Genomic DNA, 54,769 nt, shown 5'->3' with positions numbered 1-54,769 from the left:
AGCCGGGCGGGGCGGAGGGCGTCTCGCCGTCGCCCTCCGTCTCGTCGCCGCCGTCGGCGTCCGCGTCGCGCTCGGGTTCGGGTAGCCCCTCGCCGTCGGCCGCCGCCACGGTCCGTCCCGAGGCTCCCGCGTCCGAGCCGGCCGACACCGCCCCTCCGCTCACCGTCTCCGTCCGCCCCTACGCCTGGGAAAGCCCCTGCGACCAGCGCTACCTGATCAACCGGGAGCCGAGCCGGGTGGGGCCGCCGCCGACCGAGCAGGACGCTCCGGCCTGGGTGCACGCGCAGGAGGCCGTGTCGTCGGGGCAGCAGTACCTGGAGCTGACCGTGCAGGGGACCGGGGACGAGACCGTGGTCGTGGAGGGGCTGACGGTCCGTACCGTCGACAAGCGCTCGCCGCTCGCCTGGAACGACTACGCCATGGGCTACCCGGGCGTCGGCTGCGGAGGCGGGGTGCCCAAGCGCTACTTCACCGTGGCGCTCGACGCGGCGCGGCCGGCGCTGGTGCCGGAGGCGGGCAGCGACGACTTCCCGTTCAAGGTGCGCGAGTCCGACCCGGAGGTCTACTACGTCAGCGCCGACGCGTCGGCGTACGACGTGCGCTGGGTGCTGGAGCTGTCCTGGTCCAGCGGGTCGCGGCGGGGCACGCTGACCGTCGACGACGGCGGCGAGCCGTTCCGTACGAGCGGCAACAACGGTCGGCCCGCCTACGAGTTCCCGCTCGGCGGTGCCGGGTGGCGGCGGGCCGGGGCGTCCCCGACGCCGTAGGCGCCCGCCCCGGCCGGGCCCTCGTCGCGCAGTCCCTCGCCGTCGTGGCACGCCGTGAGGGTGAGGGCGGCGGCACAGGTCAGGGCGGCGGCCAGCAGACGGGCGCGCGGGCGGCGGGCGGCGCGGCGGGCGGCGGTGGCGTGCTTCGGCATGGGGTCAGCTTGCGGGCCGCGGCGCCGTGGGGCCACGGTCGGTGGAGAAGTCGGGACGCGGGACCGGTCCCACCCCGCTGACCTGCGGGAACGACGGCGTCGTGGGACGGCCTCCGGGACGCCGTCCGCGTCCCACCCCGCTGACCCACGGGGCGACCGGAACCGACGCGGGTGCGCGGTCCCTATGGCAAACGGCCATGTGTAGAGGGCACATATCCCTCTAGGGTGCGGTCATGACTGTCGCCTCGGTGCCCGCATCCGCCGCCCTCCCGCCGCTCGCCCTGCGCACACGGGCGATCGGCGGCTCTCCCGTACGGGACATCCTCGCCGTCACCGCCCGACCCGAAGTGATCAACTTCGCGGGCGGGCTGCCCGCGCCCGAGCTGTTCGACCGGGAGGCCGTCGCCGCCGCCTTCCGGCACGTGCTGGAGCAGACGCCCGGCCGCGCCCTGCAGTACGCCACCACCGAGGGCGAGCCCGCACTGCGCGCGTGGCTGGCGCGGCGGACGACGGCACGGGGACTGCCGACCGACGCCGACGACCTCCTCGTCACCACCGGCTCACAACAGGCGCTGTCCCTCCTCGCCACGGCCCTTCTCGACCCCGGTGACACCGTCCTCGTCGAGGACCCCTGCTACCTCGCCGCCCTCCAGGTCTTCGGACTCGCGGGCGCACGCGTCGTCGCCGTGCCGGGAGACGCGGACGGCCCGGACCCGCAGGCGCTGGCCGAACTCGTCGTGCGCGAGCGCCCCAAGCTGCTCTACACCGTCCCCACCTTCCAGAACCCCACCGGCCGCACCCTGCCCGCCGACCGCCGGGCCGCCCTCGCCTCCGTCGCCGCCCGGCACGGCCTGTGGATCGTCGAGGACGACCCCTACGGCGAACTCCGCTACGAGGGCGAGCGCCTGCCCTGGATCGCCGCGCACCCCGAGGCCCGCGACCGGACCGTGCTCCTCGGCTCCTTCTCCAAGGTGATGGCCCCCGGCCTGCGGCTGGGCTGGCTGCGCGCCCCGGCCGAGCTGCGGCGCGCCTGCGCGGTCGCCAAGCAGGCGGCCGACCTGCACACCCCGACCGTCAACCAGCTCGCCGCCGCCCGCTACCTGGCCGACAACGACCTCGACGCGCACGTGGTCCGCGTCGCGGCCGTCTACCGCGAGCGGCGGGACGCCATGCTCGCCGGCCTGCCCGGGGCCCTCCCCGAGGGCTCGGTCTGGAACCGGCCCGAGGGCGGCATGTTCCTCTGGGCCCGGCTGCCGGAGACGTACGACACCACCACCCTGCTCGCCAGGGTGGTGCGGGAGGACGTCGCCTATGTGCCGGGCGCGCCCTTCCACGCCGGTGAGCCCGACCGGTCGACCCTGCGGCTGTGCTTCGTGACGCAGACGCCGGAGGAGATCGCGGAGGGGCTGAGGAGGCTGGGGAGGGGGCTCAAGGGGGAGTAGGGCGGGTCAGTCCCACCGGAAGAACCAGGCGCGCTCCCCGACCAGTTGCTTCGCGTACTCCCGCAGACTGCCCGGGCCCTGCGTGACGTTGTCCGGGCAGAACGCGAAGTGCTCGGCCGCCACCGCCTCCGCCTCCTGCGTGGTGGTGGGCGGGGCGGCCACGGAGACCACGAGCAGGTCGAAGCCGAGCGCGACCACCCGTATGCCGAAGCGGTCCTCCCAGGAGCGCAGGACCGCGCACAGCCGGGCCACGTCGCCCTCGTGGTTGACCGGGCCGGACCAGCCGACGGCGGCCGGGATGTCGGCGGAGCGGCGGGCCGGGACCAGGGCCAGTCGCGGATCCTCGGGCCAGGAACGGGCGCCGTCGGTGAGCGAGTCGGCGACCTGGGCGGCGCAGACGGCCGGGTCGATGGTGAGGGAGGGCGAGGGGGCGAGACCGGGCCAGTCGGGACCGAAGGGCGCGAGCATCTCGGCCGTCTCGTCGTCCCAGTACCCCTCGTCCTCCTCCTCGTCGGCCTCCCAGAAGTCGGCCAGGACGTCTTCGGCGTCGTGGTCACCCGGGTAGGACACCTGCCCGGGCATCAGGTCCCATCGCTGCGGGCCGCCCTGACCGCCCCCCACGTCGACGAGCACCGGCAGCAGACCGGCGCGCCCCGCCCGTCCGCCCAGCGCGGCCCAGTGGCCCGGGGCCGCGCCCTTCTCGGCATGCCACAGCACCGGTCCGTCCGAGGAGTCCTCGGTCACGGGATCGATCAGCCGCCCGGGCGGGAGCTGGAGCCCGAGGGAGCGCCCGCTCGGGTCGGAGGCCAGCCTGGGCAGCGGATTGGGAAGAGTCGCCATGCCCGTGACTGTAGGGGCGGGCACTGACAGCCCGCGCTCACCTGCGGCGATGCCGCACCGTGTGCCTCAGCCAGATGCCCAGGGCGATCGCCGGGAGGACCACGAGAGCCGGGAGGACCACGCCCGCGCCCCCGATCAGCAGCAGGCCGATCAGTACCTCACCGATCGACGCGTCCGGGCCGCCCAACGGTCGCTCCTCGCACTCGGGTTCTCACACAGCTCGTGGTGGTGGGACGCGGGAGTGCGAGGAGTCGGTTCCGGTCCCGGGGCCCGGTCGTCACCTTCCCGTCCGTCAGGCGGTGACGACAGGGCCCGGGGGACGCGTCAGAGCTTCTCGGGCGTCCGGATCCCCAGCAGGGCCATGCCCCGGTGGAGCGTACGGGCCGTCAGGTCGACCAGGAACAGGCGGTTCTCGACGACCTCGGCCGGGTTGTCGGCGGACAGCACCTGGCACTGGTCGTAGAACGTCGTCAGGTGCGACGCCAGCTGGTAGAGGTACGCGGCGAGCTTGTGGGGCTCGTAGGCCGAGGCGACCTCCAGCACCGTCTCGCCGAACTGGTCCAGGTGCAGCCCCAGCGCCCGCTCCGCGGGAGCCAGGTCCAGCTCCGGGTGGGCGACCGGGCGGGCCTCGCCGGACTTGCGCAGGATCGACTGGATACGGGCGTACGCGTACTGGAGGTAGACGGAGGTGTCGCCGTTCAGCGAGACCATCTGGTCCAGGTCGAACTTGTAGTCCCGGACCGCCGAGGTCGACAGGTCGGCGTACTTCACCGCGCCGATGCCGACGTACCGGCCGTTCTCCGCGATCTCCTGCTCGGTCAGACCGACCTTCTCGGCCTTGTCGCGGACCACGGCCGTGGCCCGCTCGACGGCCTCGTCGAGCAGGTCGACCAGCTTGACCGTCTCGCCCTCACGGGTCTTGAACGGCTTGCCGTCCTTGCCGAGGACCGTGCCGAACGCGAGCTGGACCGCCTTCACGTCGCCGTTCAGCCAGCCCGCCCTGCGCGCGGTCTCGAAGACCATCTTGAAGTGCAGGGACTGGCGGGCGTCCACGACGTACAGGAGCGTGTTCGCCTTGAGGTGGAAGACGCGGTCGCGGATCGCGGAGAGGTCCGTGGCCGCGTAGCCGTAGCCGCCGTCCGACTTCTGGACGATCAGCGGGACCGGGTTGCCGTCGGGACCCTTGATGTCGTCGAAGAAGACGCACAGGGCGCCCTCCGAGCGGACCGCCACCCCCGACTCCTCCAGGAGGCGGCAGGTCTCCGCCAGCATGTCGTTGTAACCGGACTCACCGACGATGTCGGGGTCGCGGATCTCCATGTCCAGCTTCTCGAAGACGGAGAAGAAGTAGATCTTCGACTCGTCGACGAACTTCTGCCACATGGCGAGCGTGTGCGGATCGCCGGCCTGGAGGTCGACCACCCGGCGGCGGGCCCGCGTCTTGAACTCCTCGTCGGAGTCGAACAGCCTGCGCGCGGCCTTGTAGAGGCGGTCGAGGTTCGACATCGCCTCCTCACCGCTGACCTCGGACGCCTTGTGGTCCAGCTCGTGCGGGTGCTCGTCCAGGTACTGGATGAGCATGCCGAACTGGGTGCCCCAGTCGCCGATGTGGTGCCGGCGGACCACCGTCTCGCCGGTGAACTCCAGCAGCTGGACCACCGAGTCGCCGATGACGGCGGACCGCAGGTGGCCGACGTGCATCTCCTTCGCCACGTTCGGCTGGGCGTAGTCGATCACCGTCGTGCCCGGCGCGTCCGCGTACGGAACGCCCAGCCGGTCGGTGTCCGCGTACCGCGCCGCCAGGTTCTCGGTGATCGCCCTGTCGGTGATCGTCACGTTCAGGAAGCCGGGTCCGGAGACCTCGATGTCCTTGATCACCTCACCGGTGACGACCCGCGAGACGACCTGCGTCGCCAGTTCCCTCGGGTTGGCCTTCGCCTTCTTCGCCAGGGCGAGGATCCCGTTGGCCTGGAAGTCCGCCCGGTCGCTGCGTCGCAGCAGCGGGTCGGCCGAGGCCTCCGGCACGGTGGCGGAGATGGCGGACGCGAGATGCTGCTCGACGGTGGCGCTGAGGGACGTGACCGAGGCCATGGGGTGATTGCCGTTCTGCTCGGGTTCCGGGAGTTGCTGAGGACAGGGAAGCCAGTATCCCACGCGGTGAAAAGCGGTTTTCGCGGATGCCGTGCGGCCTGGGACAATGGGAGCGCCAGCCGTGCGACCGTCCGGCTGCCGTTGGAGAAAGAAGGACGTGCCGATCGTGGCTCTGAGCACCGAGACCACCGACTGGGTCTCCCGTTTCGCGGATGAGGTCATCGAGGAGTCGGAGCGTCGGGCCCCGGGCAAACCGGTCGTCGTCGCGTCCGGCCTCTCCCCCTCCGGCCCGATCCACCTCGGGAACCTGCGCGAGGTCATGACCCCGCACCTCGTCGCCGACGAGATCCGGCGGCGCGGCCACCAGGTCCGCCACCTGATCTCCTGGGACGACTACGACCGCTACCGCAAGGTGCCCAAGGGCATCGCCGGTGTGGACGAGGAGGCCTGGGCCGAGCACATCGGCAAGCCCCTGACCTCCGTCCCGGCACCGAAGGGCTCGCCGCACCCGAACTGGGCGGAGCACTTCAAGGCCGCGATGATCGAGTCGCTGGCCGAGCTGGGCGTGGAGTTCGACGGGATCAGCCAGACCGAGCAGTACACCGCCGGCGTCTACCGGGACCAGATCCTGCACGCGATGCGCCACCGCGGCGACATCGACGCGATCCTCGACCAGTACCGGACCAAGAAGGCCCCGGCCAAGAAGCAGCAGCAGAAGCCGCTCGACGAGGCCGAGCTCGAGGCCGCCGAAGGCTCCGGCGCCGCGTCCGAGGACGACGGCAGTTCCGGCTCCGCCGGGTACTTCCCCTACAAGCCCTACTGCGGCAACTGCGAGAAGGACCTCACCACCGTCACGTCCTACGACGACGACACCACCGAGCTGTCGTACAGCTGCACCGCGTGCGGCTTCGGGGAGACCGTCCGGCTGAACGAGTTCAACCGCGGCAAGCTGGTCTGGAAGGTCGACTGGCCGATGCGGTGGGCGTACGAGGGCGTCGTGTTCGAGCCGAGCGGCGTCGACCACTCCTCCCCGGGGTCCAGCTTCCAGGTCGGCGGACAGATCGTCGGGATCTTCGGCGGCAAGCAGCCGATCGGACCCATGTACGCCTTCGTGGGCATCAGCGGCATGGCGAAGATGTCCTCGTCCCGCGGCGGGGTGCCCACCCCGGCGGACGCCCTGAAGATCATGGAACCGCAGCTCCTGCGGTGGCTCTACGCCCGGCGCAGGCCCAACCAGTCCTTCAAGATCGCCTTCGACCAGGAGATCCAGCGGCTGTACGACGAGTGGGACAAGCTCGACGCGAAGGTCGCCGACGGCTCCGCCCTGCCCGCCGACGTGGCCGCGCACTCCCGCGCCGTGCGCACCGCCGGCGGGGAGCTCCCCCGCACGCCGCGGCCCCTGCCCTACCGGACGCTGGCCTCCGTCGCCGACATCACCGCCGGCCACCAGGACCAGGCACTGCGGATCCTCAGCGAGCTGGACCCCGACAACCCGCTCGGCTCCCTCGACGAGGCCCGCCCGCGGTTCGACAAGGCCGAGGCCTGGATCAACACGCACGTCCCCGCCGACCAGCGGACCATCGTGCGCGACGAGCCCGACGCCGACCTGCTGAAGTCCCTGGACGAGGCGTCCCGGCAGTCGCTGCGGCTGCTGCTCGACGGGCTGGCGGACCACTGGTCGCTCGACGGACTGACCCACCTCGTGTACGGCGTGCCGAAGGTCCAGGCCGGATTCTCCGCGGACGCCACGCCCAAGGAGCTGCCGCCCGAGATCAAGACCGCTCAGCGGGCCTTCTTCGCGCTGCTCTACCACCTGCTGGTGGGCCGGGACACCGGACCGCGGCTGCCCACGCTGCTGTTGGCGGTGGGACAGGAGCGGGTGCGGTACCTGCTCGGGGAGTAGGGCCGCGTTCACGACGAAGGGGGCGCCCGGTGTTCGCCGGGCGCCCCCTTCGTCGTACGCGTCACGCGACGGGGTCCGTCACGCGATGTGGTCCTCTTCCAGCTCCGCCGAGTGGCGCTGCTGGAAGCGCTCCGCGAGGGCCTTCAGGGCGCTCGGGCTCAGCGTCGTGCCGTAGGTCGCCTGGATGTTGTCGCCCAGGACGCGGGGCGTGGGGTAGCTGCCGTCTATCGACTGGCGGAACACCTGGTAGTACGCGTCCTCGTCCGGTTCCGGGGTGCCGCCGCCCTCACCCAGCTCGCGGGTGCGGCCCGGGGCCACCGGGATGGGGAAGCTGCCCGTCTCCTCCGGGGAGGGCTCCTGGACGGGGGGCTCCTCCTGGTACTGGTCCTGGTACTGCTCGGCCTGGAGCTGCTCCTCGTACCACTGCTCGTACTGGGCCTCGGGGTCGTACTGCGGGTTGTAGCCGCCGTGGTACTCGACCTGCTGCGGGTGGCGGGCGTGCAGCCACGGGTTCACTTCCGGTGGGGTGCCGGGGTATCCGGCGTCCGGGCCGGGGGGTGGGACGGGGCGCTGCCCGCCGGAGGGTGCCGCTGTCTGGGGGACGGGTGCCGCCCCAGCGGCACGATCGTCCACCGCTACGGCGGTGCCGGGCGCCGGTGTCGTGCCGGCCGCGGCGGATGCCGGAGCGGCCGGCAGCTCCTGCTGCGGCGCTCGCAGGCCCTGCTGAGCCGCCGGGATCTCCTGCTGGGGCGCCGGAGGCAGCAGGACCGGCTCGATTCCCGCCGCCGCCAGACCCGCCGGGGCCGTCTCCGCCAGGGGGACGCCGTACTTGGCCAGCCTCAGCGGCATCAGGGACTCCACGGGAGCCTTCCTGCGCCAGGCCCGGCCGAACCGGGAGCGGAGGCGGGCCTGGTAGACGAGACGTTCCTGCTCCAGCTTGATGACCTGCTCGTAGGAACGCAGCTCCCACAGCTTCATCCGGCGCCACAGCAGGAACGTCGGAACCGGCGAGAGGAGCCAGCGGGTGAGGCGGACGCCCTCCATGTGCTTGTCGGCCGTGATGTCGGCTATCCGGCCGATCGCGTGGCGGGCCGCCTCCACCGCGACGACGAACAGCACCGGGATCACCGCGTGCATCCCCACACCCAGCGGATCCGGCCAGGCGGCGGCGCCGTTGAACGCGATCGTCGCCGCCGTCAGCAGCCACGCCGTCTGGCGCAGCAGCGGGAACGGTATGCGGATCCACGTCAGCAGCAGGTCCAGCGCGAGCAGCACACAGATGCCCGCGTCGATGCCGATCGGGAAGACGTAGGAGAAGTTGCCGAAGCCCTTCTGGATCGCCAGCTCGCGAACCGCCGCGTAAGAACCGGCGAAGCCGATACCGGCGATGATCACGGCGCCGGCCACGACCACGCCGATGAGAACGCGGTGCATCCGAGTCAGCTGGATTGGCGCGGCCACCCGTATTCCCCTCCCGTTGCGTGTTGGTGCGCGCAACAGGGTGACACACGTGTGCGGCGCACGTGTTGCCGGTGGGTCAGCTCTTCTTCGAGGCCGACGCCGACGGCGACACCGAGGGGGACGTGGTGGCGGAGGCCGACGCGGCGGCCGACCGGGTCGCCGAGGGAGACGCCGTCGCCGACTTGCCCGGGGACGGGGACGTGCTCGAACCACCGCCGCCACCGGCGCCGTTGGCGGACCGGACCGCCGCCACCGCCTCCTTGGCCGCCTTCTCCGCAGCCTTCGTCAGGGTGTCCGCGTTCGGGGTCTTCTCACCGGCCAGACCCGCGCCGTTGTAGTCGACCGTCACGACGACGTTCTCGACCCGCGCGACGACCGTCTGCTGCTTGAAGGCGCCTTCCTTCTTCTTCAGGTCGTAGCGCACGGTCGTCGCCTGGTCGCCGGTCCCGGCGAGCGCCTGCGTCTTCGTGTTCGTCGCGCCCGCCACCGCCTGCGCACCCTGGACCTGCTTGGCGTAGTACTCCTGCGCCTGCTGGTCGCCGGAGGTCGCCGCGTCCGACTCGAACCGCAGCAGCGAGACGTTCAGCCAGCGGAACTGCGAGCCCTTCACACCGTTGTTGTCCAGGCTCGACCAGGAACAGGAGGCCCGGGAGGCGGTGTCGCTCGACGTGCCCTCCTTGCCCTTCGTCCCCTTCGGCACCAGCTCGGTCAGCGTCGTCTTCGACAGCACCGCGCAGGCCTCCGGCAGCGACTGGTACGCCGCGGCCTGCACCGTCGGCGCGGCACTCACGGAGGTGTCGACGGACGTGCCGGCACCTGCCTTCTGCGCGTCGTCGCCGGAGCCGGAGTCCGAGGAGCAACCGGCGACGATCAGCATCACGGGGAGTGCGGCTGCGGCGGCGAGGAGACGGTTCACGCCTCCGGCACGCTTCGTTCGCTGGTCACGCTGGTCGTCTCGCTGGGCTCGTCGCTGCATGGTTCCTTCACTCATGACGCTCGTGGTTCCTGCGGTCTGATCGGGTCCGAGGGGCCACGGTACGCGGTGAGGAAGCTGTGCGGCTGCGCTTCGGGGGCTTTGCGGACGCACGGCGAACGGGCCCGAAGTCGCCTCAGCCGGCAAGGGAGTCGGCGAGCCGGGCCGCCAGTTTCCGGGCCCTGTCCTGCATTTCCTTGCTGTCCGGGACCGTGCCGATGGTCGCCGGCTGCTCCTCGTACGCGATGGTCACGATGACGTTCGACGTGCGGAACGCCACAGTCACCGTGCGCTGTTTCGCCGTCGAACCGGAACTGGAGAGCACGTCGTCGACGAACGCCTCGTCGCCCAGGTCGTCGAGGAGGCGGGGCTGGAGGTCGGCGGGGGTGATGGAGGAGGACGGGGAGGGGGACGTGGACGTCGACGTGGCGGCGGGGGCGCCCGCGGCGGCGGACGGCGTCGCGCTCCCGCTCGCGCTCGTGGAGGGGGTCGCCCCCGGGCTGCCCGTCTCCGAGGCCGTGGGCACCGGCAGGTCCGCCGCCACCACCTTCTCGGCGAACAGCTCCTCGGCCTGACTGTCGTCGCTGACCGCGTTGTCGTACGACACCACGCGCTCGAAGTCGACGAAGAGGTGGTCGGTGGCGTCCGCCGACTCCACCTTCCAGCGGCAGCCGGCCTTGCGGTCCGTGTCGTACGTCGGGGTCGCCTCGCCCGCGTAGGCGGTCTCGCGCTGGGCCTCGTCGGTGATCTCGCGGATACCGGGGAGCAGCGAGTCGAGGAGGGAGCGGCCGACCGCGCCGCAGGCCTGCGGAAGGCTGTCGTACCGGCCGGGCTCGGCCGCGGCGGTCACCGTGCCGGCCTGGCCCGGGTTGGAGTCGTCCGCCGGGCCGCCGTCGTCCGAACTGCCGGTGCAGCCGGCCAGCAGCACCGCGAGGAGTGCGGCGACGCCGGATACGTACGCCTTCCGCTGCACGGTCGGCTCCTCTCGACGGTCACAACGTGGGTGGCTGGTCGTGCCCGGGCCGGTGCCCCCGTGTCTCCGCTGGTTATTCGCTTGCCGGACGGGGGCGGCCCCAACAGACAATGTGTATCGCACGCACCACCGTGGATGCCGGTCCGTCGTCCCTTTCGTCGACCTTGGCGCCGGTTTTGCGATTCAAGACTTCTGATGTGCTTCCGGGGGAAAGAGGACGATATGTCGTACGTGGAAATGCCGGGCGCGAAGGTTCCCATCCGCATGTGGACCGACCCCGCGACGGTCGAGGACGTGGCACTCCAGCAGCTGCGCAACGTCTCCACCCTGCCCTGGATCAAGGGCCTGGCCGTGATGCCCGACGTGCACTACGGCAAGGGCGCGACGGTCGGCTCCGTCATCGCGATGCAGGGCGCCGTGTGCCCGGCGGCGGTGGGCGTCGACATCGGCTGCGGGATGTCGGCGGTGAAGACGTCCCTGACGGCGAACGACCTTCCCGGGGACCTCTCCCGCCTGCGGTCGAAGATCGAGCAGGCGATTCCGGTGGGGCGGGGGATGCACGACGACCCGGTCGACCCGGGGCGGCTGCACGGCTTCGCGACCGCCGGGTGGGACGACTTCTGGGGCCGTTTCGGGGGCATCGCCGAAGCGGTCAAGTTCCGTGAGGAACGCGCCACGAAGCAGATGGGAACGCTCGGATCCGGCAACCACTTCGTCGAGGTGTGCACGGACACGGACGGTTCCGTCTGGCTGATGCTCCACTCCGGGTCCCGCAACATCGGCAAGGAACTCGCCGAGTTCCACATCGGCGTGGCCCAGAAGCTCCCGCACAACCAGGGCCTGATCGACCGCGACCTCGCCGTCTTCGTCGCGGACACGCCGCAGATGGCGGCCTACCGCAACGACCTGTTCTGGGCGCAGGAGTACGCGAAGTACAACCGCACGATCATGATGGCGCTCCTGAAGGACGTGATCCGCAAGGAGTTCCGGAAGGCGAAGCCGACCTTCGAGACGGAGATCAGCGCGCACCACAACTACGTGGCGGAGGAGCGCTACGACGGCATGGACCTGCTCGTGACCCGCAAGGGCGCGATCCGGGCCGGTTCCGGCGAGTACGGCATCATCCCGGGCTCCATGGGCACGGGCTCGTACATCGTGAAGGGCCTCGGGAACGAGAAGGCGTTCAACTCGGCGTCGCACGGCGCCGGCCGGCGCATGAGCCGCAACGCGGCGAAGCGCCGCTTCTCGACGAAGGACCTGGAGGAGCAGACGCGGGGCGTGGAGTGCCGCAAGGACTCCGGTGTCGTGGACGAGATCCCCGGCGCGTACAAGCCGATCGAGCAGGTCATCGACCAGCAGCGGGACCTGGTGGAGGTCGTGGCGAAGCTGAAGCAGGTCGTGTGCGTGAAGGGCTGACGTCGGTGGGGAAGGGGCCCGGGCCGGGTGGCTCGGGCCCTTTCCCCCTGGGCGGGCTGCGACCCGTGGCGGTCCGCCGGTGTCAGCCGGACGATTCCAGGAGGTTCGCCCGGAGGGTCGCGGTGAGTGCCTTCGTGTCCATGCCCAGCGCCCCGCTGACATAGCCCTCGGTCGAGCCGTAACGGGTGTTCAGGGCGTTCAGGTAGAGGCGCATGACCGATTCGGGGGCTCGGGCGAAGGCCGGCCAGGTCGGCGAGCGGCCCTCGTTGCGTGCGCGCCAGTCGGCGAGCAGGGACGGGGTCGCCCGTTCGGTGAGGGTGAAGTCCTCGGTGATCGTGCTCTCCGGGACGTCCAGGAGGGCCAGGACCAGGGCGGCGAGCTGGCCGGTGCGGTCCTTGCCGGAGGCGCAGTGGAAGACCAGGGGGTCCTGTGCTTCGGCGATGAGTTCCAGGGCCTGGCGGATTTCCTTTGTGCCGTCCTCCGCCACCTCCAGGTAGCGCTCGGCGAGGTAGGGGCCGGGGTCGACGTCGGGGGTCTGGGCGGCCTGGTCGTAGGGGCGGTGCTCGATGCTGAGGTTGTGGTAGGTGAAGGACGGGTGGGCGGGGATCCGGCCTCTGCCCTCCGCCTCCCACGGGTGGCGCAGGTCGATCACCGTGCGGATGCCGAGGGAGAGGAAGCGGTCCCAGTCGGGGGTGTCCGGCGTCAGTTTGCCGAGGGAGTCCGCGCGGTACAGGCGGCCGGGGCGGAGGCGGTGGCGGCCGTCCGCGGTGCGGTAGCCGCCGAGGTCGCGGAAGTTGTGCAGGCGGTCGAAGGGTATGTGTCGGTCCACGTCGGACCGGACGCCGGTGACGGGTGTTCAGTTCCCGTGCTTCACCGCGTAGATCAGCACGAAGGCGATGATGTGGATGCCGAAGAGGAAGTAGGCCAGGAAGTACCAGACCTGGCGTTCGTTCCTCGTCTCCTGGGCGAGTCGGCGCTGTTCCGCCGCCTTCTCCTCGGAGGTCCGCTCCGGCATCACAGTTCCCGGTGGACCTTCGTGTTGGAGGCCTGGGCGCGCGGGCGCAGGATCAGCAGGTCGACGTTGACGTGGCTGGGGCGGGTCACCGCCCAGGTGATCGTCTCGGCGACGTCGTCGGCGGTGAGGGGTTCGGCGACGCCTTCGTAGACCTTGGCGGCCTTGTTCTCGTCGCCGCCGAAGCGGGTCAGGGCGAACTCGTCGGTCTTGACCATGCCGGGCGCGATCTCGATGACGCGGACCGGCTGTCCGACGATCTCCAGGCGCAGGGTCTCGGCGAGGACGTGGGCGCCGTGCTTGGCGGCGACGTAGCCCGCGCCGCCCTCGTAGGTGCCGTGACCGGCGGTGGAGGAGACGACGACGACCGTGCCGTCGCCGCCGGCGACCAGCTTGGGGAGGAGGGCCTGGGTGAGGTTGAGGGTGCCGATGACGTTCGTCTCGTACATGGCGCGCCAGTCGGCCGGGTCGCCGGTGGCCACGGGGTCGGCGCCGAGCGCGCCGCCCGCGTTGTTGACGAGGACGCCGATCGTCCGGAAGGCGGTGGCGAACTCGTCGACCGCCGCGCGGTCCGTCACGTCCAGCTGGTACGCCGTCGCCGAGCCGCCCGCCGCGGTGATCTCCTCGGCCAGCGCCTCGATGCGGTCCTTGCGGCGGGCGGTGAGGACTACGCGGTAGCCGGCCGCGGCGAGCTGCCGGGCGGTGGCGGCGCCGATTCCGCTGCTCGCACCGGTGACGACGGCGATGCGGGAGGCGGCGGACGGTGCGGCGGTGGCCATGGGGGCTGCTCCTCGGGTTCTTCAAGGGTTCTGCGAGCGGTGTCGAAAGCCTGCTCGGTCAGGATAGGGGGATGGGGCCGGCGGGCGTTCGGTGATCTCGCTCCGCGGTCGGCCCGCCGGGGGGCGCGGTGGGAGAATGAGGTGGGTGATCCCCTGTTCAGGAGGTGGATCGATGGGACAGGCGCGCGAGGTCATGGACCGGCTCACGGAGGCGCTCACCACGAAGCCCGATGTGAGGGTCATCGCCGAGCTGTTCGCGGAGGACGCGGTCGCCGTCACTCCCGAGGCCGGTGAGCTGCACGGGCGCGACGAGATCGTCGAGTACTGGCGTCAGATGACGGACGCGATCCCCGAGGCGACGTACGAGCCGCTGCACCAGTACGAGATCGGGAGCACGGCCATCGACGAGGGGTTCTTCGGGGGCCGCAACACGGGGCCGCTGCAGCTGCCGGACGGGCAGACGATGCCCGCGACGCACAAGGAGGTCAGGATCCGCGGGGTGGACGTCGCGACGGTGGTGGACGGGCGGATCGTCAGCTACCGGCTCTACTTCGACCAGATGCAGTTCCTGGAGCAGCTGGGGCTGCTGCCCGACTTCGCGTCCGCCTGAACGGTCGGGTCAGCCGTGGCCTCGCGGGGCCCACATGATCACGGCCATGCCCGCGAGGCAGATCAGCGCGCCCGCGACGTCCCACCGGTCGGGGCGGTAGCCGTCGGCGACCATGCCCCAGGCCAGTGACCCGGCGACGAAGACACCGCCGTAGGCGGCGAGGATCCGGCCGAAGTGCGCGTCGGGCTGGAGGGTGGCGACGAAGCCGTAGGCGCCGAGGGCCATCACGCCCGCGCCGGCCCACAGCCAGCCGCGGTGCTCGCGCACGCCCTGCCAGACCAGCCAGGCGCCGCCGATCTCGAGGAGGGCGGCGGCGACGAAGAGGGCGGCGGAGCGCAGGACGAGCATGGCAGCAGCTTCGCACGCTGGTGCGGGGGCGGGCGGTGCGGTGAGCGCTTGGGCCCGTGCCGGGGCCGGGCGGCTGTCCGGTGGGGTCCGGCTTCCGACCGGTCGGGTCCCGGCGCGTCGTACGATCTGCGGACGGCGCTGACGAAGGGGTGGTGCGGGCGATGTCCGGGAACGTGCGGTCGCGGTTGCTGGACGAGTTGTCCACCGTCTCCCGCCGGTACGTGGCCGCGTTCGCGCTGTTCAACCAGGCTGTCGCGGACCGTCTCGGGCTGCACCCCACCGACTTGCAGTGTCTGAACCTGCTGTCGCTGGAGCGGGCGCCGGTGACGACGGGCCGGGTCGCCGAGCTGACGGGGCTGACCACCGGGTCGGCGACGCGGTTGGTGGACCGGCTGGAGAAGGCGGGCTATGTCGTGCGGGAGCGGGACGCGGTGGACCGGCGGCGGGTGCTGGTGGCGACGGTGCCGGAGCGGCTCGCCGAGTTCGGGCGGACGTGGGAGCGGCTGGGCGGCGACTGGAGCCCCCTTTTCGCGGACCTGGACGACGCCGAACTCGCCGTGATCGTGCGGCACATGCGGCGGACGGTGGAGTTCAGCGGGGAACAGGTCGTGCGGTTGCGGGGAGGCCGGGGCTAGGCATGCGGGCGATCCGGGACACGGACACGGACACGGGCACGGGCGCGGACATGGACACGGACGCGGACGCGGACGCGGACATACGGGTGGGGGAGGCCGGCGCCGCTTCCGTGGGCTCGGGGTGGGGGCTGCCCCGCCGGTGGCCGTTGCTGCTGGTCGCCGCCGCCGTGCTGCCGGGCGCGGTGCTGGTGCTCGTGGGGCGGTCGCTGGAGGAGCCGGCCGTCGAGGCGTGGCGGACGGTGTGTCTGGCGGTGACGGTGCAGGCACTGCCGTTCCTGCTGCTCGGTACGGCTCTGTCGGGGGCGATCAACGCGTTCGTGCCGGCGCGGGTGTTCAACCGGCTGCTGCCGAAGCGGCCCGCGCTCGCGGTGCCGGTCGCGGGAGCGGCGGGGGTGGTGCTGCCGGGCTGTGAGTGCGCCTCGGTGCCGGTGGCGAACAGCCTGATCGGCAGGGGGGTCACTCCGGCCGCCGCGTTCGCGTTCCTGCTGTCGGCGCCGGCCGTCAACCCGATCGTGCTGATCGCGACCGCCGTCGCCTTTCCGGGCAGTCCGGAGATGGTGCTGGCCCGGCTGCTCGCCTCGCTGGTCACCGCCGTCGTGATGGGGTGGCTGTGGTTGTGGCTGGGGCGCGCGGAGTGGCTGAAGCCGGCCGTGCGGCACACCGGGCACCGGCCGGGGCAGAGCCGGTGGACGGAGTTCCGGCGCGGTTTCCAGCACGACTTCCTGCACGCGGGCGGTTTCCTGGTGGTGGGGGCGATGGCGGCGGCGACCTTCAACGTGGCGGTGCCGCGCTCGGTGGTCGACGCGTTCGCCGACTCGGCGTGGCTGTCGGTGCTGTTCCTGGCGGTGCTGGCGATCGTGCTCGCGGTGTGTTCGGAGGCCGACGCGTTCGTGGCGGCCTCGCTGAGCGGGTTCTCGCCGGTGGCGCGGCTGACGTTCATGGTGGTGGGGCCGATGGTCGACCTGAAGCTGATCGCCTTGCAGGCGGGCACGTTCGGGCGGGCCTTCGCGGTCCGGTTCTCCGCGGCGACGGCCGTGGTGGCGGTGGTGTGCAGCGTGGTGGTGGGAGGAGTGCTGCTGTGAAGCGGTTCGTGCAGGTGGCGCTGCTGGTGCTGAGCGGGCTGGGCCTGTTGCAGGCCTCGCTCCTCACGGACCTGTACCTGAGGTACGTGAAGGAGGGCATGCGGCCGCTGCTGATCGGGTCGGGAGTGCTGCTGGTGGTGCTGGGGGTGGTGGAGGCGGTGTCCTGGTGGCGTGCGCGGGAGGGGGCCGACGGCCACGGACCCGACGGTGACGGGCACGACGGCACCCGCCGGGACACGCACGACGGTCACGGCTACGACGGCACCCGCCAGGACACTCACGACGCTCACGACGGTCACGGCCACGACCACTCCGGCGTCCCGCGGGTCGCCTGGCTGCTGTTCCTGCCGGCGCTGAGCCTGCTCTTCTACGCCCCGCCCGCGCTGGGTTCGTTCACCGCCTCCCGGGAGGCGCCCAAGGTGGTGGCCGTCGTCGAGGAGGACGGTTTCGATCCGCTGCCCGCGACGTCGCCGCTGCCGATCACGCTCACCGACTTCACCCAGCGGGTGCAGCAGGACACCGGGCGGGCCATCGAGGGACGCACGGTCCGGATGACCGGATTCGTCACGCCCGCCGGTGGGGGCGACGGCTGGTACCTGACCCGCATCCTGCTGTCGTGCTGTGCGGCGGACGCGCAGTCGGTGAAGGTGCGGGTGTACGGGGTGGAGGCGCCGGCCGCGGACACCTGGGTGACGGTGACGGGGACCTGGCACGCGGACGGCACCCTGGGGACGCAGTCGGCGGCGGTCGCGCTGGACGCCCGTAGCGTCGAGAGGACCGAGCGCCCGTCGAACGGGTACACGGACGCGCTGCCGCTGGGCTCGTGAACCGGAGAGGCCCGTGGTGCCCCCGGGTGTCCCGGGGTGCACGGGTCAGTGCGGGGTGCACGGGTCAGTGCTCGGGGTTCTCCGCGCAGCGCTCGCGGGCCGCGTAGGCCTCGTCGAAGTGGATCCCGGACCGGTTCTTCACCGCGACCAGGAGCTTGGGGCGCGCGCCGGCGATCCTTCGGGCCAGGTCGCTGTGGCGCAGGGGGCCGGGGGCGGGCGCGGAGCCGAGCAGGCTGCCCCACTTGTCGCTGATGCGGTCCAGCACGTGGGTGGTCGGGCACGCCTTGAGGAAGGCGTCGTACTCGGCGCGGGCCTTCCCCCCGCGGGGCGCGGGTCCGCCGTCAGGGCCGCCCGTTCGGCACGGGACGAGGTCTCGCCCTCTCCAGGGCCGACGCCCGGCACCGGCGCGCCCGGCACCGGCACGTCGGCACGTCGGCACCGGCACTCGGCACTGACGCCCGCGGGCCGGGGGAGCGGAATAGGGGGCAGGGGGTCGCTGTTGGGCCGTATAGTTTAACGGTCAACAACTTTGGAGGTTGAGCGACCATGCAGTTCGGGATCTTCACGGTCGGCGACGTCACGCCGGACCCCACCACGGGCCGTACGCCGACCGAACGGGAGCGGATCAAGGCCATGGTCGCCATCGCGTCGAAGGCCGAGGAGGTCGGGCTCGACGTGTTCGCGACCGGGGAGCACCACAACCCGCCGTTCGTGCCGTCGTCCCCGACCACGATGCTCGGCTACATAGCCGCGCGGACGGATCGGCTGATCCTCTCCACCTCGACCACCCTCATCACCACCAACGACCCGGTGAAGATCGCCGAGGACTTCGCGATGCTCCAGCACCTGGCCGACGGGCGCGTCGACCTGATGATGGGCCGCGGCAACACCGGCCCGGTCTACCCCTGGTTCGGGCAGGACATCCGCCAGGGCATCAACCTCGCCGTCGAGAACTACGCCCTGCTGCACCGGCTGTGGCGCGAGGACGTCGTCGACTGGGAGGGCACGTTCCGTTCGCCGCTGCAGGGCTTCACCTCGACGCCCCGGCCGCTCGACGGGGTCCCGCCGTTCGTCTGGCACGGCTCGATCCGCTCGCCCGAGATCGCCGAGCAGGCCGCCTTCTACGGCGACGGCTTCTTCCACAACAACATCTTCTGGCCGGCCGACCACACCAGGCGCATGGTCGAGCTGTACCGGACCCGGTACGCGCACTACGGGCACGGCACGCCCGAGCAGGCCATCGTGGGCCTCGGCGGGCAGGTGTTCATGCGGAGGAACTCCCAGGACGCCGTCCGCGAGTTCCGGCCGTACTTCGACAACGCGCCCGTGTACGGGCACGGGCCGTCGCTGGAGGACTTCACCGAGCAGACCCCGCTGACCGTCGGCTCGCCGCAGCAGGTGATCGAGAAGACGCTGTCCTTCCGCGAGTACGCGGGCGACTACCAGCGCCAGCTGTTCCTGATGGACCACGCCGGGCTGCCGCTCAAGACCGTGCTGGAGCAGCTCGACCTGCTCGGCGAGGAGGTCGTGCCGGTGCTGCGCGAGGAGTTCGCGAAGGGGCGCCCGGCGGACGTGCCGCAGGCGCCGACCCACGCATCCCTCAAGGCCGCCCAGGAGGTGACCGTCGTATGAAGCTCGTCGTCGTCTCGGCGGGGCTGAGCGTCCCGTCGTCCACCCGGCTGCTGGCCGACCGGCTGGCGGCCGCCGTCGGACGGCAGACCCCGGTCGACGTCCAGGTCGTGGAGGTACGCGACCTCGCCGTGGACATCGCGCACCACCTCACCAACGGCTTCCCGGGACGGAAGCTGGCGGCCGCGCTGGACGCGGTGACGGGGGCGGACGGGCTGATCGTCGTCACACCGGTGTTCTCGGCGTCGTACAGCGGGCTGTTCAAGTCCTTCTTCGACGTGCTGGAGAGGGACGCGCTGGTGGGCAAGCCCGTGCTGGTCGCGGCGACCGGCGGTTCGGCGCGGCACTCGCTGGTGCTGGAGCACGCCCTGCGGCCGCTCTTCGCCCACCTGCGGGCCGTCGTCGTCCCGACCGGTGTGTACGCCGCCTCCGAGGACTGGGGCGCACCGGGGCTGCCGGAGCGGATCGAGCGGGCCGCGGGGGAGCTGGCGGCCCTGATGACGGGACTGTCGGCGGCGGAACCGGCGAAGCCGGCGAAGGACGACTTCCAGGTCGTGCCGTTCGCCGAACAGCTGGCGGCACTGTCCAGGCGGTGACCCTTGCGACGCCGGCCGGGAACGCAGTCCGGCGGGCGCCGCGCCGTCTGTCGGCAGGGAAACACAGCCCGGCGGGCGTCGGCCGGCGGGCGTCGCCGGGGCCGTCAGCCCGACCGGTGTCCGAGGACGAGGCCGGTTCAGGGCCGACGCCGACAGCCGGGGGCCGGGGGCGGCGGCTCCGAGGACGGCCACCCGAGGTGAGAGCCCAGTAAGAAGACCCACCCCAGGACCGCCCGCACCGCCCAGCCGCCGAAGGCCTTGGCAGACTGGACGCGTGCCTCCCACCGTGCTCCTGGCTGAAGACGACCGCGCCATCCGCCACGCCCTCGAACGGGCCCTGACCCTGGAGGGTTACCAGGTCACGGCGGTCGCCGACGGCGTCGAGGCGCTGGCGAACGCCCACCGGACGCCGCCGGACGTGCTCGTCCTCGACGTGATGATGCCCGGCATCGACGGCCTCCAGGTCTGCCGGGTGCTGCGCGCCGAGGGCGACCGTACGCCCATCCTCATGCTGACGGCGCTCGTGGAGACCGCCGACCGGATCGCCGGCCTCGACGCGGGCGCCGACGACTACGTCGTCAAGCCCTTCGACGTCGAGGAGGTCTTCGCCCGGCTGCGGGCGCTGCTGCGCCGCACGAACCCCGGCCTCCCGCCGGCCGAGGTACCGAAGCCGGCGGCGGCCTCCGAGCGGCATCTGGAGGCCGCCGGGCTGCGCATGGACCCGCAGGCGCGGCGGGCCTGGCGCGGGGAGCGGGAGCTGGAGCTGACCCGCACCGAGTTCGAGCTGCTGGAGCTGCTCGTCCGCAACGCGGGCATCGTCCTCGACCACTCCACGATCTACGACCGCATCTGGGGCTACGACTTCGGTCCCGGCTCCAAGAACCTCGCCGTCTACGTCGGCTATCTGCGCCGCAAGCTCGACGCGCCCGGCGCCCCGCAGCTGATCCACACCGTGCGGGGCGTGGGTTACGTGCTGCGGGAAGACTGAGGGGGCGGGTCCGGGTGGGCGGCCGTCCGATGCGGTGGGTGTCCCGGCGGCGGCCGAAGCTGGTCTCGCTGCGCACCACCTTCGCGGTGTCCTTCGCCGCCGTGACCGCCGCCGTCACCGTCCTCATCGGCGTGCTGTCGTACTCGGCCGCGGCCCGGCTGGTGCGGGTGGACCAGGAGTCCGTGTTCGACGAGGTCGTGCAGGACCTGCGTGACGAGGTGCGCGACCGGGCGATGGACCCCGAGGACTTCTCGTCCAGCGCGCCGGGCCACGACATCGTCCGGCCGGCCCGTACGGACGTGCAGGTCCTGGGGCCGGACGGGGCGGTCGTCGACCCCGGCAGCCCCGGGCTTCCGGTCAGGGACTCCGACCGGGAGGTCGCGGCCGCCGCCGGCGCCGGCACGCTCGCCGTGCACAAGGACGTCGACGTCGGCGACGACGTCTACCGCGTCGCGACGGTCGCGCTGGGCGGAGGGCGGGGCGCCGTGCAGGTCGCGCAGGAGTTCAGCGACACGGAGGACCTGCTGCGGGCGCTGCAGCAGCGGACGCTGGTGCTGATGATCGCGATCGTGACGGGGGCGGGCCTGTTCGGCTGGTGGCTGGCCCGCCGCATCACCCACCGCCTGGTCATCCTCACCACCGCCGCCGAGGACGTCGCCCGCACCCGCCGGCTCGGCGTCCAGGTGCCCGTCACCGGCTACGACGAGGTCGGCCGCCTCGGCCGCGCCTTCGACCGCATGCTGGGCCGCCTCGCCCAGTCGGAGGAGGACCAGCGCCGCCTGGTCCAGGACGCGGGACACGAACTGCGGACCCCGCTGACCTCGCTCCGTACGAACATCTCGCTGCTGCGCCGCATCGACGAGCTGCCGCCCGCCACCCGGGAGGAGCTCGTCGCCGACCTGGGCCAGGAGGCCCGCGAGCTCACCGACCTGGTGAACGAGCTGGTCGACCTCGCGGCCGGCCAGTCCGACACCGAGCCGCCGCGGCGGGTCGACCTCGCCGACCTCGCGGGGGACGTCGCCGGCCTCGCCCGCCGCCGCACCGGCCGGCAGATCCTGGTCCGGGCGAGCGGCGACACCACCACCCACGGACGGCCGGGCATGCTCCAGCGGGCGCTGTCCAACCTCGTCGAGAACGCCGCCAAGTTCGACCGCGGGGGACGGGCGCCCATCGAGGTCAACGTCACCGGCCCCGCCCGGCCCGGCACCGTCCGCGTCGAGGTCCTCGACCGCGGCCCCGGCATCACCGAGGCCGACCTCACCCGTGTCTTCGACCGCTTCTACCGCGCCGCCGACGCACGCTCCCTGCCGGGCTCGGGCCTCGGCCTGTCGATCGTCCGCGAGGTGGCCCTGGCCCACGGGGGAGCCCCGTTCGCCTTCCGGCGGGAGGGCGGCGGGTCGGTCATCGGGTTCACGGTGGGCGGCGGACCGGGGGATCTGAGCGGGACCGAGGGGTGAGGGGGCTGGGGCGGACGGGCCGGTGAGGGGTGCGGGGGTCTGGAGCGGACGGGCCCCGCGATGGTTGGGTGAGGGCCGTTGACGAGGGAGGGAGTCGACGCGTGCTGAACGACCTGGAGGCCGCCGCGCTGGCGGCGATCGACGAGGGGGCCGTCGGACGGACCCTGCTGGAACTGGTCGAGATACCCAGCGTCACCGGGAGCCCCGCGGAGTCCGAGATGCAGCACCATCTCGCCGGACGGCTGGAGCGGCTCGGGCTGGACGTCGATCTGTGGCGGATGGATCTGCCCGCCCTGTACGCCCACCCCGGCTTCCCGGGCACGGAGGCGCCGCGCGACGAGGCCTGGGGGCTCGTGGGGCACACTCCGGACGGGGGTGACGGGCCGACGCTGATCCTTCAGGGGCACGTGGACGTCGTACCGCCCGGGGACCTCGCGGCCTGGGCCGGTGATCCGTTCGTGCCGCGGGTGGACGGGGACGTCGTCCATGGGCGGGGCGCCTGTGACATGAAGGCCGGACTCGTCGCGCACCTGACCGCGCTGGCCGCGATCCGGGCGGCCGGGGCGCGGCTGCGCGGGCGGGTCGCCGTGCACTTCGTCGTCGGGGAGGAGGACGGCGGGCTCGGCGCCTTCGGCACGCTCCTGCGCGGCCACGGCGGCGACGCGTGCCTGATCGCCGAGCCGACGGCCGGGACGGTGATCACCGCGAACGCGGGCGCGCTCACCTTCCGGATCACGGTCCCGGGCAGGGCCGCGCACGCGAGTTCGCGGGAGGCGGGGGTCAGCGCGATCGACGCCTACCTGCCGTTGCACCGGGCGCTGGCCCGGCTCGAGGACGAGCGCAACCGCGACCCCGACCCGCTCCTCGCCGAGTACCCGATCCCGTACTCACTGTCCGTCGGCACCCTGCGCTGCGGGGACTGGGCGAGCAGCGTGCCGGACCTGCTCGTCGCGGAGGGACGGCTGGGGGTGCGGCTCGGGGAGGACCCGGCCGGGGCGCGGGCTGCGCTGGAGCGGTGCGTGGCGCAGGCGTGCGCGGCCGACCCCTGGCTGCGGGAGCATCCGGCGACGGTGACCTGGCCCGGCGGGCAGTTCGCGAGCGGGCGGCTGCCGGCCGGGCATCCGCTGAAGGACGCGGTGGCGGGGGCGTACGCCGACGCGACCGGTGCCCCGCGCCCGAGGGAGCGCGGGGCGACGTACGGCAGCGACCTGCGGCTGTACGCCGCCGCCGGGATCCCCGCCCTGCAGTTCGGGCCGGGTGACATCGCGGTGGCGCACAGCGCGGCCGAGCACGTGTCCGTGCGGGAGGTGGTGGACGTGGCGCGTGCGGTGGCGCTGACGGTGCTGCGGACGGTGGGGACGAAGTGACCGGCGGGGCTGGTGGACCGGGTGCCGGTGAGGGTGTGTCGCTCGGGCTGCGGCCCGCCCGTTCCGGCGGGTGGGGTGCGGGCGGGCGGCGAGCGCCGTCGGTGACGGCGTCACGTGACGGCCGACGGACGGGCGCCCGGCCGGAGGGTGCGGGCGGGTGGGGGGTGACGCGTGCCCGTCCGCGAGGTGGTTAGGGTGAATAATGCGATATGTAAGGCCATATGGGGAGTGCGAGATGGGCGGCGGATCGGACGTCGTCGTCGGTGAGGCGCTCACCGCGCGCGTCACTCTCGACGAGCAGGGCACCGTGACCGGCTGGAACCGCGGTGCGGGACACCTGCTCGGCTACGCCTCCGAACAGGTCGTCGGCCGGCCGGCGGCGGCCCTGCTCGCCGAGGAGCCGGTCGTCCGGGACCTCCCGCCCCTCGCCGAGCGGCCCAGATGGCACGGAACCCTCGCCCTCCGGCACCGGGACGGCCACCAGGTCGTGACCCGGGTGCTGGCCCACCACCGGATGCGCGAGCGGGGCAGGAGCGACGCCTGGCTCCTGCTGGCCCCGCTGACCGGGCAGGAGCCCGGGCCGATCGACGACGACCTGCTGGCCTGGAGTTTCGCCCAGTCCCCCTGCTGCGCGCTGGCGCTCTACGACACCCGGCTGCGCCTGTGCCGGGCCAACGAGAACATGGAACGGGCGGTGGCGCTCACCGAGGCCGACATGCGCGGGCTGCGCGTCCCGGAGATCGTGGACGAGGAGGCCGGCGAGCTGGCCGAGCGGGACATGCTGCGGGCGCTGGAGACCGGTGAGCCCCAGTACCGCGAGAACTTCCTGCGCACGGCCGGTGAGACCCGCGCGCACGCCTGGTCGGTCTTCGTGTCGCCGCTGCGGAGCCGGGAGGGCCGCACCCACGGTGTCTGTCTCTCCGCCCACGACATCACCGAGCAGTACTGGGCCCGCACCCGCCTCCAGCTGATCGCCGAGGCCAGCCGGAGCATCGGCAGCACCCTCGACGTGACGCGGACGGCGCAGGAACTGGCGGACGTGCTGGTTCCGGCCCTCGCCGACTTCGTCAGCGTCGACCTGCTGACGTCGTTCTTCGAGAACGGGCCTGAGGTGCCCCCGGCGCCGGCGGACGGCCCGCTGGTCCTGCGGCGCGTCGCCCACCAGTCCGTGCTCCCGGGACGGCCCGAGATCGCCGTCGAGGCCGGCGCGGAGGACGAGTACCCGGAGGGCTCCCCGCCGGTGGAGAGTCTCCGCGGCGGACTCTCGCTGCGGTACCGGGTGACCGACGCGCCGGTCGCCGAGTGGATCGCCCGGGATCCGCGGCGGGCCTCCCGGGTCCGCGACTTCGGCTTCCACTCGGTGATGACCGTGCCCCTGTCGGCCCGCGGCACCACCCTGGGCGTCGCCGTCTTCGCCCGCCACCGGCACCCCGACCCCTTCCAGCAGGACGACGTCGTCCTGGCCGAGGAACTGGCGGCCCGCGCGGCGGTCTGCGTCGACAACGCCCGGCGCTACACCCGCGAACGCGGCACGGCGGTCACCCTCCAGCGCAGTCTGCTGCCGCGGCGGATGCCCGAGCAGTCCGCGGTGGAGGTCGCCTCCCGCTACCTCCCGGCCGGCGCCCGGGCCGGGGTGGGCGGGGACTGGTTCGACGTGATCCCGCTGTCCGGGGCCAGGGTGGCACTGGTCGTGGGGGACGTGGTCGGCCACGGCATCCACGCCTCCGCGACCATGGGACGGCTGCGTACCGCCGTACGGACCCTCGCCGACATCGACCTGCCCCCCGACGAACTGCTCACCCACCTCGACGACCTGGTGGGCCGGCTCGCCGACGAGGCGGAGGGCACGGAGGAGGCCGCCGCGGGCGGCGGTTCCGGAGAGGTCGGGGCGACCTGTCTGTACGCCGTGTACGACCCGGTCTCGCGCCACTGCACGTTCGCCAGGGCCGGGCACCCGCTCCCGGCCGTGGTCGGCCCGGACGGCACCGTGAAGCTGCTCGACCTGCCGGGCGGACCCCCGCTGGGCCTGGGCGGACTGCCCTTCGAGGCGGTCGAGGTCGACCTGCCCGAAGGCAGCCTGCTGGCCCTCTACACCGACGGCCTGATCCGGTCCCGGGACAACGACGTCGACGAGGGCGTCTCCCGCCTGTGCCGGGCCCTGACCCCTCCGGCGGCCTCCCTCGACGCCCTCTGCGACAGGGTCCTCGCCACGGTGCTCCCGCACCGCCCCGTCGACGACGTGGCCCTCCTCGTCGCCCGCACCCGCGCGCTGGACGCCTCCCAGGTCGCCACCTGGGACGTGGTCCCCGACCCCGCCGCCGTCGCCGGGACCCGCAAGAACGTGGCCGACCGGCTGGCGGACTGGGGCCTGGCCGACGCCGCCTTCGTCACCGAGCTGATCGTCAGCGAACTGGTCACCAACGCCATCCGCCACGCCGAACCGCCCATCCAGCTCCGCCTCATCCTCGACGGGAACCTCATCTGCGAGGTCTCGGACGCCAGCAGCACGGCGCCCCACATGCGCCGCGCCCGCACCTACGACGAGGGCGGCCGCGGCCTGCTCCTGGTCGCGCAGCTCGCCCGGCGCTGGGGCACCCGCCCCGGCGCCAAGGGCAAGACGATCTGGGCGGAGCAGGCCGTGGAGGACACGGACGGGGCGGCGGGGGCGGGACAGCGGCTGTGGCCGTAGTGCGCCGGCCGGCGGTTCGCCCGAGCGCCGTCCACGGCCCCGCGCAGCTCCTCGGCCCGTGACGGCGGAGCTCGCAGCTCCTCAGCCCTTGACGGCGGAGCTCGCGACGCCTTGGACGAACCACCGCTGGAAGAAGACGAAGACCACGAGGACGGGCAGGACGAGCAGGACGCCGAAGGCGAGGATCTGCCCCCAGTCGGGCGGCAGTTGTCCCTGGAAGACGCTCATCTCCAGGGGGAGGGGACGGACGGCGGGGTCGGAGACCATGAGGACCGGCCACAGGAAGGCGCCCCACTGGGTGAGGAAGGTGAGGATCGCGACGGAGGCGAAGGCCGGCTTCGACATGGGCACGATGATGGCGAAGAAGGTGCGCCAGGGGCCGGCGCCGTCGATGCGGGCGGCCTCCTCGATGCTCGGCGGGATCGAGCGGAAGAACGTGTGGAACTGGTAGACGGAGAAGGCGTTGGCGATGAACGGGACCGCCTGGATGTAGAGCGTGTCGCGCTGGTCGTTGAACATGTAGAACAGCGGGACGGCGACCGACTCGAACGGGACCAGCATCAGCAGCAGGACGAGGGTGAACACCGCCTCCCGGCCGCGCCACCTCAGCCGTGACAGCCCGTACGCGGCCATCGAGTTGACGAAGAGGCCCCCGGTCACGACCACGAACGCCAGGAGCAGCGAGACGCCCATGAAGCGCCAGAAGTAGCCGGTGCTGTCGGAGTCGAGGGCGTCGAGGACGGCGGAGTAGTTGTCGAGGGACAGGTCGGTGGGGAGGAAGCCGGACAGGCCGTCGAGGACCTGGTCGGACGGCTTGAGGCTGCCCAGGAACAGGTAGAGGACGGGCAGCGTGAAGACGAACGCGAGCACGCCGAGGACGGCGTAGTCGGCGATCCGGCGCAGCGGTGTGCGGGTCGTGGCCATGGTCAGTCCTCGTTTCCCGGCCGGACGAGGCGGCGTTGGATGAGTGTCAGGACGACGACGACCAGGAAGAAGACGACGGTGATCGCGGACGCCTGTCCGATGTTGTTCTGGTCGAAGGCGGTGGTGACGGCCTGGTACATCACGGTGCGGGTGGCGTCCTCGTCCAGGCCGCCGCCGCGGATGAGGACGTAGACCTGGTCGAAGACCCGGAAGGACAGCACCGAGGTGAGCATGGCGACGAAGACCAGGGTGCCGCGGATGCCGGGCAGGGTGACGTGGCGGAACTGCTGCAGACGGGAGGCGCGGTCGAGCCGGGCGGCCTCGTAGAGCTCGGTGGGGATCTGCTGGAGGCCGGCGAGCAGGATGACCATCTGGAAGCCGACGCCCTGCCAGACGGACAGCACGATGACGCAGGCCATGGCGGTGGCGGCGTCACCGAGCCAGTCGAAGGCGCCCCAGTTGCCGAAGGTGACCGCGTCGAGCAGGGAGTTGAGCATGCCCTGGTCGCTGCGGGCGAGGATCAGCCGCCAGATGACGGCGACCAGGGCCATCGGGAAGACGACCGGCATGAAGAAGAAGGACCGGAACAGGCCGATGGCCTTGATCTTGCGGTTGAGCAGGATCGCCAGCGCGAGGGCGAGCCCGGTCTGCAGGGGGACGACGACCACGGCGAAGGTCAGGTTGTTCAGCAGGGCCCGCAGGAACGGGCCCGACAGGTCGGGGTCGGTGAACAGCCGCCGGTACTGCTCCAGGCCGAAGAACGACGGCGCCAGGGGGGAGCCGAGACGCACGTTGTGGAAGGAGAGCACCACGGCGTAGCCGAAGGGGATGCCGACGAAGGCGACGAGTCCGGCGACGGCGGGCGCGGACATGAGCAGTCCGTGCACCCAGTCGCGGTTCTTCCGCGCCGGCCGCGAGGGCTTCGCGTTCGTCACGGGTGGGGCCTTCTCCCGGCGGGAGGGCGCGGCGTGCGCGGGTTCCACGGTCTTCACGGGTGGGGTCCTGTTCCCGGCGGGGCGGGCGGGACTGTCGTCCGCCCCGGCCGATGCGTCCTACGGGATCTTGTAGCCGGCGTTGTCGGAGAAGTCCTGGTCGATGGCGCGGGCGGCCTTCTCCAGCGCGCTCTTGGGGTCGGCGCCCCCGAAGACGGAGTTGAGGGCCTCGCCGAACTTGGCGGTGACGGTGGGGTAGCCGGCGGTGATCGGGCGGGTGACGGTGACGCAGGATTGGGTGATGTCACTGTCACCGCAGGGCTTGGCGAGCTGGTCGGCGAAGAGCTGGAGGGGACCGCCCTGCTGGTAGAGCTCGCTCTTGGCGAGGGCGGTCCTGGTGGCCGGTACCGCGCCGTTGGCCGTGGTCATCGCCGTGACGTTGGCGTCGCCGAGCAAGTAGTCGAGGAAGGCGCCGGCGGCCTTGGCGTTCTTGGTGGCGGCGCCGATGCCCCAGGCCCAGGAGCCCTGGCCGGACTTGGGTCCGTTACCGAAGTCGGGCAGCGGCATCACGACGAGGTCGTCGCCGAGCGCCTCGCTGTAGGCGGGGTACATCCAGTGGCCGACCCAGCTCAGCGCCACGCGGCCCTTGGCGAAGGCGTTGCCGTCGGTGTTGGGATCGACGAAGGTCTTCCAGGACTGGAAGGTCTTCATCGCCGCGACGACGGCCGGGGTGTCGAGGGCGCCTTCGGCCTTGCCGTCCTTCAGCAGCGAGCCGCCGGCCGACCAGACGACGGGAGCGAAACCGTAGGTGCCCCACTCGGTGGCGTACCCGTTGGCCTCCTGGAGGTCGAGGACCTTGCCGTCGGAGTCCTTGGCCTTGAGCGCCACGAGCGCGTCGGTGAACTGCTCGGCGGTCCAGCCGTCGGACAGACCGGTGGGGTACGTCACTCCGGCGGCGTCCAGCAGCCTCTTGTTGCCGTAGACGCCGAGCCCCGAGTCGTACATGCCGAGGCCGTAGTGCTTGCCGTCGATCTCGCCCTGCGCCTTGTTGGCGTCGGTGGCGTTGGCCATCGTCCGGGAGGAGACGTAGGCGTCGAGGGGGGCGAGCTTCTTGTTGTAGACGAAGTTGGCCATGGTCGGGCCGTCGAACTCCATCACGTCCGGCAGCTTGGCGGCGTCGGTGGCGGTGATGGTCTTGGTGTAGTCGTTGCCGGGGATCAGCTTCAGCTCGACCTTGACCTTGTCCTGCGAGGAGTTGAAGGACGCCACCGCGCTCTGCAGCGCGGCGTCCTCGCTCTTCTGGCCCTGGTGGGCCCAGACGCTGATGGTGCCCTTGCCGCTGCCGGCCTCGGCGGAGGCGCCGGTTTTGCTGCCTCCGCCACAGGCGGCCAGTGCCGCCAGGGGGAGGGCCAGGGCCAGGCCCGTACAGGCCGTGCGGCGCTGCCTTCTGCTTCGTGCGTCCATGGGTGGGTGCCTCCGTGCGTCGGTGCGGGGTGAGGGCGGCTGCGGGTGCTGTCCGGCCGGGCGGTGGAGCGGGTTCGGGGCTCCGGTGCAGGCGGTTCACGGCTCGGTGCTGTGGTGCTGGTGGGGCCAGTGCCCGGTTCGTGGGGCTGGTGGTGCTGGTGGTTCATTACGGGGCTCGGGGGCCGCGCCCCAGGGTTGGGCCGGGGGTCACCGGGGTCCGCGGGGGTCCGGTGGGGCGGTGGTGTCGCGCAGGACGAAGCGGATGGGCATCTGCACGTGCCCGGGCAGGTCGGCGTCCGGCTCGTCCAGCCGCCGCAGCAGCAGCCGGGCGGCCTCGGCGCCCTGTCCGGCAACCGGCTGGGCGACGGTGGTCAGCCCGATCACGTCGGCGAGTTCGTGGTCGTCGAAGCCGACGACGGAGACGTCGTCCGGCACCCTGAGCCGGTGGCGGCGCAGGGCGCGCAACGCGCCCATCGCCATCTCGTCGGACTGGGCGAACACGGCGGTCGGCGGACGGGAGACGGCGAGCAGTTCGGTCATCGCCCGCTCGCCGCCCTCGACGGTGTAGCCGCCGTCCGCCTCCAGCGCCGGGTCGTGCGCGATCCCGGCGTCGGCCAGTACGTCGAGGTATGCCCGGCGGCGGTCGACGGGGGTGGTCCAGTGCAGCGGCTCGCTGGCCCCGGAGATCATGCCGATCCTCCGGTGGCCCAGGTTCACCAGGTGCCGTACCGCGCTCTCCGCCCCGGCCCGGTCGTCGATGCCGACCACCGTGAAACCGTCCCGCGCCACACCGACCGTGGTGGCCAGCGGTACCCCGAGGGAGCGCAGCGCGCGGGCCTCCTCCTCGTCGGGGATCAGCAGCGACAGCACGGCGTCCACCCGCTTGCGCACCGGCAGGTTGGTGAGGAAGCGCTTGCGTGTCTCCGGCGAGCCAAGGTTGTACAGCAGGACGTCGTAGCCGGCGGCGCTGAACACCTTCTCGGCGGCGTCGAGCACGGTGCCGAAGAACCAGCGGCCGATGTAGGGGGCGACGACCCCGATGGTGAAGGTGCGCCCGCTGGCCAGGCTGGAGGCGGAGCGCGAGGCGGTGTAGCCGAGCTGGGCGGCGACGGCCGCGATCTGGGCCCGCACCTCCTCGGACACGCCCGCCCGGCCGCGCAGGGCGCGGGACACGGTGGACGCGGAGACCCCGGCGGCGCGGGCGACATCCGTGATGCTGACCGTCACGGCGCACTTCCTCCTGTTGGTTTCACGTCGGTGTGATCTGTGGGTGACGAGACCGTAAACCTGCCTCGTGTGTTGCGCAAGCGTTTGCGTTCTTATTTACTTGGGCCGATTCTCAAGTGAGACCTTCATGGTCACTGGTCAGCGCACGCGTTTGGGCGCTGTGAGCCGACAGGAACTGTGCATGCGATACGCCCCGCCCGGCCTCGTGGTGAACGACTTCGCCCTCCTGCGCGACGACGACGGCACGTACGCGGTGCTGCACCTCCAGGGCCCCTGCACCCCGGACTTCGACCACCTGCGGATGGAGACCTCCTACGGCCGGGCCACCTCCACCGACCTGGTCCACTGGCAGCCCGCGGGCACCGCCTTCGGCACGGGCCTGCCGGGCCGCTTCGACGCGCAGGCCGTCTGGACCATGCACCCCGTCCGGCACGGCGACGGGATGGCGATGTTCTACACGGGCGTCTCGGGCCTCACCGACGGCGGCTGGCCGCTCCAGTCGGTCGGTCTGGCCTATGCGGACCGCACCGACGGCACCGGCTGGCGCCGCCACGGCACCGGGCCGGTCGTCGAGGCCGACGCGCGCTGGTACCGCACCGGCGAGCGCATGGGCTGGCGCGATCCGTTCGTCGTACCCGACGACGAGAAAGACGGCTGGGTCATGGCCGTCTGCGCCGCCGACGCCTCCCTCCCCGTCGAGGTCGGCGGCTGCGTGGCCTGGGCCACCTCCGACGACCTGGAGCACTGGACGGTCCACCCGCCGCTCATCTCACCGGGCGACGTCGACGAACTGGAGTGCCCGGTCCTGGAGCGCCTGGACGACGGCAGCTGGCTGCTCCTCGGCTCCATCGGCGCCACCCGCGGCTTCGAGGCGTGGACCGCGCCCCGCCTCCGCGGGCCGTGGACCCGCCGCGGCCCTCTCGGTCCCTCGGGTGCGTACGCCCCCCGGGTCGTCACCGCCCCCGACGGCTCCCGCGTCGTCGTGCACACCACCCCGCGCCGCGTCGGCCTCACCGACGCCGGCGAACGCTGCCGCGGCATGATCGCCCAGCCCAAACTCCTCGTCACAGCGCCGGACGCGGCACCCCGCCTGGAGTGGTGGCCGGGCCTGGACGACTGGCTGGACGAGGGAACGGACCGGCCCACCCTGCACGCGGTCGGTGACGTCGACGTGTCGGCACCCGTGGACGTCACCCTGCGCACGGCCGCCCCCGGCAGCGACCGACCGGCCCTCACTGTGGGCTGCGACGGCAAGAACCTCTGGGTCACCGGACCCGACGGGACACGGCTGGGCGAGACGGTCCTGGCCGCGCCCGCCGCCACCGTGCGCATCCTGACCGTCGGCGAGTACGTCGAGGTCTACGCCGACGGCGTCTTCGTCCTCACCACCCTGTGCTACTCCGGGCACCCCGCCCAGTGGACCGCGGTCACCGAAGGCCGTGCGCGCACCGTCACCGTCCGCCCGGTCCGCCTGCCCGACCCGCACCGCGACGACGCCTCGGCCGTCTGGCCCGGGCCCGCACCCCGGTGACCCTCCGCGCCGGCGGCGTCTGACGGGGACGGCATGAGCAGCCTCGCACCAGGACGACGCACTCCCGCCGCTCCCACCCGGTCAGCGGCGCCCGGGACATCGCGACGGCCGTTCCAGGACGAGGGGCGGGTGCCGCGGGGACCCTTCGTCGCGTCCGGTCCGGCTTCCTGGACGGCGGCCAGGAAGCCGGGGAGGTCGGCGGCGAGGCCGTACCGCTAGGCCGTGTCGGAACCGAAAAAGGGCGGAGCCCGAAAGCCCCGCCCCCTACCCGTCACCTCGGCTCAGGGCCACACCAGGCAATACGGCTGATGCCCCGCCTCATGCAGCCGGTGCGAGAAGTCCTGCCACTCGTGCAGCAACTGATACACGTTGAACGCGTCCCGGGGCCCGCCCCGGTCCGGCACCGTCGACCAGATGAACGCCGCCGCGCCGACCGCCTCCTCGCCGATGTCGCGGAGCGGGTCGACCACCGTCATGGGGAGCTTCACGACCGCGTAGTCGGGGTGCAGGACCACCAGTTCCAGCGGCGGCACCTTGTGCAGGGGGACGCCCTCGATGCCCGTCAGGACCATCGCCGCCATCGTCTCCGGCTTGATCTTGGTGAACATGCCGTTCATGCCGAGCTCGTCGCCGCCGAGTTCCTCGGGCCGCATCGAGATCGGGACGCGGGCCGCGGTCGCGCCGTCCGGCGCGCCGAAGTACTTGTACGTCACCCCCACCCGACCACCATTCCTGCTCCCCGCCCGCAGGCGATCCACGCGGCGGTCGATCCGCCGGTCGATCGGCTCGGGCTCACTCGGTACACCCTGTGCCTGACGTGCTTCGGTGCTCTCTGCCGCTGCCTCCGCGTCGCGTCGGTGCCTTCCCCGCCGGGCACGTCGAGGACCCAGGTCATCAGTCCCCTCGCCCAGTCCGCCACCGCGATGCATATCTCCACCCGACTGCTTTTCTAGGACGCGTGGTCCCCGCCGCGCAACCCGATCATCGTGTCAGTGACCTCCCCCACGGCCGCCCGCCGAAACGTGCGCTGAAACACCTGTCCGCAGGATCTTCGCAGCCCTCTCGACGCATCGTCGGTGTGAGCCGCGTCCACAGGGGCCAGTTTCGCAGATGGCGGACGGGCGGGGGCTGGTCGTCCGGTCACGCGGGCCGCGGCCCGGGCCCGCAGCCCGGCCCCCGCTGCCCGCGAGCCGCCCTGGCCTACCCTGAGGATGTCACTGGCAACCGCAGTCCCAGAAGTCGGAGAAGGTCGGAGTAGCCGCAGGTCATGAGCGAAATGCCTTATTCATACGATGCGCCTGTCTCGCAGGCCCTGTTCGACCGTGCGGCCGCCGTCACGCCGGGCGGCGTGAACTCCCCGGTGCGCGCCTTCCGCGCGGTCGGCGGTACGCCCCGCTTCATGGTGTCCGGCAGCGGTCCGTACCTGACCGACGCCGACGGGCGGGAGTACGTCGATCTGGTCTGCTCCTGGGGACCCATGATCCTCGGGCACTCGCACCCCGAGGTCATCGCGGCCGTCCAGGACGCCGTCTCCCGCGGGACCTCCTTCGGTACGCCCGGCGAGGGCGAGGTCGCGCTCGCCGAGGAGATCGTGGCGCGGGTCGAGCCCGTGGAGCAGGTGCGGCTGGTCTCCAGTGGGACCGAGGCCACCATGTCCGCCATCCGGCTCGCCCGCGGGTTCACCCAGCGGTCCAAGGTGATCAAGTTCGCCGGCTGCTACCACGGGCACGTCGACTCGCTGCTGGCCGCGGCCGGCAGTGGCGTGGCCACCTTCGCGCTGCCGGACACCCCCGGGGTCACCGGCGCCCAGGCCGGCGACACCATCGTCCTGCCGTACAACGACCTCGAGGCCGTGCAGGAGGCCTTCCACCGGCACCCCGGTGAGATCGCCTGCGTCATCACCGAGGCCTCGCCCGGGAACATGGGCGTGGTGCCTCCGCTGCCCGGGTTCAACCAGGGACTCAAGGACGCCTGCGCCACCAACGGTGCCCTCTACATCTCCGACGAGGTCATGACCGGCTTCCGGACCAGCCGCGCCGGGTGGTACGGCATCGACGGGGTCAGGCCGGACCTGATGACCTTCGGGAAGGTGATGGGGGGCGGCTTCCCGGCCGCCGCCTTCGGTGGCCGTGCCGACGTCATGGCGCACCTCGCGCCCGCCGGGCCCGTCTACCAGGCCGGCACGCTCTCCGGGAACCCGGTCGCCACCGCCGCCGGCCTGGCCCAGCTCCGTCTCCTCGACGACGCCGCCTACGCCAAGGTCGACGCCGTGTCCGAGCAGATCCGGGCGCTCGTGTCGGAGGCACTGTCGAAGGAGGGCGTGGCGCACACCGTGCAGAACGCCTCCAACATGTTCTCCGTCTTCTTCACGGACCGCGCGGTGCGCACCTACGAGGACGCCAAGGCGCAGGAGTCGTTCCGCTTCACCGCGTTCTTCCACTCGCTGCTGGCGAACGGCGTCTACCTGCCGCCGTCGTCCTTCGAGTCCTGGTTCGTGTCCACGGCCCACGACGAGCGGGCCATCCAGCGGATCGCCGACGCCCTCCCGGCGGCGGCCCGAGCGGCGGCGGAGGCCACGGCGGAATGAGCGGCACCAGCAGTGACATCACCGTCGTCCACCTCATGCGGCACGGCGAGGTGGCGAACCCGGACGGCATCCTCTACGGCCGTCTCGCCGGCTACCACCTCTCCGAGCTCGGCCGGCAGATGGCCGACCGGGTCGCCGATCACCTGGCCTCCCGGGACGTCACCCACGTGGGCGCCTCCCCGCTGGAGCGGGCGCAGGAGACGGCGGTCCCGATCGCCAAGGCGCACGGTCTGGACCTCGCCACCGACGCCCGGCTCATCGAGGCCGACAACGTCTTCCAGGGCAAGACCTTCGGCGTCGGGGACGGGGCGCTGCGCCGGCCGGAGAACTGGCGGCACCTCGTCAACCCGTTCAAGCCGTCCTGGGGCGAGCCCTACGTCGACCAGGTCGTGCGCATGATGGGCGCGCTGGACGCCGCGAAGGACCAGGCGCGGGGGCACGAGGCCGTGCTCGTCAGCCATCAGCTGCCGATCTGGATCGTGCGGTCGTACGTCGAGCGCCGGCGGCTGTGGCACGACCCGCGCAGGCGGCAGTGCACGCTCGCCTCCCTGACGACGTTCACCTACCAGGGCGACACGATCGTCTCCGTCGGCTACAGCGAGCCGGCCCTCGACCTGGTGCCGCCCCATCTGCGGGCCGGTGCCAAGCCGGTGCAGGGGAAGGGCAAGGCCTTCGGGGCGTAGACCCCCGCGGGTCTCTCGCGGTCGCCTTCCGGCGCAATGGCTCGATCCTTACGTCTGTTACGGAATCCGTAAGAATCGGCGGAACCTCCCCGTTCGTCCCGTCCTCTGAGTGGGTGACCACCAGAGCACGTGACGAACGGGGATGCCATGCGCACTCTCACCCGAAGGGGAGCCCTCGGGCTCGGGGCCGCGGCCGCGGCCTCCGCCGGACTCGCAGGATGTGCCGACCTCTCCTCCTCGGACGGGTCGAAGCGCACTCCGGGTTCCGGAAAGAATCGTTCCGCCAGCCCCCAGGGCAGCCCCACGGCCACCGCGCGCCCCCTCGGGGACGGCTCCACCTCCTTCACCGGCAAGCAGCCCCACCAGCCCGCCGCGCCGGAGCCGCTGGAGCCCGGCCAGGAGCCGCCGCAGTTCGTCGTCTTCTCCTGGGACGGCGCCGGCGAGGTCGGCAACGGCCTCTTCACCCGCTTCCTGGACCTCGCCAAGGAGCACGGCGCGTCCATGACCTTCTTCCTCTCCGGGCTCTACCTCCTGCCCGAGTCGAAGAAGCGCCTCTACGACCCGCCCAACAACCCGCGCGGCGCCTCGGACATCGGCTACCTCACCGACGCGCACATCAAGGACACGCTCGCGGGTGTCCGCCGCGCCTGGCTCGAGGGACACGAGATCGGCACCCACTTCAACGGGCACTTCTGCGGCGACGGCCGCGGCTCGGTCGCCCACTGGACCCCGCGGCAGTGGCGCAGCGAGATCGACCAGGCCAAGTCCTTCGTGAAGGAGTGGCGGACCAACACCGGCTGGACCGATCTGCCGGCGCTGCCCTTCGACTACGACAAGGAGCTGGTCGGCGGCCGCACCCCCTGCCTCCTCGGCCAGGAGAACCTGCTGCCCACCGCCCGGGCCCTCGGCTGGCGCTACGACGCCTCCTCGCCCGGTGGCCGGCAGGTCTGGCCGGACAGGAAGCAGGGCATATGGGACCTGCCGTTGCAGCAGATACCCTTCCCCGGCCGCCGCTTCGAGGTCCTCTCCATGGACTACAACATGCTCGCCAACCAGTCGGTCAACTCGACCAACGCACCCGCTCACAACCACCCGGGCTGGCGCGAGCAGGCGGCCGGGGCGTACATCCAGGGATTCAAGCGGGCATACGAGACGAACCGGGCGCCCCTCTTCATCGGCAACCACTTCGAGCAGTGGAACGGCGGCATCTACATGGACGCCGTCGAGCAGGCCTTCACGCACATCGCGCGCGAGAAGGAGAAGGGCGGGGACGTGCGGCTCGTGTCCTTCCGGCAGTTCGCCGACTGGATGGACGTACAGAAGCCGGAGGTGCTCGCCGGGCTGCGCACCCTGGAGGTCGGGCAGCGGCCGGACGGGGGCTGGAAGTCCTTCCTGGGGCAGACCGCGACCGGGTCCGGAACCACCGGCTGAAATGCGGATCTCCCCCCGCAAGGGGGGTGCCCGAGATCCCCGGAACGGGCATGCGAAACTTTTCACATGAGTGCCGCCCGTCTGACGACCGCCGCCGGTGCCGCGGCTGCCGCGCTGCTGCTGTCCGCCTGTACCTCCGGAGGTCTCTCCGGCGGGGGCGGTGACACCAACTTCATCATGGGCAAGGACGGCATCTCCACCGTCGAGAAGGGCAAGCGCGACCCGGCTCCCGACCTGTCCGGCAAGACCCTCGACGGCGGGCAGCTCTCGGTCTCCTCCTTCAAGGGCAAGGTCGTCGTCCTGAACGTGTGGGGTTCCTGGTGCGCCCCCTGCCGCGCCGAGGCCCCCAACTTCGAGAAGGTCTCCACGGACCTCACGTCCAAGGGCGTGCAGTTCGTCGGCATCAACGTCGCCGACGCCCAGGTCAAGAGCGCACTCGCCTTCGAGGAGCAGTACGGCGTCAGCTACCCCAGCCTGTACGACCCGAGCAGCAAGCTGATGCTCCGCTTCGAGAAGGGCACGCTCAACCCGCAGGCGATCCCCTCCACGCTCGTCCTCGACCGGGACGGCAAGATCGCGGCCCGCTCCCTGGCCGCGCTCAGCGAGGAGAAGCTGCGTTCGATGATCGCCCCGGTCCTGGCGGAGAAGTGACGTGAGCGCGGTCACCACGCTCGCCGCGGAGGGCTACAACGGCACGGTGCTCAACGGCGCCCTGCTGGTCGCCCTGCCCATCGCGCTGCTCGGCGGACTCGTCTCCTTCTTCTCCCCGTGCGTCCTGCCCCTGGTCCCCGGCTACCTCTCCTACGTCACCGGAGTCACCGGCACCGATCTGGCCGAGGCCCGGCGCGGCCGGATGATCGCGGGCGCCTCGCTCTTCGTGGCCGGCTTCACTGCCGTGTTCGTCTCCGGCGGGGCGCTGTTCGGCTACTTCGGGGCGACGCTCCAGGAGCAGCAGGGGGTCCTGTCCCAGGTGCTGGGCGTGCTCATGATCCTCATGGGCGTGTTCTTCATGGGGCTGATGCCCTGGATGACCCAGCGGGAGTTCCGCATCCACCGCAAGCCGGTGGCCGGGCTGGTCGGCGCCCCGGTGCTCGGCGCGCTCTTCGGCGTCGGCTGGACGCCCTGCATCGGTCCGACCCTCGCCTCCGTGCTCGCCCTGTCCTCCCAGCAGTCGAGCGCGGGCCGCGGCGCCGTGCTGACCGTCGCCTACTGCCTCGGGCTCGGGGTGCCGTTCGTGCTCGCCGCGGTCGCCTTCCGCAAGGCGCTCGGCGCCTTCGGCTGGGTCAAGCGCCACTACGTCTGGGTGATGCGGATCGGCGGCACGATGATGATCGTCACCGGTCTGCTGCTGCTCACCGGCGTGTGGGACCGCATCGTGCAGGACATGCAGTCCTGGTCCACCGGCTTCACTGTGGGGATCTGATCCATGAGCAAGACCACCACGACCGGGGACACGCCGGTCGCCGCCCCCGAGGACCAGGACCTCGGCGCCGCCGGCTCCCAGCTGTCCACCGCGCCCGCGGACACCCTGGCCGGCGGGCCCTCCCTCGGTGTCATCGGCTGGGCCCGCTGGTTCTGGCGGCAGCTGACCTCGATGCGGGTGGCCCTGCTGCTCCTGCTGCTGCTGGCGCTCGGAGCCATCCCCGGCTCGCTGATCCCGCAGACCGGCCAGGACGCCACCAAGGTCGCCGACTTCGAGAAGAACCACCCCACCCTCGCGCCGATCTACGACAAGCTCGGCCTCTTCCACGTCTACGGCTCGGTGTGGTTCTCCGCGATCTACATCCTGCTGTTCGTCTCCCTCATCGGCTGCATCGTGCCCCGCACCTGGCAGTTCGTGGGTCAGCTGCGCGGCCGTCCGCCGGGTGCGCCCAAGCGGCTGACCCGGCTGCCCGCGCACACCACGTGGCGTACGCAGGCCGAGCCGGAGCAGGTGCGCGAGGCCGCGCTGGCGCTGCTGCGCAAGCGCCGCTTCCGCGCCCACGTCGTCGGTGACGCCGTCGCCGCCGAGAAGGGCTACCTGCGCGAGGTCGGCAACCTCGCCTTCCACATCGCCCTCATCGTGATGCTGGTCGCGTTCGCCTGGGGTCAGCTCTTCAAGTCCGAGGGCAACAAGCTGCTCGTCGAGGGCAACGGTTTCTCCAACACCCTGATCTCCTACGACGACTTCAAGTCCGGCAACCTCTTCTCCGTCGACGACCTGACGCCGTTCAGCTTCGCCCTGAAGGACTTCACCGGCACCTACGAGGTCTCCGGCCCCAACAAGGGCACCCCGCGCACCTACCAGGCCGCCCTGACCTACTCCGAGGGCGCCTACGGCAAGGACAGGAAGACCGTCGTCAAGGTCAACCACCCGCTGGAGATCGGCGACTCGAAGGTCTACCTCACGGCCCACGGGTACGCTCCCGTCGTCACCGTCCGGGACGGCAAGGGCAACGTCGTGTTCCACGACGCCGTCCCGCTGCTGCCGCTGGACTCCAACGTCACCTCCTCCGGCGTGATCAAGGTCCTCGACGGCTACAGGAACGCCAAGGGCGTCACCGAGCAGCTCGGCTTCCAGGCGTTCTTCCTGCCGTCCTACGCTCCGGGCAACGAGGTGTCCTCCACCTTCCCCGCGCTGCTGAACCCGGTGCTGAACCTGGAGCCGTACCACGGCGACCTCGGCGTCAACTCGGGCATCCCGCAGAGCGTGTACCAGCTCGACAAGACCCACATGAAGGACTTCAAGGACTCCAAGGGCCTCCAGCTGCGGGACAACCTCCGGCCGGGCGAGACGCTGACGCTTCCGGGCGGCGCCGGCTCGATCACCTACGAGGGCACCAGGGAGTGGGCGAACTTCCAGATCACGCAGCAGCCCGGCAGCGGCTGGGCGCTCGCCGGTTCCCTCACCGCGATCTTCGGTCTGGCCGCCTCCCTGTTCATCCAGCGCCGCCGCGTGTGGGTGCGGGCGGTTCGGGGCGCCGACGGCGTGACGGTCGTCGAGATGGCCGGGCTGGGCCGCAGCGAGTCCGCCAAGGTGCCCGAGGAGCTCGGCGACCTCGCCGGCGTCCTCTACGACCGGGCCCCCGGGGCACCCGAGCCCGAGGACCCCCCTTCCGAATCCCCCGACCCGCAAGCCGTACCTGCCGAAGGGGCTGAGAAGTGACTCTCGCCGCCGCAACCGAGTTGGCCGCCGCCGCCAACGAGAACCTCGCGAACATCAGCAACACGCTGATCTACTCCGCGATGGCCGTCTACACCCTGGCCTTCTTCGCGTACATCGCCGAATGGCTCTTCGGCAGCCGCAGCAAGGTCGGCCGCACCGCCGCCGCGCTCACCGCCCACACCACGGAGAGGAAGGCCCCGGCCGTCACGGTGAAGAAGGACGGCGGCACCGCGGTCCTGGAGCGCCCGCGGGTCGTCGTGCGGGCCGCGTCCGGTTCGCGGGACGTGCCCGACGGGCCGGGCGCGCACGGCGGCGACGAGCAGGGCGACCTGTACGGCCGGGTCGCCGTCTCCCTCACGGTGCTCGCCTTCCTGGTCGAACTGGGCGGCGTGATCGCCCGCGCGGCCTCGGTGGAGCGGGCTCCCTGGGGCAATATGTACGAGTTCAACATCACCTTCTCCACGGTGGCCGTCGGCGTGTACCTCGCGCTGCTGGCCCTGAAGAAGAACGTGCGCTGGCTCGGCCTGTTCCTGACCACCACCGTCCTGCTCGACCTGGGCCTCGCGGTCACCGTCCTCTACACGGCGAGCGACCAGCTCGTCCCGGCCCTGCACTCGTACTGGCTGTACATCCACGTCTCCACCGCCATCTTCTGCGGCGCGGTGTTCTACGTGGGCGCGGTCTCCACGATCCTCTACCTGTTCAAGGACTCGTACGAGAACAAGCTGGCGACCGGCGGCCGGCCCGGGCGGTTCGCCAACTCGGTGCTGGACCGGCTGCCCGCCGCGGCCTCCCTGGACAAGTTCTCCTACCGGGTCAACGCGGCCGTCTTCCCGCTGTGGACGTTCACGATCATCGCGGGCGCGATCTGGGCGGGCGACGCGTGGGGCCGCTACTGGGGCTGGGACCCCAAGGAGACCTGGTCCTTCATCACCTGGGTCGCCTACGCCTGCTACCTGCACGCCCGCGCCACGGCCGGCTGGAAGGGCCGCAAGGCCGCCTGGCTCGCCCTGATCGCCTTCGGCTGCTGGCTGTTCAACTACTACGGCGTCAACATCTTCGTCTCCGGCAAGCACTCGTACGCGGGCGTGTAACCCCCGCCCGCGGAAAGAGGCCGGTTCCTGTGACTCGGGTCACGGGAACCGGCCTCTGGCGTACGGACAGGGACAAGGGCGTGGATACGAATCCGCGAAGACGCATCCGCGCGGGGGACCACGACGCCTTCGGCGACCTCTTCGACGCGTACGCGCGCTCCGTCTACAACCACGCCTTCCGGCTCACGGGGGAGTGGACGATCGCCGAGGAGGTCGTCTCGCTGACCTTCCTGGAGGCCTGGCGGCTGCGCGGGAGCGCTCGACGAGGAGGGCGGTTCGCTGCGCCCGTGGCTGCTGGGGAAGGGCGAGCGGCCGTAACCACGTGCAGAACCCCTGGCCAGGGGTCAGGCTGGTGTCATGACCGGTTCCATCGAACAGGGCACCAGCCAGACCCACGGGAACACGCACATCCTGCACCTCCTGGTGCGGCTTCCGCAGCCCCCGGAGACGGTCTGGCCGGCGCTCGCCACCGCGGACGGGCTCGGGGCCTGGTGGACCGCCGTCGACGTCCTCGAACCCCGGCTCGGCGGGATGATCGCCCTGCGCGGCGTGGGCAGCGGTCGGGTCACCGCCTGGGACGTGGACCGCGTGGCCGAGTACCGCGTGGAGGGCGGCGGGCGCGTCCGCTTCCATGTGGAGCGGGACGCGGAAACGGGCACCGTCCTGCGGTTCACCCACGAATTCCAGGGTGAGGGCGAGACGGAAACGAGCTGGCGGACTCGATTCGAGTCTCTTGTCGAAATGCTGAAACAGCCGGAATAGCCGAGGCGGATCACCCGGAATGAAAACCGGGTGATCCGCCTCGGCGGAATGCGTCGTTACGACGTGACCCCGTAGACGTTGGAGCACGTCAGTCCGGCGCTGTTGCTGCCGATGCAGACCCAGAAGTTGTACGCCTTGTCCTCGGTGAGGTCGCCGCCCACGTTCCGCGTGAAGGGGGAGCTGTACCCGAACGTACCGGCCTCGCGGACGGGGCTCGTGCCCAGGTAGGCACCGATGCCGTAGCCGTCGGCGAGGGAGTCGTGCGCCGTGAGGGTGTCCCCGTTCGCCGTCCACTTGCCGTAGCCGGCGTAGCGGTCGTTGAGGTAGATGTCGATCTCGCGCGAACCGTCGCTCAGCTTGGCGCCGACGTCGAACCGGACCCCGGACGGTCCGGCGGCGGCGGTTCCGGCGCCTATGGAAAGGACGAGTCCGGCCGTGGCGACGGCGGTGCCCAGAATTTGTGCGGACTTCTTGCCTAGAGAGATTTTCATGCCCACCCGTTTCCCTTCAACAGTATTGGTCGCCCATGATCATAAGCGAACTCGCACCCGGGCACCAGGGAATATTGTCGCGCTCGGAAAATCGGGCTAAAGGCTGAATTGGGGAGAATGCGCTGTGCGGGTGGGCGGTCGCCGGACCTTTTTCTAGGACGACGGCGGCAGACATTCCTTCCCCGGCGGTTTCCCCTCCGGCCACGCGATCCGCACGAAGCGGGACCCGCCGCCGGGGTGCAGCTCCACGATCGGCACGGCCTTGTCGTACGGGTTGCCGTGCACGTCCAGACAGATCCACCCGCTCGCCCCGTTCACCCGCAGCGAGCCCTTCACCTGCGGCCACTGCAGGCCGACGTCCGCCAGGGGCGGGGTGGTGCCGCCCGGCGGCGTGGCCTCGCGGATGCCGTGGACCGCCAGCCGCAGCGCGTCGTACGCGATGATCAGCTGGCCGTCCTCCAGACCGGTCGGGCCGATCGGGCCGACCGGCGCGCGCGAGCCGCGGGCCAGCAGGTCGGTCAGGGTCCGCGCGTCCGCCGCCGAACCGCCGGCCGTCCCGGCGGGGGCCTTCGTCCAGGCGTCCGGGTGGGCGAGGGCGGTGTAGCGGACGGAGAGGTTGCGGGTGAGGGCGGTGCGGTCCAGCTTCTTGTCGCCGGTCAGGTACGAGCCCTCGTCGCCGGTCAGCAGCGTGAACCTCCGGTCCTGGCAGCCACGGGTGCCCAGCGCGTTGATGAACTGCCGCAACTGCGTGTGGCGGCCCGCGAACAGGATCGTGTCCGTCTCCGGCGAGGTGTCGCACACCAGGTGCGTGATCTGCCGGAAGGTGTTCGCGGTCGTCCCCTCCCGGGTGCGGTCGGCGGGCGGCGTGAACGGCTGCGGCTCGTACGGCGACCCCTCGATCAGCCCCGCGAACGACGTCTGCAGCGTCCGTGTGTACGGATCGCCCGGCTTGTCGTACACCAGCAGCGCCCGCCCCGCGCTCACCTTCGCGAACGACGCCAGGGCGCGCGCCTCGTCGGTGTTGGTGGGCGAGACCCGGGCCAGCCCCGGGAAGGGGTCCTTGCCGCCCCGGCCGTTGGCGAGGTCGTCGGCGGTGATGGAGGCGCCGACCACCGGGATGCCCCGCCGGGTCAGCTCCGCCACGGCCCGCTTGTTGTGATCGGTGCTCATCCCGACCCCGACGACCGCGCGCAGCCGGTCGGAGCCCCTGGCCATCCGCTCCAGCCGGTCCACCAGCGGCTCCCAGTGATCGCTGGTGGCCCCGGGGTTGGCGAGCACCAGCCGGATCGCCGGGGCCTGCCCGTTGGAGGTGTGGTTGGCCTGCCACTGCGCCAGGTAGGCGCCCTGCACCTCGTGCAGGATGTCGCTGAGGGTGGAGGGGGTGGTGGCCGTGTACGGCAGCATCAGCGCCACCGTCACGTAACTTCCCTTCTTGAGCCGGTCGTTCTCCCGGTCGATCGCCCGCACCACCTCCCGCATCCGCGGCCGCCCGAAGTCGTACGCCGTCGACGTCACGCCCACGCACTCGTCGCTGCCCTCGGGCCGGGCCACCCCCGGGGCGCACGAGCGGTTCTCCTGGGTGAACGCCCGCACCGCGAAGACCAGCCCGGTGATCAGGGCCGCCGTCACCAGCAGCGCCAGATAGCGGTAGAGGCGGATCTCCCAGACCTCCCGCAGCCACCGCACGAACGGGCGTCTCACCCCCGTGCCACCGCCACCGCTCGCCATCACGCCTCCCCGTCCCCGTCGTCGGATCCGTCGTCGGCCGGTGTGCGCAGGGGGCGGCCGGCCCGCGCGTCCCGGGACCAGGCCTGGGACGTGGCGAACAGCAGCGCGCCCCCGGCGGGCCGCAGGTCGGACAGTTGCAGCAGTTCGAACTCCAGCCGCCCGCACACCGCCGGGTCGGGCAGCACCAGCGGGTCGGTGACCTGCCAGACCGCGTGCAGCAGCCGCCGTACCCGCAGGTGCAGGAAGGCGTCCGCGCCCTCGGGCGGCTCGTGGGAGGCGTCCGTACGGCCCAGCGCGATCGCCACCCGGTGGTCACCCTGACCGGCCGCGTCCCGGCCCTCGTCGTCGTGCGCGTGGAAGTAGGGCGCGGACGCCAGGAAGCACAGGGTGTCCAGCCAGGTGCGGGTGTCGAGCGTGAGGAAGGTGTCGCGCAGGTGGGCGACGGCGTTCGCGGTGTTGCCGAGGGCCAGTTCGTGGGAGAGGCGGTAGCGGGCGCGGGCCGGGTCGGCGCCGCCCTCGCCGCCGGTCTCCGCGTAGTGCCGGATCAGCGTCTCGTGCACCGCGCGCCAGCCGCTGTGGCCGGCGTCGCGGTGGTGCAGCCGCAGCAGCAGCAGCGTCCGCACGAACGGGTCGCCCACGAAGTGGCCCGGTACGGCCGGCAGCCCCTCCTCGGCGAGCCGCACCCGCAGCGACCGTACCCCCGAGGAGCCGAAGTCGTCCGGCAGGTGGGCGGCGGCCAGCGCGACCGCGGAGTCGTGGTCGTGGGCCGCGGCCAGCACCGTCAGTTCCTCGAGCCGGTCGGCCGGGACCAGACGGCGCAGCAGTTGGCCGTGGACCGGGCCGCCGTCGGCCCCGCCGTCCGCCGAAGGGGTCCCGGCGGTCAGCAGCCGGCCCAGGGAGGCGGCCCGGTCCGGGTGCCGGCGCGCGGCGGTGGACAGCACGACGATGCCGAGCGGGTTCCCGCCGGTCAGCCGGTGCACGGCGTGCGGCAGTTGGGGCGGGACCTCGATGTCGTCGCAGACCGCGCCCACCATGTGCAGGGTGTCGTCCGGGGACAGCGGCGGCAGCGGCACCAGCAGCGCCCGTGAGGACGGCGAACTCCCCGGCTCCCACTCGGTGGCCCGCCCCACCTCCGGCAGCGCCCGCCGTACGGCGTCCCCGAGCGCCATGGGGGTCTCCCCGGCCCGGGCGGAGGCGAGGGACGCGGGGAGGCCGGTCCCGCGGACCGCGGCCACGCACACCACCTGGTCGGCCGTCCCCTCGGCCCGGTCCCGCAGCACCGCGTCCAGCAGCCCGGGGCCCGGACCGCCGCCCGCGTTGTCCAGCAGGACGACCGGCCGGCCCAGCCTCCGCAGGTGCGAACCCAGCCCCGAGTACGCCTCCGCCAGGTCGGCGAGCAGCGCCCGCACCAGCCAGCGCTCGGCGTGCTCGCGCGAGGTGCCGCCGGCCCGGAAGTTCCCCGCGAGCAGCAGCAGACCGCGCTGGGCGTTGCCGCCCGCGTTCGGGTAGCCCCGGTACCACTGGGACGGCTTCTGCTCCTTGTGGTGCGTGAACCCCTCCGAGAGGGCCTCCAGCGTGGCGTCGATGGCCGCCGCCACGAACGGGCCCTGTCCGCTCGCCGCCACGAGGACCCGGGCCGCCACCCGGGCGGCCCACCGTCCCGCCATGCCGAACCGCGAACCGCGCTCGTTCAGCAGCAGGATCCGCACCAGCTCGCGCCGGATCCGCTCCGAGTCGGCCCGCCCGCTCCAGTCGCTGGCCCGCACCGCCACCAGGCCCGCCGCCAGCCGCGGGAACGTGAGCTGCCCGGCCGCCTTCACCGGCTCCGTCAACTGCTCGGCGAGCACCAGCAGCGCCTGCCACACCGGCGACCAGGACTCCGGGTTCTCCTCGTGCGGCGGTCGCGCGAACTGCTCGTCCGCGCAGTCGACCAACGCGACCGGGGTGCGCTTGCGGGCCTCACCCCTGCGGTTGCGCTCGGTGTAGGCCTCCAGCACCTCGGTGAGCACCGCGCTCTTGCCGAGCCCCCGCCCGCCCGCCAGCACCAGTACCGGTATCTCGTCCGGATGCTCGACCTTCACGGCGAAGTGCTCGTACGGCCGCAGCCCGACCAGCCGAGGCACCAGCCCGGCCGGCTCGACGTCGAACAGCGCCCCCCGCCCGTACAACCGTCCGTGCACCGCACCTCCCCCAGGTCGGTCCCTCAACGTCAGGGTAAGGAGAGGGAGTTGGTGTGTGCCAGATCGCGTGATGTCCGTTGGGTCACGAAAATCCGTCATGCCCCACGGCCGCTCACCCCACGCTGATCGAAAGCGGCTCCGTGAGGCCGCCCGCGCCTGTCCTCACCCCGGTCCGCTGGTCACTCACCGATGTCCTCGTTCCACAGAGCAGGGTTCGTCGCGACGAAGTCGCGCATCATCGCGACGCACTCGGGGTCGTCCAGCAGGACGATCTCCACGCCGTGCCCGGCGAGCCAGTCGTGGCCGCCGTGGAAGGTGACCGCCTCGCCGACGACCACCCGGGAGATGCCGAACTGGCGGACCAGGCCCGAGCAGTACCAGCACGGCGAGAGCGTGGTCACCATGGTCGTGCCCCGGTACGACCGCTGCCGGCCCGCCGCGCGGAACGCCGCCGTCTCCGCGTGCGTCGAGGGGTCGTCGTCCTGGACGCGCCGGTTGCGGCCGCGGCCCAGCAGGGTGCCGTCGGGGCCGTAGAGCGCCGCGCCGATCGGGATGCCGCCCTCGGCGAGGCCGGTGCGGGCCTCCTCGACGGCGGTGGCGAGCCAGGTGCGTGCCGTCGCCCGGTCCATGGGGTCCACCTCCGCACCATCCATGCCTCACCGCGCCGCGGGGGAAACGCGAGGGCGCCCTACGGGCGGTCCCCGCGCCCCCGCCGACCCCCGGAAAACCCCGGGAGCGGGTCAAGTAACCTGTGCCGATCGCCGCCACGCGTGCGGCAGTTGAGGCCAGGGTGCGTGGGAGGACAGGTCATGGGTGCTGCTCCGGTACTGGAGGAGCTGCGGGAGGTCTGCCAGCCGCAGGCCAAGCTGGCGAGCCGCAACGGCGAACACTGGGCGGGCCGGCTGTACATGCGCCGTGTCTCGCTGCGGTTCACCCGCCAGCTGGTGCGCACCCCGGTCACCCCGGACCAGCTGACCTGGACGATGGTGGTGTGCGGCGTGCTGTCCGGCGCCGCGCTGCTGGTCCCCGGTCTGACGGGCGCCGTCCTGGCCGCCCTCCTCATGCAGCTCTTCCTCCTCTTCGACTGCGTCGACGGCGAGGTCGCCCGCTGGAAGGGGCAGAACAGCGCGACCGGCATCTACGTCGACCGCCTCGGCGCCTATCTGGCGGACGCGGCGCTGATGATCGGCTTCGGCTTCCGGGCCGCCGAGTCCGGCCTCGGCGGCTGGGCGGGCTTCAACGGCTGGGTCTCCCTGGGCCTGGCGACCGCGCTCGGTGTGGTGCTGCTGAAGGCGTCCACCGATCTGGTGGACGTGGCCCGCGCCCGCCGCGGTCTCGCCGTCGCCGACGACGAGTCGACCCGGCCGCGCTCGCAGGGCGTCGCCTCGGTCCGCCGTCTGGCGGCCGCCTTCAGGATCCACCGGCTCACCAACGGCATCGAGGCCTCCCTGCTCCTGCTGGCCGTGGCGGTCGTGGACGCGGCCACCGGCGGCATCGAGCCGACCCGCTGGGCCCTGGCCGCCGTCGCCGTGATCACCTGGGTGATGGTCCCGGCCCATCTGCTGTCGATCCTGTCGTCGTCCCGGCTGCGGTAGGGCCGCCGAGGTAGTCGTGGAGGGCGCCCGCCCCCGCCAGCATCTGCCGTGTCCGGCCCGTCAGGGCCTCGCCGCGGGCCGCCAGCGTCGACCGCAGGGCGTCGGTGTCGCCCTCCCGGCGCAGCTGCTGGAGCACCGGGCGGATCTGGTCGAAGAGGTGGTGGCTGCGGCGCAGGGCGCGGATCACCCGGGCGTCGCGCACGTCGGCCGGCCCGTAGCTGCGGTAGCCGGTGCCGCGCTCGCGCGGCGGGCCGAGCAGGCCGGCCGCCTCCCACACCCGCAGCGCCGACGTCCGGACGCCGAGCAGCGCGGCGACCTCGCCGATGCGCAGCGCCGAGCGGGGCGCGGCGGCCGGCGGCTCCCCGGCGAGCTCCTCGAGGGCCTCCCCGGTGGCCCGCAGCGCGGCCCGCTCCTCGTGCAGCGCGGCGTGCGCCCCGTCGACGAGGGCGAGCGCGCCCGGGACGTCACCGGCGTGCACGGCCCGCATGATCCGGGTGGCCGTCACCGGCCCGTACCCCGGTTGCAGCGCCCGGTACGTCAGCAGCGCCCGCCGGTGCGCGTCCCCGAAGGCCCGGTAGCCGGACGGCGTGCGCCCGGCCGGGGGCAGGACGCCGGCCTCCTCGTAGTTGCGGATCTGCTGCGTCGACAGACCGGCGAGGCGGGCCAGGTCGACGGTACGGAGGCGGACGGGGTGCCGGTCGTCGTCGTTGCGTCGCGTCGTCATGGGCTCAGCGCGCGCCGGTGGTGGAGGCTGCCCGGACCGACCCCGCCGGCTGTGGTGACGGGCCGGGCCGTGACGCTCCGCTCGCCCTCGGCGGCGTGGACGCGCAGGGCGGCGTCGAGGAGCCGGTCGGCGCTGATCTCACCGCGTTGCTGCTCGGGGCTCATCCTGTCCCTCCCTCTCCCCCGCTCGAACGGGCCGCCGGACACGGCCCTAGCGGGCGGCCTTCAGCAGCAGCTTCCCCGTGCTGTTGCGCGTGCCCATCAGCCGGTGTGCCTCGGCGGCCTCCGCCAGGGGGAACTCGGCGGTGACGGGCAGGGTGGCCGTTCCGTCGGCCACCGTCGCGAACGCCCGCTCGGCCAGCGCGCGCAGCGCGGCCGGGGCGGTCTTCGCCAGGCTCAGGACGGAGAAGCCGCCGACCGAGACGCCCGTCGGGTACAGCTCCGGCTGTCCCACGCTCCACGGCTCGGCCGAGCTGGCGTTGCCGAAGGAGACCAGGCGGCCGTAGACCGCGAGGGAGGCCAGGGAGGCGCGCAGGGTGTCGCCGCCGACGGGGTCCAGGGCCAGGTCGACCCCGCGTTCGCCGGTCGCCGCCCGGACCTCCTTCTCGAAGTCGCCGACGAACACCTCGTCGTAGCCGTGCGAGCGGGCGTACTCGGCCTTCGGCGCCGAGGACACCACGCCGTACACCGCGCCCGCGCCCGCCGCCTTCGCCAGCTGGCCCACCACCGTGCCGATCCCGCCCGCCGCGCCCTGCACGAGGACGCTCTCACCGGGCTGGAGCCGGCCCACGGCGTGGACGAGGGCGTACGCCGTCGGCAGGACCGTGGGCAGGGTGGCCGCCGTGCGCAGGTCCACCCCGGCGGGCGACGGGAACACGGTCACCGCGTCGGCCACCGCGACCTCCGCGTACCCGCCGTCGCCCGTCAGCGCGGTCACCTCCTGGCCGACGCTCAGGCCCTCGACGCCCGCACCGAGCGCCCGGACCCGGCCGGAGACCTCCAGGCCGGGCCGGTAGGGGAGCGCGGGGACCCGGTAGCCCTCCGCGCGGGCCTTCAGGTCGGCGAAGTTCACGCCCGCGTAGGCCACGTCGACGCTCACCTGCCCGGGGCCGGGCTCGGGCACGTCGGCCTCCACCACCCGGAGGACCTCGGGACCGCCGTACTCCTGGAACTCGATCGCGCGCATGCCGGACTCCCCGCTCGACTGTTCAATGAAAAGCGAACAGTCGTGAGTGTATGGTTTTCATCGAACAGTCGGCAAGGCGCCCAGGCGGGTCCACGGAAGGAGCCGGGCATGGCACAGCGCACCGCGAGTCATCGGGCCGCCCCCGAGCACACCCACCCCGACGACGTCCCGCTCCTCACCGCGCTCGCCGCCCTCGCCGATCCCGTACGGATCACCCTCGTCAGGGAGCTGGCGGGCTCGCCCGAGTGGTCGCGTGCCTGCGGCAGCTTCGACGTGCCGGTCGGGAAGGCGGCCCTCAGCCACCACTTCGCCGTACTGCGCGGGGCCGGCCTGGTCGAGCAGCGCGACGAGGGGCCCAAACGGGTCAACCGGCTGCGCCGGGCGGAGTTCGACACCCGCTTCCCCGGACTGCTGGACCTGGTCCTCAGGGGCGTCTGAGCCTCACCGGGCGACCGGGCGACCGGGCGACCGGCGACCCGGGGCGGCCCTCAGGACCGACTGAGCCTCACCCGGCGGCCAGGCGCGGGCGGTTCAGCTCTCGTCCCGCCCGTCGTCGCCCGCGTCCTTGTTGCCCCGCTTGTTCCGCTCGTCCCCGCCGTCCTCGTCCAGCGACTTCAGGAACTCGGGGTTGTCGTCGGGGGCGACCCACTGCCGCTGCGCGCGGCCGCCGCGGACGCCGGACCAGCCCTCGGCGGCCGGGCTGCGGCGCTTGCCCGCGATCAGCCAGGAGATCGAGCCGACGAGGGGGAAGAGCAGCACGAGGATCGCCCACAGCGGCTTCGGCATGTGGCGGATCTCGTCGTCCTTCGTGCTGATGCAGTCGATGAACGCGTACACGCTCAGCGCCAGCGGCACGAGGAACATCAGTACCCGGAGCATGGGGCCTCTCCAGCGAAGTGGTCGTCGGGGCCACGAGCACGGGCCCCAGGTACTGGGCCAGGGTAGCCCCTCGGGGATACTTGACCGCATGGCTTACGACGATCTTCGTTCCCTGCTCAGGGCACTGGAACGTGAAGGTGACCTCAAGCGCGTCAAGGCGGAGGTCGATCCGTACCTGGAGGTCGGGGAGATCGTCGACCGGGTTCAGAAGTCCGGCGGTCCCGCGCTGCTCTTCGAGAACGTGAAGGGCTCCGCGATGCCCCTCGCGATGAACGTCTTCGGCACCGACCGCCGCCTGCTGAAGGCGCTCGGGCTGAAGTCGTACGCGGAGATCACCGAGAAGATCGGCGGACTGCTGCGGCCCGAGCTGCCGCATGGCTTCGTCGGCGTCCGGGAGGCCTTCGGCAAGCTCGGCGCGATGACCCACGTCCCGCCGAAGAAGGTGAAGGACGCCCCCGTGCAGGAGGTCGTCCTGCACGGCGACGAGGTGGACCTGGAGCAGCTGCCCGCCCTCTTCACCTGGCCCCAGGACGGCGGCTCCTTCTTCAACCTGGGCCTGACCCACACCAAGGACCCGGAGAGCGGGATCCGCAACCTCGGGCTGTACCGCCTCCAGCGCCACGACCGGCGCACGATCGGCATGCACTGGCAGATCCACAAGGACAGCCGCAACCACTACCAGGTGGCGGCCAGGCGCGGGGAGCGCCTCCCGGTGGCGATCGCCTTCGGCTGCCCGCCCGCCGTGACCTACGCCTCCACCGCGCCCCTCCCCGGGGACATCGACGAGTACCTCTTCGCCGGCTTCATCGCGGGCCGGCGGATCGAGATGGTCGACTGCAAGACGGTCCCGCTGCAGGTGCCGGCGCAGGCCGAGGTCGTCCTCGAGGGCTGGCTGAAGCCGGGGGAGATGCTCCCCGAGGGCCCCTTCGGCGACCACACCGGCTTCTACACCCCGCAGGAGCCGTTCCCCGCGCTGCGGATCGACTGCGTGACGATGCGCAGGCGGCCGCTGCTGCAGTCCATCGTCGTGGGCCGGCCGCCGACGGAGGACGGACCCCTCGGCCGTGCGACGGAACGCTTCTTCCTGCCCCTGCTGAAGATCATCGTCCCGGACATCGTGGACTACCACCTGCCCGAGGCGGGCGGCTTCCACAACTGCGCGATCGTCTCGATCGACAAGAAGTACCCCAAGCACGCGCAGAAGGTGATGCACGCGATCTGGGGCGCCCACATGATGTCCCTCACCAAGCTGATCGTCGTCGTCGACTCCGACTGCGACGTCCACGACCTGCACGAGGTCGCCTGGCGCGCCCTCGGCAACACGGACTACGCCCGCGACCTGTCGGTCGTCGAAGGCCCCGTCGACCACCTCGACCATGCCTCCTACCAGCAGTTCTGGGGCGGCAAGGCGGGCATCGACGCCACGAAGAAGTGGCCCGAGGAGGGTTACACGCGCGACGGCGGCTGGCCGGACATGGTGCTGTCGGATCCGCAGACGGCGGCGAAGGTCGACCGCCGGTGGAAGGAGTACGGCCTGTGAGCAGCGCGTCCGCAGCCCTCCCGCAGCCGGGGCGCACCAAGGCGTTCCTGCGCCTGGTGATGATCGAGCACTCCGTCTTCGCCCTGCCGTTCGCCTACATCGCCGCCCTGACGGCGATGTTCCAGCTGGACGGGAACATCCACTGGGGGCGGCTGCTCCTCGTCACCGTCTGCATGGTGGGCCTGCGCACCTTCGCGATGGCGGTGAACCGGATCATCGACCGCGAGATCGACGCCCGTAACCCGCGGACCGCCCAGCGGGAGCTGGTGACCGGCGCGATGTCGGTGAGGCACGCCTGGACCGGGGCCGTGATCGCGCTGGTGGTCTTCCTGGGCGCCGCGGCCCTGCTGAACCCGCTGTGCCTGGCGCTCGCCCCCGTCGCCGTGATCCCGATGGTCGTCTACCCCTACGGCAAGCGGTTCACGAACTTCCCCCAGGCCATCCTGGGCCTGGCCCAGGCGATGGGCCCGGTCGGCGGCTGGCTGGCGATCACCGGCGAGTGGTCCTGGGACGCGGTGATACTCGGCCTGGCCGTCGGCGTCTGGATCGGCGGCTTCGACCTGATCTACGCCTGCCAGGACGTCGAGACCGACCGCGAGACCGGCGTCAAGTCGGTCCCGGCCCGCTTCGGCGTCCCGGCGGCGATCCGCAGCGCCCGCGTCTGCCACGCGATCACCACGGCCCTCCTCGTCTGGTACGCCCTGGCCACCGGCGCGGGTGCCTTCTTCTGGCTGGGCCTGGTGATCGTGGGGGGAGCGTTCGTGTACGAGCACACGATCGTGCGCCCGCACGACCTGTCCCGGGTGAACAGGGCGTTCTTCAGCGTCAACGGGTTCATCGGCATCGCCCTGTTCGTGTGCGCGCTGCTGGATCTTGTGGTGCGGGGTCTGACCGCCTGAGGACGGTCGGCCTGCCATCGAGGGCAGGACCCCAGGGAGGCCACCGTGACCGTCTCGGACGTCTGGACCATGTGGAACCCCGGCCCCGACGGCTACCGGGGCCGCGACACCCTCCCGTACGGTCCGGAGCTGACCGTCGACTCCCCGCTGGGCAAGCTCGCCGTCCCCACCGCTCATCTCCCCGTGGATCCGAAGGCCCCCCACCGGTCCTGAAGACCTTCCCGCCCACCGGTACGCTCAAGGTGTGAACGCAGGAGAAACACAGCGCGTGCCTTGGATCGTGGGGGTGTCCGGGGCCTCCGGTACGCCCTATGCCGCCGCTGTCCTGCGCGCGCTGCTCGCGGGGGGCGAGAGTGTCGACCTGGTCGTCAGCCGGGCCTCGCGGCTCACGCTGCTCGACGAGACCCGGATCTCCTTCCGGGACGCGCACTGGCAGGACGACCTGCGGGAATGGCTCGCGCGGGGGGCCGACGGGAAGCCGGACACCTTCGACGTGGACCTGGACGGGGTGCGGTACTGGGGCGCGGGGGACCTGGCCGCCGGGCCGTCCTCGGGGTCGTATCCGGCGAAGGGGATGCTGATCGTCCCCGCCTCCACGGCCTGCGTCGCGGGCGTCGCACTTGGGCTGTCCAAGGACCTCCTCCAGCGGGCGGCGAGCGTGACGCTCAAGGAGCGCAGGCCCCTCGTCGTCGCCGTACGGGAGACCCCGCTGAACGGGCAGACCCTGCGGCACCTCGTCGCCCTGGACGACGCGGGCGCGAGCGTCGTCCCGGCCTCCCCGGCCTTCTACGCGGGCGCCACGCACATCCAGGACCTGGTCGACTTCGTCGCCGGGCGGGTCCTCGACGCGGCGGGCGTGCCGCACCGGCTCTACCGGCGGTGGAAGGGCGAGCTCGGCGGCGGCTCACCACGCCCCGCGTGACCCCGGGCGGCGGGACCAGCACCACCTCCAGGAACTCCACGAACTCTCAGACCTCTTCATCGGAAGGCTCGATCGCATGGACGCGGTGGACAGGCAGCTCATCCAGGCCCTGAGGGAGAACGGCCGGGCCTCCTACGCGGAGCTGGGACGCCTCGTCGGCCTGTCGGGACCCAGCGTCACCGACCGCATCAACCGGCTGGAGGCGGCCGGTGTCATCACCGGCTACCGCGCCACGGTGAACGCCGCCTCCCTCGGGCTCGGGGTCACCGCCCTCATCGGCATCTCCCTCTCCGACGCCGCCGACCACGAGGACGTGGCCGCCCGGCTGAAGGACTTCGGCGAGATCGAGGACTGCTGGTTCATCGCCGGTGACGACTCCTTCATGCTCAAGGTCCGGGCCAACGACGTCGACGGTCTGGAGAAGATCATCCGGCGGCTCAGCGGGACCAAGGGCGTCTCCCGCACCCGAACCACGATCGTGCTGTCCACGAAGTGGGAGAACCGGGTCGGGGACCTTCCCGAAGAGGTCTAGAGGGGTCCAGAGGGCCAGGCGCGTTCAGCGCCGTTCGGGGGTACCGCCCGCCCGAAGGGCGGGGGAGTACGGTTTACCGGGATTGTCGACGAGAGGGATGACCATGGACGTCGGGCTCAAGCGCGAGCTGGAGGAGAAGGTCCGCTCCGGTGAGCGGCTGACCCGCGAGGACGGCATCGCGCTGTACGAGTCGGACGACCTGGCCTGGCTGGGCGGTCTGGCGCACGAGGTGCGGACGCGCAAGAACGGCGACGTCGTCCACTTCAACGTCAACCGG

General features: G+C 72.2%; 55 protein-coding genes and 2 pseudogenes (1 of these 57 cut by a window edge). 32 read left to right on the top strand and 25 right to left on the bottom strand.

Annotated features, from left to right (window positions below):
• Positions 1-767 carry the 3' portion of a helix-turn-helix domain-containing protein gene (locus ACIBBD_RS37100; RefSeq protein WP_399424217.1) on the top strand. 592 nt of this gene lie to the left of the window's left edge, so the window shows 767 of its 1,359 coding nt (coding positions 593-1,359); its start codon lies off the left edge, out of view; the stop codon is at positions 765-767.
• On the opposite strand, the gene ACIBBD_RS37095 is transcribed toward ACIBBD_RS37100, so the two are convergent.
• Positions 707-919 (bottom strand): hypothetical protein, encoded by a 213-nt coding sequence (locus tag ACIBBD_RS37095; RefSeq protein WP_399424215.1) that lies wholly within the window; start codon positions 917-919, stop codon positions 707-709. The two genes, ACIBBD_RS37100 and ACIBBD_RS37095, sit on opposite strands and share 61 nt — an antisense overlap.
• A 233-nt stretch (positions 920-1,152) precedes the next feature.
• On the opposite strand from ACIBBD_RS37095, the gene ACIBBD_RS37090 reads away from it, so the two are divergent.
• The gene (locus ACIBBD_RS37090; RefSeq protein WP_399424214.1) at positions 1,153-2,361 is read left to right on the top strand and encodes a PLP-dependent aminotransferase family protein; all 1,209 of its coding nucleotides are present in this window, start codon (positions 1,153-1,155) and stop codon (positions 2,359-2,361) included.
• 6 nt (positions 2,362-2,367) lie between these two features.
• Here the strand turns inward: ACIBBD_RS37090 and ACIBBD_RS37085 are convergent, their stop codons facing one another.
• The 3 genes from ACIBBD_RS37085 to argS form a co-directional block, all read right to left on the bottom strand.
• The gene (locus ACIBBD_RS37085; protein WP_399424212.1) at positions 2,368-3,201 is read right to left on the bottom strand and encodes a DUF4253 domain-containing protein; all 834 of its coding nucleotides are present in this window, start codon (positions 3,199-3,201) and stop codon (positions 2,368-2,370) included.
• 37 nt (positions 3,202-3,238) lie between these two features.
• A complete protein-coding gene (locus ACIBBD_RS37080) occupies positions 3,239-3,388 on the bottom strand; it encodes a hypothetical protein (RefSeq protein WP_399424211.1) in 150 nt (49 codons plus the stop codon).
• A gap of 137 nt (positions 3,389-3,525) precedes the next feature.
• Positions 3,526-5,292: an arginine--tRNA ligase gene (gene argS, locus ACIBBD_RS37075; protein WP_399424209.1), complete on the bottom strand. Its 1,767-nt coding sequence runs from the start codon at positions 5,290-5,292 to the stop codon at positions 3,526-3,528.
• 157 nt (positions 5,293-5,449) lie between these two features.
• Between argS and lysS the strand changes: the two genes are divergently transcribed.
• Positions 5,450-7,195, top strand: a complete 1,746-nt coding sequence (gene lysS, locus ACIBBD_RS37070) for a lysine--tRNA ligase (RefSeq protein ID WP_399424208.1) — start codon at positions 5,450-5,452, stop codon at positions 7,193-7,195.
• Positions 7,196-7,273: 78 nt separating this feature from the next.
• Here lysS and ACIBBD_RS37065 read toward each other — a convergent pair whose 3' ends face one another.
• The 3 genes from ACIBBD_RS37065 to ACIBBD_RS37055 form a co-directional block, all read right to left on the bottom strand.
• On the bottom strand, positions 7,274-8,656 hold the full coding sequence (locus tag ACIBBD_RS37065; protein ID WP_399424206.1) for a DUF2637 domain-containing protein: 1,383 nt from the start codon (positions 8,654-8,656) through the stop codon (positions 7,274-7,276).
• Between the two features lie 76 nt (positions 8,657-8,732).
• Positions 8,733-9,647, bottom strand: a complete 915-nt coding sequence (locus tag ACIBBD_RS37060) for a DUF3558 family protein (protein WP_399424205.1) — start codon at positions 9,645-9,647, stop codon at positions 8,733-8,735.
• A gap of 118 nt (positions 9,648-9,765) precedes the next feature.
• Positions 9,766-10,602 carry a DUF3558 domain-containing protein gene (locus tag ACIBBD_RS37055; protein ID WP_399424203.1) on the bottom strand — a complete coding sequence of 279 codons (837 nt, stop codon included), beginning with the start codon at positions 10,600-10,602 and terminating at the stop codon, positions 9,766-9,768.
• Positions 10,603-10,824: 222 nt separating this feature from the next.
• Between ACIBBD_RS37055 and ACIBBD_RS37050 the strand changes: the two genes are divergently transcribed.
• Positions 10,825-12,018 carry an RtcB family protein gene (locus ACIBBD_RS37050; protein ID WP_399424201.1) on the top strand — a complete coding sequence of 398 codons (1,194 nt, stop codon included), beginning with the start codon at positions 10,825-10,827 and terminating at the stop codon, positions 12,016-12,018.
• 82 nt (positions 12,019-12,100) lie between these two features.
• Here ACIBBD_RS37050 and ACIBBD_RS37045 read toward each other — a convergent pair whose 3' ends face one another.
• Genes ACIBBD_RS37045 through ACIBBD_RS37035 form a run of 3 tightly spaced genes read right to left on the bottom strand, consistent with a single transcriptional unit; the run spans position 12,101 to position 13,809 of the window.
• The gene (locus ACIBBD_RS37045; protein WP_399424199.1) at positions 12,101-12,847 is read right to left on the bottom strand and encodes a tyrosine-protein phosphatase; all 747 of its coding nucleotides are present in this window, start codon (positions 12,845-12,847) and stop codon (positions 12,101-12,103) included.
• A 27-nt stretch (positions 12,848-12,874) separates the two neighbouring features.
• Positions 12,875-13,033, bottom strand: coding sequence for a hypothetical protein (locus ACIBBD_RS37040; protein WP_399424198.1), 159 nt, complete (start codon positions 13,031-13,033; stop codon positions 12,875-12,877).
• A complete protein-coding gene (locus ACIBBD_RS37035) occupies positions 13,033-13,809 on the bottom strand; it encodes an SDR family NAD(P)-dependent oxidoreductase (protein ID WP_399424196.1) in 777 nt (258 codons plus the stop codon). Before ACIBBD_RS37035 ends, ACIBBD_RS37040 begins: the two co-directional genes overlap by 1 nt.
• Positions 13,810-13,981: 172 nt before the next feature.
• Between ACIBBD_RS37035 and ACIBBD_RS37030 the strand changes: the two genes are divergently transcribed.
• Positions 13,982-14,419 (top strand): ester cyclase, encoded by a 438-nt coding sequence (locus tag ACIBBD_RS37030; RefSeq protein WP_399424195.1) that lies wholly within the window; start codon positions 13,982-13,984, stop codon positions 14,417-14,419.
• A gap of 9 nt (positions 14,420-14,428) precedes the next feature.
• Here ACIBBD_RS37030 and ACIBBD_RS37025 read toward each other — a convergent pair whose 3' ends face one another.
• On the bottom strand, positions 14,429-14,767 hold the full coding sequence (locus tag ACIBBD_RS37025) for a YnfA family protein (protein ID WP_399424193.1): 339 nt from the start codon (positions 14,765-14,767) through the stop codon (positions 14,429-14,431).
• A 161-nt stretch (positions 14,768-14,928) separates the two neighbouring features.
• Between ACIBBD_RS37025 and ACIBBD_RS37020 the strand changes: the two genes are divergently transcribed.
• The 3 genes from ACIBBD_RS37020 to ACIBBD_RS37010 are packed head-to-tail and all read left to right on the top strand — an operon-like array spanning position 14,929 to position 17,311.
• Positions 14,929-15,402, top strand: coding sequence for a MarR family winged helix-turn-helix transcriptional regulator (locus ACIBBD_RS37020; RefSeq protein ID WP_399424192.1), 474 nt, complete (start codon positions 14,929-14,931; stop codon positions 15,400-15,402).
• Positions 15,403-15,452: 50 nt separating this feature from the next.
• Positions 15,453-16,484 carry a permease gene (locus tag ACIBBD_RS37015; protein WP_399424250.1) on the top strand — a complete coding sequence of 344 codons (1,032 nt, stop codon included), beginning with the start codon at positions 15,453-15,455 and terminating at the stop codon, positions 16,482-16,484.
• Positions 16,481-17,311 (top strand): TIGR03943 family putative permease subunit, encoded by an 831-nt coding sequence (locus ACIBBD_RS37010; protein ID WP_399424191.1) that lies wholly within the window; start codon positions 16,481-16,483, stop codon positions 17,309-17,311. Before ACIBBD_RS37015 ends, ACIBBD_RS37010 begins: the two co-directional genes overlap by 4 nt.
• A 64-nt stretch (positions 17,312-17,375) precedes the next feature.
• Here ACIBBD_RS37010 and ACIBBD_RS37005 read toward each other — a convergent pair whose 3' ends face one another.
• The gene (locus ACIBBD_RS37005) at positions 17,376-17,576 is read right to left on the bottom strand and encodes a hypothetical protein (RefSeq protein WP_399424189.1); all 201 of its coding nucleotides are present in this window, start codon (positions 17,574-17,576) and stop codon (positions 17,376-17,378) included.
• A gap of 281 nt (positions 17,577-17,857) precedes the next feature.
• Here ACIBBD_RS37005 and ACIBBD_RS37000 point away from each other — a divergent pair, with 281 nt between their 5' ends.
• From ACIBBD_RS37000 to ACIBBD_RS36975, 6 genes are all read left to right on the top strand, one after another.
• The gene (locus ACIBBD_RS37000) at positions 17,858-18,943 is read left to right on the top strand and encodes an LLM class flavin-dependent oxidoreductase (protein WP_399424187.1); all 1,086 of its coding nucleotides are present in this window, start codon (positions 17,858-17,860) and stop codon (positions 18,941-18,943) included.
• The gene (locus tag ACIBBD_RS36995; protein WP_399424186.1) at positions 18,940-19,536 is read left to right on the top strand and encodes an FMN reductase; all 597 of its coding nucleotides are present in this window, start codon (positions 18,940-18,942) and stop codon (positions 19,534-19,536) included. The genes ACIBBD_RS37000 and ACIBBD_RS36995 overlap by 4 nt, the downstream gene beginning before the upstream one ends.
• 286 nt (positions 19,537-19,822) lie before the next feature.
• Positions 19,823-20,524 carry a response regulator transcription factor gene (locus ACIBBD_RS36990; protein ID WP_399424248.1) on the top strand — a complete coding sequence of 234 codons (702 nt, stop codon included), beginning with the start codon at positions 19,823-19,825 and terminating at the stop codon, positions 20,522-20,524.
• Positions 20,525-20,553: 29 nt separating this feature from the next.
• Complete coding sequence (locus ACIBBD_RS36985; protein WP_399424185.1) at positions 20,554-21,981, top strand: ATP-binding protein; 1,428 nt, start codon at positions 20,554-20,556, stop codon at positions 21,979-21,981.
• Between the two features lie 101 nt (positions 21,982-22,082).
• Positions 22,083-23,348: an ArgE/DapE family deacylase gene (locus ACIBBD_RS36980; RefSeq protein ID WP_399424183.1), complete on the top strand. Its 1,266-nt coding sequence runs from the start codon at positions 22,083-22,085 to the stop codon at positions 23,346-23,348.
• A 235-nt stretch (positions 23,349-23,583) separates the two neighbouring features.
• Positions 23,584-26,037: a SpoIIE family protein phosphatase gene (locus ACIBBD_RS36975; RefSeq protein ID WP_399424181.1), complete on the top strand. Its 2,454-nt coding sequence runs from the start codon at positions 23,584-23,586 to the stop codon at positions 26,035-26,037.
• Between the two features lie 81 nt (positions 26,038-26,118).
• On the opposite strand, the gene ACIBBD_RS36970 is transcribed toward ACIBBD_RS36975, so the two are convergent.
• The 4 genes from ACIBBD_RS36970 to ACIBBD_RS36955 form a co-directional block, all read right to left on the bottom strand.
• Positions 26,119-26,961, bottom strand: a complete 843-nt coding sequence (locus tag ACIBBD_RS36970; protein WP_399424179.1) for a carbohydrate ABC transporter permease — start codon at positions 26,959-26,961, stop codon at positions 26,119-26,121.
• 2 nt (positions 26,962-26,963) lie between these two features.
• Positions 26,964-27,953 carry a carbohydrate ABC transporter permease gene (locus tag ACIBBD_RS36965; protein ID WP_399424177.1) on the bottom strand — a complete coding sequence of 330 codons (990 nt, stop codon included), beginning with the start codon at positions 27,951-27,953 and terminating at the stop codon, positions 26,964-26,966.
• Positions 27,954-28,013: 60 nt separating this feature from the next.
• Complete coding sequence (locus tag ACIBBD_RS36960; protein ID WP_399424175.1) at positions 28,014-29,357, bottom strand: ABC transporter substrate-binding protein; 1,344 nt, start codon at positions 29,355-29,357, stop codon at positions 28,014-28,016.
• A gap of 207 nt (positions 29,358-29,564) precedes the next feature.
• A complete protein-coding gene (locus ACIBBD_RS36955) occupies positions 29,565-30,584 on the bottom strand; it encodes a LacI family DNA-binding transcriptional regulator (RefSeq protein WP_399424174.1) in 1,020 nt (339 codons plus the stop codon).
• A 181-nt stretch (positions 30,585-30,765) separates the two neighbouring features.
• On the opposite strand from ACIBBD_RS36955, the gene ACIBBD_RS36950 reads away from it, so the two are divergent.
• On the top strand, positions 30,766-32,115 hold the full coding sequence (locus ACIBBD_RS36950) for a mucin-1 (protein ID WP_399424173.1): 1,350 nt from the start codon (positions 30,766-30,768) through the stop codon (positions 32,113-32,115).
• A gap of 281 nt (positions 32,116-32,396) precedes the next feature.
• Here ACIBBD_RS36950 and ACIBBD_RS36945 read toward each other — a convergent pair whose 3' ends face one another.
• Complete coding sequence (locus ACIBBD_RS36945) at positions 32,397-33,044, bottom strand: hypothetical protein (protein WP_399424171.1); 648 nt, start codon at positions 33,042-33,044, stop codon at positions 32,397-32,399.
• 338 nt (positions 33,045-33,382) lie between these two features.
• On the opposite strand from ACIBBD_RS36945, the gene hemL reads away from it, so the two are divergent.
• The 9 genes and pseudogenes from hemL to ACIBBD_RS36900 all read left to right on the top strand — a co-directional run bounded on the left by hemL (position 33,383) and on the right by ACIBBD_RS36900 (position 41,817).
• On the top strand, positions 33,383-34,702 hold the full coding sequence (gene hemL, locus ACIBBD_RS36940) for a glutamate-1-semialdehyde 2,1-aminomutase (RefSeq protein ID WP_399424169.1): 1,320 nt from the start codon (positions 33,383-33,385) through the stop codon (positions 34,700-34,702).
• Positions 34,699-35,385 carry a histidine phosphatase family protein gene (locus ACIBBD_RS36935; RefSeq protein ID WP_399424167.1) on the top strand — a complete coding sequence of 229 codons (687 nt, stop codon included), beginning with the start codon at positions 34,699-34,701 and terminating at the stop codon, positions 35,383-35,385. Before hemL ends, ACIBBD_RS36935 begins: the two co-directional genes overlap by 4 nt.
• 147 nt (positions 35,386-35,532) lie before the next feature.
• Complete coding sequence (locus ACIBBD_RS36930; protein ID WP_399424165.1) at positions 35,533-36,816, top strand: hypothetical protein; 1,284 nt, start codon at positions 35,533-35,535, stop codon at positions 36,814-36,816.
• A gap of 66 nt (positions 36,817-36,882) precedes the next feature.
• Positions 36,883-37,467 (top strand): TlpA family protein disulfide reductase, encoded by a 585-nt coding sequence (locus tag ACIBBD_RS36925; protein ID WP_399424163.1) that lies wholly within the window; start codon positions 36,883-36,885, stop codon positions 37,465-37,467.
• Position 37,468: 1 nt separating this feature from the next.
• The gene (locus ACIBBD_RS36920) at positions 37,469-38,239 is read left to right on the top strand and encodes a cytochrome c biogenesis CcdA family protein (RefSeq protein WP_399424162.1); all 771 of its coding nucleotides are present in this window, start codon (positions 37,469-37,471) and stop codon (positions 38,237-38,239) included.
• A 3-nt stretch (positions 38,240-38,242) separates the two neighbouring features.
• On the top strand, positions 38,243-39,961 hold the full coding sequence (locus tag ACIBBD_RS36915; RefSeq protein ID WP_399424160.1) for a cytochrome c biogenesis protein ResB: 1,719 nt from the start codon (positions 38,243-38,245) through the stop codon (positions 39,959-39,961).
• Positions 39,958-41,055, top strand: a complete 1,098-nt coding sequence (gene ccsB / locus ACIBBD_RS36910) for a c-type cytochrome biogenesis protein CcsB (protein ID WP_399424158.1) — start codon at positions 39,958-39,960, stop codon at positions 41,053-41,055. Before ACIBBD_RS36915 ends, ccsB begins: the two co-directional genes overlap by 4 nt.
• A gap of 80 nt (positions 41,056-41,135) precedes the next feature.
• Positions 41,136-41,355, top strand: a pseudogene (locus ACIBBD_RS36905) (RNA polymerase sigma factor); the annotation flags it as partial.
• 57 nt (positions 41,356-41,412) lie between these two features.
• Positions 41,413-41,817 (top strand): SRPBCC domain-containing protein, encoded by a 405-nt coding sequence (locus ACIBBD_RS36900; RefSeq protein ID WP_399424157.1) that lies wholly within the window; start codon positions 41,413-41,415, stop codon positions 41,815-41,817.
• Between the two features lie 56 nt (positions 41,818-41,873).
• On the opposite strand, the gene ACIBBD_RS36895 is transcribed toward ACIBBD_RS36900, so the two are convergent.
• From ACIBBD_RS36895 to ACIBBD_RS36880, 4 genes are all read right to left on the bottom strand, one after another.
• Entirely contained in the window at positions 41,874-42,308 is a 435-nt protein-coding gene (locus tag ACIBBD_RS36895) for a hypothetical protein (protein ID WP_399424155.1), read from the bottom strand.
• Between the two features lie 153 nt (positions 42,309-42,461).
• On the bottom strand, positions 42,462-44,036 hold the full coding sequence (locus ACIBBD_RS36890) for a hypothetical protein (protein WP_399424154.1): 1,575 nt from the start codon (positions 44,034-44,036) through the stop codon (positions 42,462-42,464).
• Positions 44,036-46,216, bottom strand: a complete 2,181-nt coding sequence (locus ACIBBD_RS36885) for a hypothetical protein (protein WP_399424152.1) — start codon at positions 46,214-46,216, stop codon at positions 44,036-44,038. Before ACIBBD_RS36885 ends, ACIBBD_RS36890 begins: the two co-directional genes overlap by 1 nt.
• Positions 46,217-46,395: 179 nt before the next feature.
• Positions 46,396-46,845 (bottom strand): nucleoside deaminase, encoded by a 450-nt coding sequence (locus tag ACIBBD_RS36880; protein ID WP_399424151.1) that lies wholly within the window; start codon positions 46,843-46,845, stop codon positions 46,396-46,398.
• 180 nt (positions 46,846-47,025) lie between these two features.
• Here ACIBBD_RS36880 and ACIBBD_RS36875 point away from each other — a divergent pair, with 180 nt between their 5' ends.
• Positions 47,026-47,811: a CDP-alcohol phosphatidyltransferase family protein gene (locus ACIBBD_RS36875; RefSeq protein WP_399424150.1), complete on the top strand. Its 786-nt coding sequence runs from the start codon at positions 47,026-47,028 to the stop codon at positions 47,809-47,811.
• On the opposite strand, the gene ACIBBD_RS36870 is transcribed toward ACIBBD_RS36875, so the two are convergent.
• Genes ACIBBD_RS36870 through ACIBBD_RS36860 form a run of 3 tightly spaced genes read right to left on the bottom strand, consistent with a single transcriptional unit; the run spans position 47,750 to position 49,720 of the window.
• Positions 47,750-48,535 (bottom strand): MerR family transcriptional regulator, encoded by a 786-nt coding sequence (locus tag ACIBBD_RS36870; RefSeq protein ID WP_399424148.1) that lies wholly within the window; start codon positions 48,533-48,535, stop codon positions 47,750-47,752. The genes ACIBBD_RS36875 and ACIBBD_RS36870 overlap by 62 nt on opposite strands.
• The gene (locus ACIBBD_RS36865) at positions 48,532-48,699 is read right to left on the bottom strand and encodes a hypothetical protein (protein WP_399424147.1); all 168 of its coding nucleotides are present in this window, start codon (positions 48,697-48,699) and stop codon (positions 48,532-48,534) included. The genes ACIBBD_RS36870 and ACIBBD_RS36865 overlap by 4 nt, the downstream gene beginning before the upstream one ends.
• Before the next feature lie 46 nt (positions 48,700-48,745).
• Positions 48,746-49,720 carry a zinc-binding alcohol dehydrogenase family protein gene (locus ACIBBD_RS36860; protein ID WP_399424145.1) on the bottom strand — a complete coding sequence of 325 codons (975 nt, stop codon included), beginning with the start codon at positions 49,718-49,720 and terminating at the stop codon, positions 48,746-48,748.
• A 108-nt stretch (positions 49,721-49,828) separates the two neighbouring features.
• On the opposite strand from ACIBBD_RS36860, the gene ACIBBD_RS36855 reads away from it, so the two are divergent.
• Complete coding sequence (locus ACIBBD_RS36855) at positions 49,829-50,158, top strand: ArsR/SmtB family transcription factor (protein WP_399424143.1); 330 nt, start codon at positions 49,829-49,831, stop codon at positions 50,156-50,158.
• 93 nt (positions 50,159-50,251) lie between these two features.
• Here the strand turns inward: ACIBBD_RS36855 and ACIBBD_RS36850 are convergent, their stop codons facing one another.
• Positions 50,252-50,599: a PLD nuclease N-terminal domain-containing protein gene (locus ACIBBD_RS36850; protein ID WP_399424141.1), complete on the bottom strand. Its 348-nt coding sequence runs from the start codon at positions 50,597-50,599 to the stop codon at positions 50,252-50,254.
• Between the two features lie 88 nt (positions 50,600-50,687).
• Here ACIBBD_RS36850 and ACIBBD_RS36845 point away from each other — a divergent pair, with 88 nt between their 5' ends.
• From ACIBBD_RS36845 to ACIBBD_RS36820, 6 genes and pseudogenes are all read left to right on the top strand, one after another.
• Positions 50,688-52,139 carry a menaquinone biosynthesis decarboxylase gene (locus ACIBBD_RS36845; RefSeq protein ID WP_399424140.1) on the top strand — a complete coding sequence of 484 codons (1,452 nt, stop codon included), beginning with the start codon at positions 50,688-50,690 and terminating at the stop codon, positions 52,137-52,139.
• Complete coding sequence (mqnP, locus tag ACIBBD_RS36840; protein ID WP_399424139.1) at positions 52,136-53,038, top strand: menaquinone biosynthesis prenyltransferase MqnP; 903 nt, start codon at positions 52,136-52,138, stop codon at positions 53,036-53,038. Before ACIBBD_RS36845 ends, mqnP begins: the two co-directional genes overlap by 4 nt.
• A gap of 45 nt (positions 53,039-53,083) precedes the next feature.
• Positions 53,084-53,251: a hypothetical protein gene (locus ACIBBD_RS36835; RefSeq protein ID WP_399424138.1), complete on the top strand. Its 168-nt coding sequence runs from the start codon at positions 53,084-53,086 to the stop codon at positions 53,249-53,251.
• Between the two features lie 55 nt (positions 53,252-53,306).
• Positions 53,307-53,960 carry a UbiX family flavin prenyltransferase gene (locus ACIBBD_RS36830; protein ID WP_399424136.1) on the top strand — a complete coding sequence of 218 codons (654 nt, stop codon included), beginning with the start codon at positions 53,307-53,309 and terminating at the stop codon, positions 53,958-53,960.
• 76 nt (positions 53,961-54,036) lie between these two features.
• Positions 54,037-54,492: an Lrp/AsnC family transcriptional regulator gene (locus tag ACIBBD_RS36825; RefSeq protein WP_399424135.1), complete on the top strand. Its 456-nt coding sequence runs from the start codon at positions 54,037-54,039 to the stop codon at positions 54,490-54,492.
• 103 nt (positions 54,493-54,595) lie between these two features.
• Positions 54,596-54,769: pseudogene (locus tag ACIBBD_RS36820) on the top strand (aminofutalosine synthase MqnE); the annotation flags it as partial.

The sequence above is a fragment of the Streptomyces sp. NPDC051315 genome (assembly GCF_044455165.1).
Lineage (GTDB): Bacteria > Actinomycetota > Actinomycetes > Streptomycetales > Streptomycetaceae > Streptomyces.
Note: the sequence above shows the minus strand (reverse complement) of the source record. Positions and strands in the feature narration are given on the sequence as shown.

What these genes read in the sequence shown, in the direction of transcription:
- ACIBBD_RS37095 (WP_399424215.1), bottom strand. Translation starts at nt 919, where the DNA reads ATGCCGAAGCACGCCACCGCCGCCCGCCGCGCCGCCCGCCGCCCGCGC.
- ACIBBD_RS37090 (WP_399424214.1), top strand. Translation starts at nt 1,153, where the DNA reads ATGACTGTCGCCTCGGTGCCCGCATCCGCCGCCCTCCCGCCGCTCGCC.
- ACIBBD_RS37085 (WP_399424212.1), bottom strand. Translation starts at nt 3,201, where the DNA reads ATGGCGACTCTTCCCAATCCGCTGCCCAGGCTGGCCTCCGACCCGAGC.
- argS (WP_399424209.1), bottom strand. Translation starts at nt 5,292, where the DNA reads ATGGCCTCGGTCACGTCCCTCAGCGCCACCGTCGAGCAGCATCTCGCG.
- ACIBBD_RS37060 (WP_399424205.1), bottom strand. Translation starts at nt 9,647, where the DNA reads ATGAGTGAAGGAACCATGCAGCGACGAGCCCAGCGAGACGACCAGCGT.
- ACIBBD_RS37050 (WP_399424201.1), top strand. Translation starts at nt 10,825, where the DNA reads ATGTCGTACGTGGAAATGCCGGGCGCGAAGGTTCCCATCCGCATGTGG.
- ACIBBD_RS37040 (WP_399424198.1), bottom strand. Translation starts at nt 13,033, where the DNA reads ATGCCGGAGCGGACCTCCGAGGAGAAGGCGGCGGAACAGCGCCGACTC.
- ACIBBD_RS37035 (WP_399424196.1), bottom strand. Translation starts at nt 13,809, where the DNA reads ATGGCCACCGCCGCACCGTCCGCCGCCTCCCGCATCGCCGTCGTCACC.
- ACIBBD_RS37030 (WP_399424195.1), top strand. Translation starts at nt 13,982, where the DNA reads ATGGGACAGGCGCGCGAGGTCATGGACCGGCTCACGGAGGCGCTCACC.
- ACIBBD_RS37025 (WP_399424193.1), bottom strand. Translation starts at nt 14,767, where the DNA reads ATGCTCGTCCTGCGCTCCGCCGCCCTCTTCGTCGCCGCCGCCCTCCTC.
- ACIBBD_RS37020 (WP_399424192.1), top strand. Translation starts at nt 14,929, where the DNA reads ATGTCCGGGAACGTGCGGTCGCGGTTGCTGGACGAGTTGTCCACCGTC.
- ACIBBD_RS37015 (WP_399424250.1), top strand. Translation starts at nt 15,453, where the DNA reads ATGGACACGGACGCGGACGCGGACGCGGACATACGGGTGGGGGAGGCC.
- ACIBBD_RS37000 (WP_399424187.1), top strand. Translation starts at nt 17,858, where the DNA reads ATGCAGTTCGGGATCTTCACGGTCGGCGACGTCACGCCGGACCCCACC.
- ACIBBD_RS36995 (WP_399424186.1), top strand. Translation starts at nt 18,940, where the DNA reads ATGAAGCTCGTCGTCGTCTCGGCGGGGCTGAGCGTCCCGTCGTCCACC.
- ACIBBD_RS36985 (WP_399424185.1), top strand. Translation starts at nt 20,554, where the DNA reads ATGCGGTGGGTGTCCCGGCGGCGGCCGAAGCTGGTCTCGCTGCGCACC.
- ACIBBD_RS36975 (WP_399424181.1), top strand. Translation starts at nt 23,584, where the DNA reads ATGGGCGGCGGATCGGACGTCGTCGTCGGTGAGGCGCTCACCGCGCGC.
- ACIBBD_RS36970 (WP_399424179.1), bottom strand. Translation starts at nt 26,961, where the DNA reads ATGGCCACGACCCGCACACCGCTGCGCCGGATCGCCGACTACGCCGTC.
- ACIBBD_RS36960 (WP_399424175.1), bottom strand. Translation starts at nt 29,357, where the DNA reads ATGGACGCACGAAGCAGAAGGCAGCGCCGCACGGCCTGTACGGGCCTG.
- ACIBBD_RS36950 (WP_399424173.1), top strand. Translation starts at nt 30,766, where the DNA reads ATGCGATACGCCCCGCCCGGCCTCGTGGTGAACGACTTCGCCCTCCTG.
- ACIBBD_RS36945 (WP_399424171.1), bottom strand. Translation starts at nt 33,044, where the DNA reads ATGCATCGCGGTGGCGGACTGGGCGAGGGGACTGATGACCTGGGTCCT.
- hemL (WP_399424169.1), top strand. Translation starts at nt 33,383, where the DNA reads ATGAGCGAAATGCCTTATTCATACGATGCGCCTGTCTCGCAGGCCCTG.
- ACIBBD_RS36935 (WP_399424167.1), top strand. Translation starts at nt 34,699, where the DNA reads ATGAGCGGCACCAGCAGTGACATCACCGTCGTCCACCTCATGCGGCAC.
- ACIBBD_RS36930 (WP_399424165.1), top strand. Translation starts at nt 35,533, where the DNA reads ATGCGCACTCTCACCCGAAGGGGAGCCCTCGGGCTCGGGGCCGCGGCC.
- ACIBBD_RS36925 (WP_399424163.1), top strand. Translation starts at nt 36,883, where the DNA reads ATGAGTGCCGCCCGTCTGACGACCGCCGCCGGTGCCGCGGCTGCCGCG.
- ACIBBD_RS36915 (WP_399424160.1), top strand. Translation starts at nt 38,243, where the DNA reads ATGAGCAAGACCACCACGACCGGGGACACGCCGGTCGCCGCCCCCGAG.
- ACIBBD_RS36900 (WP_399424157.1), top strand. Translation starts at nt 41,413, where the DNA reads ATGACCGGTTCCATCGAACAGGGCACCAGCCAGACCCACGGGAACACG.
- ACIBBD_RS36895 (WP_399424155.1), bottom strand. Translation starts at nt 42,308, where the DNA reads ATGAAAATCTCTCTAGGCAAGAAGTCCGCACAAATTCTGGGCACCGCC.
- ACIBBD_RS36890 (WP_399424154.1), bottom strand. Translation starts at nt 44,036, where the DNA reads ATGGCGAGCGGTGGCGGTGGCACGGGGGTGAGACGCCCGTTCGTGCGG.
- ACIBBD_RS36880 (WP_399424151.1), bottom strand. Translation starts at nt 46,845, where the DNA reads ATGGACCGGGCGACGGCACGCACCTGGCTCGCCACCGCCGTCGAGGAG.
- ACIBBD_RS36875 (WP_399424150.1), top strand. Translation starts at nt 47,026, where the DNA reads ATGGGTGCTGCTCCGGTACTGGAGGAGCTGCGGGAGGTCTGCCAGCCG.
- ACIBBD_RS36870 (WP_399424148.1), bottom strand. Translation starts at nt 48,535, where the DNA reads ATGACGACGCGACGCAACGACGACGACCGGCACCCCGTCCGCCTCCGT.
- ACIBBD_RS36865 (WP_399424147.1), bottom strand. Translation starts at nt 48,699, where the DNA reads ATGAGCCCCGAGCAGCAACGCGGTGAGATCAGCGCCGACCGGCTCCTC.
- ACIBBD_RS36860 (WP_399424145.1), bottom strand. Translation starts at nt 49,720, where the DNA reads ATGCGCGCGATCGAGTTCCAGGAGTACGGCGGTCCCGAGGTCCTCCGG.
- ACIBBD_RS36855 (WP_399424143.1), top strand. Translation starts at nt 49,829, where the DNA reads ATGGCACAGCGCACCGCGAGTCATCGGGCCGCCCCCGAGCACACCCAC.
- ACIBBD_RS36850 (WP_399424141.1), bottom strand. Translation starts at nt 50,599, where the DNA reads ATGCTCCGGGTACTGATGTTCCTCGTGCCGCTGGCGCTGAGCGTGTAC.
- ACIBBD_RS36845 (WP_399424140.1), top strand. Translation starts at nt 50,688, where the DNA reads ATGGCTTACGACGATCTTCGTTCCCTGCTCAGGGCACTGGAACGTGAA.
- ACIBBD_RS36825 (WP_399424135.1), top strand. Translation starts at nt 54,037, where the DNA reads ATGGACGCGGTGGACAGGCAGCTCATCCAGGCCCTGAGGGAGAACGGC.